The sequence below is a fragment of the Streptomyces sp. NPDC026538 genome, assembly GCF_055567535.1.
On sequence record NZ_JBVHQG010000001.1, the window covers coordinates 1,202,209 to 1,259,029 of the forward strand.

The 56,821-nt window shown below is 72.3% G+C and carries 49 protein-coding genes (2 of these 49 running past the window's edge); 25 read left to right on the forward strand and 24 right to left on the reverse strand.

All coding sequences use genetic code 11. The features are described 5' to 3' along the window. The 5 genes from ACZ4N4_RS05430 to ACZ4N4_RS05450 all read right to left on the reverse strand — a co-directional run. A protein-coding gene (locus ACZ4N4_RS05430) for a vitamin K epoxide reductase family protein (RefSeq protein WP_467584649.1) crosses the window boundary here: on the reverse strand, positions 1–522 show its 5' portion. 63 nt of this gene lie to the left of the window's left edge; the window shows 522 of its 585 coding nt (coding positions 1–522); the start codon lies at positions 520–522; the stop codon falls past the left edge of the window. After that, the gene (locus tag ACZ4N4_RS05435) at positions 522–1,022 is read right to left on the reverse strand and encodes a DUF5949 family protein (RefSeq protein WP_453578449.1); all 501 of its coding nucleotides are present in this window, start codon (positions 1,020–1,022) and stop codon (positions 522–524) included. The genes ACZ4N4_RS05430 and ACZ4N4_RS05435 overlap by 1 nt, the downstream gene beginning before the upstream one ends. Positions 1,023–1,150: 128 nt before the next feature. Beyond that, the gene (locus ACZ4N4_RS05440) at positions 1,151–1,444 is read right to left on the reverse strand and encodes a hypothetical protein (RefSeq protein WP_467584652.1); all 294 of its coding nucleotides are present in this window, start codon (positions 1,442–1,444) and stop codon (positions 1,151–1,153) included. Positions 1,445–1,630: 186 nt separating this feature from the next. Then, positions 1,631–2,374 carry a hypothetical protein gene (locus ACZ4N4_RS05445; RefSeq protein WP_453578446.1) on the reverse strand — a complete coding sequence of 248 codons (744 nt, stop codon included), beginning with the start codon at positions 2,372–2,374 and terminating at the stop codon, positions 1,631–1,633. Positions 2,375–2,659: 285 nt separating this feature from the next. Next, a complete protein-coding gene (locus ACZ4N4_RS05450; RefSeq protein WP_453578444.1) occupies positions 2,660–2,899 on the reverse strand; it encodes a chaplin in 240 nt (79 codons plus the stop codon). A 258-nt stretch (positions 2,900–3,157) separates the two neighbouring features. Here ACZ4N4_RS05450 and ACZ4N4_RS05455 point away from each other — a divergent pair, with 258 nt between their 5' ends. Genes ACZ4N4_RS05455 through ACZ4N4_RS05495 form a run of 9 tightly spaced genes read left to right on the forward strand, consistent with a single transcriptional unit; the run spans position 3,158 to position 13,553 of the window. Then, positions 3,158–4,258 (forward strand): DUF3344 domain-containing protein, encoded by a 1,101-nt coding sequence (locus ACZ4N4_RS05455; RefSeq protein ID WP_467584656.1) that lies wholly within the window; start codon positions 3,158–3,160, stop codon positions 4,256–4,258. A 59-nt stretch (positions 4,259–4,317) separates the two neighbouring features. Next, positions 4,318–5,469 (forward strand): glycosyltransferase, encoded by a 1,152-nt coding sequence (locus ACZ4N4_RS05460; protein WP_467584659.1) that lies wholly within the window; start codon positions 4,318–4,320, stop codon positions 5,467–5,469. Beyond that, on the forward strand, positions 5,466–6,887 hold the full coding sequence (locus tag ACZ4N4_RS05465) for an exopolysaccharide biosynthesis polyprenyl glycosylphosphotransferase (RefSeq protein WP_467584662.1): 1,422 nt from the start codon (positions 5,466–5,468) through the stop codon (positions 6,885–6,887). The genes ACZ4N4_RS05460 and ACZ4N4_RS05465 overlap by 4 nt, the downstream gene beginning before the upstream one ends. A 2-nt stretch (positions 6,888–6,889) precedes the next feature. Further along, the gene (locus tag ACZ4N4_RS05470) at positions 6,890–8,230 is read left to right on the forward strand and encodes an O-antigen ligase family protein (protein WP_467584665.1); all 1,341 of its coding nucleotides are present in this window, start codon (positions 6,890–6,892) and stop codon (positions 8,228–8,230) included. Then, positions 8,227–9,915, forward strand: coding sequence for a murein biosynthesis integral membrane protein MurJ (gene murJ, locus ACZ4N4_RS05475; protein ID WP_467584669.1), 1,689 nt, complete (start codon positions 8,227–8,229; stop codon positions 9,913–9,915). Before ACZ4N4_RS05470 ends, murJ begins: the two co-directional genes overlap by 4 nt. Further along, the gene (locus ACZ4N4_RS05480) at positions 9,899–10,654 is read left to right on the forward strand and encodes a polysaccharide deacetylase family protein (RefSeq protein WP_467584671.1); all 756 of its coding nucleotides are present in this window, start codon (positions 9,899–9,901) and stop codon (positions 10,652–10,654) included. Before murJ ends, ACZ4N4_RS05480 begins: the two co-directional genes overlap by 17 nt. Then, positions 10,655–11,794 carry a glycosyltransferase gene (locus ACZ4N4_RS05485; protein ID WP_467584673.1) on the forward strand — a complete coding sequence of 380 codons (1,140 nt, stop codon included), beginning with the start codon at positions 10,655–10,657 and terminating at the stop codon, positions 11,792–11,794. Then, positions 11,791–12,438 (forward strand): YveK family protein, encoded by a 648-nt coding sequence (locus tag ACZ4N4_RS05490; protein WP_467584676.1) that lies wholly within the window; start codon positions 11,791–11,793, stop codon positions 12,436–12,438. The genes ACZ4N4_RS05485 and ACZ4N4_RS05490 overlap by 4 nt, the downstream gene beginning before the upstream one ends. Next, the gene (locus ACZ4N4_RS05495) at positions 12,435–13,553 is read left to right on the forward strand and encodes a GNAT family N-acetyltransferase (protein ID WP_467584678.1); all 1,119 of its coding nucleotides are present in this window, start codon (positions 12,435–12,437) and stop codon (positions 13,551–13,553) included. The genes ACZ4N4_RS05490 and ACZ4N4_RS05495 overlap by 4 nt, the downstream gene beginning before the upstream one ends. On the opposite strand, the gene ACZ4N4_RS05500 is transcribed toward ACZ4N4_RS05495, so the two are convergent. Beyond that, entirely contained in the window at positions 13,550–14,872 is a 1,323-nt protein-coding gene (locus tag ACZ4N4_RS05500; RefSeq protein ID WP_467584681.1) for a glycoside hydrolase family 26 protein, read from the reverse strand. The genes ACZ4N4_RS05495 and ACZ4N4_RS05500 overlap by 4 nt on opposite strands. 174 nt (positions 14,873–15,046) lie before the next feature. Between ACZ4N4_RS05500 and ACZ4N4_RS05505 the strand changes: the two genes are divergently transcribed. Together ACZ4N4_RS05505 and ACZ4N4_RS05510 are read left to right on the forward strand one after the other, a co-directional pair. Beyond that, positions 15,047–16,390: a carboxylate--amine ligase gene (locus tag ACZ4N4_RS05505; RefSeq protein WP_467584685.1), complete on the forward strand. Its 1,344-nt coding sequence runs from the start codon at positions 15,047–15,049 to the stop codon at positions 16,388–16,390. Next, positions 16,390–17,646, forward strand: coding sequence for an FAD-dependent oxidoreductase (locus tag ACZ4N4_RS05510; protein ID WP_467584688.1), 1,257 nt, complete (start codon positions 16,390–16,392; stop codon positions 17,644–17,646). The genes ACZ4N4_RS05505 and ACZ4N4_RS05510 overlap by 1 nt, the downstream gene beginning before the upstream one ends. Positions 17,647–17,692: 46 nt before the next feature. On the opposite strand, the gene ACZ4N4_RS05515 is transcribed toward ACZ4N4_RS05510, so the two are convergent. From ACZ4N4_RS05515 to ACZ4N4_RS05525, 3 genes are all read right to left on the reverse strand, one after another. Next, positions 17,693–18,382 (reverse strand): chaplin, encoded by a 690-nt coding sequence (locus ACZ4N4_RS05515; RefSeq protein ID WP_467584691.1) that lies wholly within the window; start codon positions 18,380–18,382, stop codon positions 17,693–17,695. Positions 18,383–18,500: 118 nt separating this feature from the next. After that, the gene (locus ACZ4N4_RS05520; protein ID WP_453578409.1) at positions 18,501–18,752 is read right to left on the reverse strand and encodes a chaplin; all 252 of its coding nucleotides are present in this window, start codon (positions 18,750–18,752) and stop codon (positions 18,501–18,503) included. A 221-nt stretch (positions 18,753–18,973) separates the two neighbouring features. Then, entirely contained in the window at positions 18,974–19,384 is a 411-nt protein-coding gene (locus ACZ4N4_RS05525; RefSeq protein WP_467584695.1) for a rodlin, read from the reverse strand. A gap of 268 nt (positions 19,385–19,652) precedes the next feature. On the opposite strand from ACZ4N4_RS05525, the gene ACZ4N4_RS05530 reads away from it, so the two are divergent. Beyond that, positions 19,653–20,063, forward strand: coding sequence for a rodlin (locus tag ACZ4N4_RS05530; protein ID WP_467584698.1), 411 nt, complete (start codon positions 19,653–19,655; stop codon positions 20,061–20,063). A 230-nt stretch (positions 20,064–20,293) separates the two neighbouring features. After that, positions 20,294–20,701, forward strand: coding sequence for a rodlin (locus tag ACZ4N4_RS05535; RefSeq protein WP_467584701.1), 408 nt, complete (start codon positions 20,294–20,296; stop codon positions 20,699–20,701). Between the two features lie 70 nt (positions 20,702–20,771). Here the strand turns inward: ACZ4N4_RS05535 and ACZ4N4_RS05540 are convergent, their stop codons facing one another. From ACZ4N4_RS05540 to iolC, 10 genes are all read right to left on the reverse strand, one after another. Then, a complete protein-coding gene (locus ACZ4N4_RS05540; RefSeq protein ID WP_467584703.1) occupies positions 20,772–22,682 on the reverse strand; it encodes an AMP-dependent synthetase/ligase in 1,911 nt (636 codons plus the stop codon). 138 nt (positions 22,683–22,820) lie between these two features. Continuing rightward, entirely contained in the window at positions 22,821–24,365 is a 1,545-nt protein-coding gene (locus ACZ4N4_RS05545; RefSeq protein ID WP_467584706.1) for a vWA domain-containing protein, read from the reverse strand. 165 nt (positions 24,366–24,530) lie between these two features. Then, positions 24,531–25,385, reverse strand: coding sequence for an ABC transporter permease (locus ACZ4N4_RS05550; protein ID WP_453379814.1), 855 nt, complete (start codon positions 25,383–25,385; stop codon positions 24,531–24,533). Then, positions 25,382–28,030, reverse strand: coding sequence for a CocE/NonD family hydrolase (locus ACZ4N4_RS05555; RefSeq protein WP_467584709.1), 2,649 nt, complete (start codon positions 28,028–28,030; stop codon positions 25,382–25,384). Before ACZ4N4_RS05555 ends, ACZ4N4_RS05550 begins: the two co-directional genes overlap by 4 nt. A 418-nt stretch (positions 28,031–28,448) precedes the next feature. Next, positions 28,449–29,846, reverse strand: coding sequence for an APC family permease (locus ACZ4N4_RS05560; RefSeq protein WP_453577392.1), 1,398 nt, complete (start codon positions 29,844–29,846; stop codon positions 28,449–28,451). Positions 29,847–30,178: 332 nt separating this feature from the next. Next, positions 30,179–31,681, reverse strand: a complete 1,503-nt coding sequence (mmsA, locus tag ACZ4N4_RS05565; RefSeq protein WP_467584713.1) for a CoA-acylating methylmalonate-semialdehyde dehydrogenase — start codon at positions 31,679–31,681, stop codon at positions 30,179–30,181. A gap of 14 nt (positions 31,682–31,695) precedes the next feature. Then, complete coding sequence (gene iolD, locus ACZ4N4_RS05570) at positions 31,696–33,567, reverse strand: 3D-(3,5/4)-trihydroxycyclohexane-1,2-dione acylhydrolase (decyclizing) (protein ID WP_467584715.1); 1,872 nt, start codon at positions 33,565–33,567, stop codon at positions 31,696–31,698. After that, positions 33,564–34,379, reverse strand: coding sequence for a 5-deoxy-glucuronate isomerase (gene iolB, locus ACZ4N4_RS05575; RefSeq protein WP_467584718.1), 816 nt, complete (start codon positions 34,377–34,379; stop codon positions 33,564–33,566). Before iolB ends, iolD begins: the two co-directional genes overlap by 4 nt. Positions 34,380–34,386: 7 nt before the next feature. Then, entirely contained in the window at positions 34,387–35,262 is an 876-nt protein-coding gene (locus tag ACZ4N4_RS05580) for a Cgl0159 family (beta/alpha)8-fold protein (RefSeq protein ID WP_453577409.1), read from the reverse strand. Between the two features lie 59 nt (positions 35,263–35,321). After that, positions 35,322–36,272 carry a 5-dehydro-2-deoxygluconokinase gene (iolC, locus tag ACZ4N4_RS05585; protein ID WP_467584720.1) on the reverse strand — a complete coding sequence of 317 codons (951 nt, stop codon included), beginning with the start codon at positions 36,270–36,272 and terminating at the stop codon, positions 35,322–35,324. Between the two features lie 388 nt (positions 36,273–36,660). Here iolC and ACZ4N4_RS05590 point away from each other — a divergent pair, with 388 nt between their 5' ends. Further along, on the forward strand, positions 36,661–36,861 hold the full coding sequence (locus ACZ4N4_RS05590; RefSeq protein ID WP_365800935.1) for a helix-turn-helix transcriptional regulator: 201 nt from the start codon (positions 36,661–36,663) through the stop codon (positions 36,859–36,861). A 19-nt stretch (positions 36,862–36,880) separates the two neighbouring features. Here ACZ4N4_RS05590 and ACZ4N4_RS05595 read toward each other — a convergent pair whose 3' ends face one another. After that, entirely contained in the window at positions 36,881–37,924 is a 1,044-nt protein-coding gene (locus ACZ4N4_RS05595) for a zinc-binding dehydrogenase (RefSeq protein WP_467584723.1), read from the reverse strand. Positions 37,925–38,280: 356 nt separating this feature from the next. Here ACZ4N4_RS05595 and ACZ4N4_RS05600 point away from each other — a divergent pair, with 356 nt between their 5' ends. The 3 genes from ACZ4N4_RS05600 to ACZ4N4_RS05610 all read left to right on the forward strand — a co-directional run bounded on the left by ACZ4N4_RS05600 (position 38,281) and on the right by ACZ4N4_RS05610 (position 41,964). Then, positions 38,281–39,231: a PrsW family intramembrane metalloprotease gene (locus tag ACZ4N4_RS05600; RefSeq protein ID WP_467584726.1), complete on the forward strand. Its 951-nt coding sequence runs from the start codon at positions 38,281–38,283 to the stop codon at positions 39,229–39,231. Between the two features lie 73 nt (positions 39,232–39,304). Continuing rightward, the gene (locus ACZ4N4_RS05605) at positions 39,305–39,544 is read left to right on the forward strand and encodes a heavy-metal-associated domain-containing protein (RefSeq protein WP_453577370.1); all 240 of its coding nucleotides are present in this window, start codon (positions 39,305–39,307) and stop codon (positions 39,542–39,544) included. Between the two features lie 140 nt (positions 39,545–39,684). Next, the gene (locus ACZ4N4_RS05610; RefSeq protein ID WP_467584729.1) at positions 39,685–41,964 is read left to right on the forward strand and encodes a heavy metal translocating P-type ATPase; all 2,280 of its coding nucleotides are present in this window, start codon (positions 39,685–39,687) and stop codon (positions 41,962–41,964) included. 649 nt (positions 41,965–42,613) lie between these two features. Here the strand turns inward: ACZ4N4_RS05610 and ACZ4N4_RS05615 are convergent. The 4 genes from ACZ4N4_RS05615 to ACZ4N4_RS05630 form a co-directional block, all read right to left on the reverse strand. Next, positions 42,614–43,903, reverse strand: a complete 1,290-nt coding sequence (locus ACZ4N4_RS05615; protein ID WP_351690840.1) for a citrate synthase — start codon at positions 43,901–43,903, stop codon at positions 42,614–42,616. A gap of 238 nt (positions 43,904–44,141) precedes the next feature. Then, positions 44,142–46,400: an SF1B family DNA helicase RecD2 gene (recD2, locus tag ACZ4N4_RS05620; protein WP_467584734.1), complete on the reverse strand. Its 2,259-nt coding sequence runs from the start codon at positions 46,398–46,400 to the stop codon at positions 44,142–44,144. A gap of 143 nt (positions 46,401–46,543) precedes the next feature. Further along, entirely contained in the window at positions 46,544–47,398 is an 855-nt protein-coding gene (locus ACZ4N4_RS05625) for a methyltransferase domain-containing protein (protein ID WP_467584736.1), read from the reverse strand. Between the two features lie 145 nt (positions 47,399–47,543). Then, positions 47,544–47,798 (reverse strand): DUF397 domain-containing protein, encoded by a 255-nt coding sequence (locus ACZ4N4_RS05630; protein ID WP_467584739.1) that lies wholly within the window; start codon positions 47,796–47,798, stop codon positions 47,544–47,546. Between the two features lie 694 nt (positions 47,799–48,492). Between ACZ4N4_RS05630 and ACZ4N4_RS05635 the strand changes: the two genes are divergently transcribed. The 8 genes from ACZ4N4_RS05635 to ACZ4N4_RS05670 form a co-directional block, all read left to right on the forward strand. After that, positions 48,493–49,275, forward strand: coding sequence for a VOC family protein (locus ACZ4N4_RS05635; protein WP_467584740.1), 783 nt, complete (start codon positions 48,493–48,495; stop codon positions 49,273–49,275). A 164-nt stretch (positions 49,276–49,439) separates the two neighbouring features. Then, positions 49,440–50,297, forward strand: a complete 858-nt coding sequence (locus ACZ4N4_RS05640) for a PhzF family phenazine biosynthesis protein (RefSeq protein WP_467584743.1) — start codon at positions 49,440–49,442, stop codon at positions 50,295–50,297. Between the two features lie 235 nt (positions 50,298–50,532). Continuing rightward, complete coding sequence (locus ACZ4N4_RS05645; protein ID WP_453577346.1) at positions 50,533–51,588, forward strand: LacI family DNA-binding transcriptional regulator; 1,056 nt, start codon at positions 50,533–50,535, stop codon at positions 51,586–51,588. Then, positions 51,585–53,111, forward strand: a complete 1,527-nt coding sequence (locus ACZ4N4_RS05650; RefSeq protein WP_467584747.1) for a sugar ABC transporter ATP-binding protein — start codon at positions 51,585–51,587, stop codon at positions 53,109–53,111. The genes ACZ4N4_RS05645 and ACZ4N4_RS05650 overlap by 4 nt, the downstream gene beginning before the upstream one ends. Next, the gene (locus tag ACZ4N4_RS05655; RefSeq protein ID WP_467584750.1) at positions 53,101–55,047 is read left to right on the forward strand and encodes an ABC transporter permease/substrate-binding protein; all 1,947 of its coding nucleotides are present in this window, start codon (positions 53,101–53,103) and stop codon (positions 55,045–55,047) included. Before ACZ4N4_RS05650 ends, ACZ4N4_RS05655 begins: the two co-directional genes overlap by 11 nt. Positions 55,048–55,120: 73 nt before the next feature. Then, the gene (locus ACZ4N4_RS05660; RefSeq protein WP_453577338.1) at positions 55,121–56,023 is read left to right on the forward strand and encodes a ribokinase; all 903 of its coding nucleotides are present in this window, start codon (positions 55,121–55,123) and stop codon (positions 56,021–56,023) included. Next, positions 56,020–56,409, forward strand: a complete 390-nt coding sequence (gene rbsD, locus ACZ4N4_RS05665; RefSeq protein WP_467584752.1) for a D-ribose pyranase — start codon at positions 56,020–56,022, stop codon at positions 56,407–56,409. Before ACZ4N4_RS05660 ends, rbsD begins: the two co-directional genes overlap by 4 nt. 162 nt (positions 56,410–56,571) lie before the next feature. Further along, a protein-coding gene (locus ACZ4N4_RS05670) for a peptidase inhibitor family I36 protein (protein ID WP_467584755.1) crosses the window boundary here: on the forward strand, positions 56,572–56,821 show its start. 269 nt of this gene lie beyond the right edge of the window; the window shows 250 of its 519 coding nt (coding positions 1–250); the start codon lies at positions 56,572–56,574; its stop codon lies beyond the right edge, outside the window.

The window sequence follows — 56,821 nt, forward strand, 5'->3', positions numbered from 1 at the left end:
CAGTGGAAGTACCCAGGTGAATTCGCCGAGGAATTCCCGCAGCCAGGCGGGCGCGGGCAGGAACCGTTGTCGTACGGCGAAGGAGGTGACGTACCAGAACAGCAGGATGGTGGCGATCCAGGCCAGGCAGCACCACAGGCAGAGCGCGTTGATCCGGTACAGCGACTCGAACTGCAGCCAGGACACGAACCCGACACCGAAGAGACATCCCGCGTCGAAGGTCAGCCAGTACCAGGCGGGGAAGCGGGCGCCGGCCAGCAGGCTGGTGCCGACGCAGATCACGACGGCGTAGGCCGCCAGGCCCAGCATCGGATTGGGGAACCCGAACGCCGCGGCCTGGTCGCTCTTCATCACGCTGCCGCAGGACACCACCGGGTTCAGGCTGCACCCGGGGACGAAGCGCGGGTTCTCCAGCAGTTTGAACTTGTCGAGGGTGATGACCCAGGAGGCCAGCAGCCCGGCCGCTCCCGCGACCACCGTGAGCAGCGCGAACCCCCGGCCGGCGGCTGCGGTCCGCGGCATCAGCCGCGCAGGCTGCGGGCGGGCAGCACGACGTGTGCGGCGGCCGTCAGGGTCTCCTCGGCCCCGGCGAAGTCCTTGAGCGCCTCCGCCTCGACGGGCCTGCCGGGCGCGCCCTGGGGCCACGGCCGGGTGGTGAACACCAGGTAGGCGTAGCCGCGTTCGCCGACGGCGGCCAGCCACTCCTCGGGCGCGGGGCACTGGGCGTTGAGCGGAGCCAGGTTGAGGACGGCCGTACCGGACTCGACCAGCAGGGTGACGGGCAGGCTGGGCCGGGCGGTGCCGTCGACGAGGTCGCCGCCGACCGGCAGTCCGTTGTTCTCCAGCAGCGCCTCGACGGCGGCCGAGGTGGCCTCCGCGCCGCCCGCGGCGTCGCCGAGGGAGTAGGCCAGCAGATAGGGCATGTCACTGCCGTCGGGAGCCTCGCCGCTCCAGGCCAGCACGGCGACCGTGCCGAGGTCGGCCGGGCGGAAGGGGCGGGTCGTGCTTGGGGTTGAGGTCACCGCGTGACCTTATCGACGGGCCGCGGGGCGGCCGGGCGCCCGCTCACCCGACCGGCGGACAGCCGGCGGTGCGGCCACACGAACGAGGGACGCCGCTACGGCGTCCCTCGAATCATTCCCGCCCGGCCTCAGCCCTGCAGCGGCAGACCGCCGAGCAGCGGGCTGCGCTGCTGGTTGACGGCGCCGGTCGTCCGCTTGACCTTCTTGAGCACGGAGCGCTTGTTCTCGGTGTCGAGGGCGTCCGACTGGTGCTTCAGCGGCATCGCCTGGTCCAGGGTCAGGGGGCCCTTGGTGAGCGTGTTCACGGCGCCGTTGAGGCTGGTGGGCGTCAGGTCGGCGTTGTTGTGGGCGAACGCGGGCGCGGCGAAGCCGGCGAGGGCCACGGAACCGGCGACGACAGCGGCAGCCTTCAGAGACTTCATCGTGTTCCTTTCTTCGGCGACTTGCGGCGGCGCGAGCCACGCAACGGAAGCCACCAGGGGAAATACTGACGCCGTGCCTAACGACGCCCCGGCGGGCCGGAAACCCCACGCTCGGAAGACATATGAGATCCCCGAGAGGGCCGCCCGGCCGAGGACCGGCCGGCCGTGCCCAGCCGGTCGGGCCGGTCAGGTCGTGGGTACCGGGAGCGGCGGGGAGACCGGCAGGCTGGGTGCGGCGGGCAGGCTCGGCAGCCCCGGCAGGTTGGGCGCGGGCAGGCCGCTGCCGAGCAGGATCGCGGCGAGCAGGTTGACCAGGCCGGTCACGACGGCGGTGGCGGCCGGCAGCACCTGGCTGACGTCACCGGAGGTGGCGGCCTTGAGGAGGTTGTCGACCGCGGTCTGCAGGGCGGTCAGCGCGTCGCCGGCCAGGTCCTTGGCGGCGGGGGCGCCCCCGAGGCCCTTGGCCTGGGCGGCGGCCGGCACGGGGAACGCGGCCGGCACGGCGGGAGCACTCGACACGGCCGACGCCGCCGACGGCACGGCGGGCACGGACGGCAGGGCGGGCGCCGACGGCAGGGCCGGGGTCGCGGGGACGGTCGGCGCGGGGGCCGGGGCCGCCGCGGTGACCTGGGCGATGGCCGCCTTCACGGCGTCGCCGAGCTGGGTGGCCTGATCGGGGGTCAGCTGGCCGTTGTCCGCCGCGAGCACGGTGTTGAGCAGGTCGGTGACCGGCTTGAGCACGGTCCCGAGGTTGCCCAGCGACTTGACCTGGGCGAGCAGCGCGTCGGCCCCGGGGACGGGCGCCTGGGACCTCGCGTGGGTGCGCTCGTGGGCCGAGTCGGCGGCGACGGCCGCCGGGCCGGTGATCCCGGCCAGAAGAAGGGCGCAGACCGCGGTGGACGCGAGACGCCGTGCGGGCAGAGCACGCATGGGTGTTCCTTTCGATGCGCGTTGGACTTGCTGCCCACCGTGAAATCACCCCCGCCGGCCTGCAACCGCTCGACCGCCCACCGTCACCGATCGCTTTCGGTGAGGCCGGCATCGTGCCTGATGAGGTGCCTTGCCAAGGCCGCCTCGCCAGGTCCGCCCCGACTCCGGCCGTTCGAGGGAACGCCCGGGTGAGGCTCGTGCGGAAGCCGCACCCGGACGCACGAACCGGCCGTCCGCCCGCGGGGTGCGCGGGCGGACGGCCGGCCGAAGGGAAATACCGCCGCGTCAGTCGTTGACGCAGGTGTTGCCGAACCCGGGGTTCAGCAGGCCGATCACGTCGATCGTGTCGCCGCAGACGTTGACCGGCACGTGGATCGGAACCTGGATCTCGTTGCCAGACACCACACCCGGGGAGTGGGCTGCGGCGCCGTTCGCGCCGCTGTCGGCGGCGGCCACGCCGACGCCGCCGGCGACGGCCGCGACGGCGGCGGTGGACAGGACCAGGCCTTTCGCGATACGCGACATGGAGAGGTGCTCCTTGGGGTCGAAACAAACATCCGGGCGGATGCCCAGCGTCGTGTCAACGCGTGACACCGGCTCGGGTTGTGCCGCCGATCGAGTGATCTCCCGCAAGCCCCCCTTCACCATTCCGACACACTTGCCCGGTTTCGACTGATTAGTGTGGATAGAGGCTAGAGTTACGGACCTCCTGACCTACCCGTATTGGCATCACATCGCACTCTTCCCGCCTCCCCCTCCTTTCCCGAAAGGGCGAAGCCGGTCATGCGCAATCCCCTGGGCCCGCCGCTGCGCCGTGCGTCGGTGAGCGCGCTCGCCCTCGCCACGATCTGGGCACCGGGCACCGCCCGGGCGACCGTCCCGGCCGCACCGCCCTCCCCCGAGGCCCCGCGCATCCCCTTCGCCGAGCGCTACCACGTGGTGCAACGAGGCGGCATCGTCCGCGCGGCCAACACGTCCGTCAGCTGCCGCACGACTGCCGGCGACCCGTCCGAGCCGCCCTGCCCGGCCGCGCGCGCGGGCCAGGTCCCGGCGGTGAACGGGGACTTCGACATGTTCTACGTGGACGTCGACGACGACCCCCACACCTACAACTCCTCGCGCGCCGAGCTCCGGCTGCCGGAGGGCTCCCGGGTGACGTACGCGCGGCTGTACTGGGGCGGCAATCTGCTGGCCGGCGAGCAGAAGCCGGCCAGGGACAACGCGCGGGTGCTGATCGCCGAACCCGGCGGCCAGTACAAGGAACTGTTCGCCGACACGGTCGTGGGCCATCGGGCGGAGGGCGGCACGGACGCCTTCCAGGCCTCGGCGGAGATCACCGACCTGGTCCGGTCGAGCGGCCCCGGACTGTGGACGGTCGGCCAGGTGAACGCCGCCGTGGGCCGGTCCGGGCCCGGCGCCTGGGCCGGCTGGACGCTGGTGGTGGCGTACCGGAACCCGGCGGAGCCGCTGCGCACACTCGCCCTCTGGGACGGCTTCGACTCCCTCGACCGGGCGATGCAGGTACGGCTGAACGGGCTACGCATCCCGCGTGGCGCCGACGGCCAGGTGGGCCTGGTGGCCTACAACGGCGACCGGGGCGGCACCGGTGACTCGCTCACGTACTCCGTCGCCGGCCGTGCCCCCACCCCGCTCGCCGACTCCGCCGACCCGGCCGACGACGTACTCAACTCCACGATCAACGGCCCTGGCCCGGTACGCGCCCGGCGTGAGCCCGCGTACGACAACGCGCTCGGCTACGACTCGGATGTGTTCGATCTCGGTACCGGTCTCGCGCAGGGCGGTGACCAGCTGACCTTTGGGCTCGTTTCCCAGCGCGACGCGGCGTGGGCGGGCGCGCTCTTCGCCGCCGTGGACGTGCAGTAACGCGCGGCGCGTTACCGCCCGCCGTCCCGAGCGCCCCCCGTGAGCGAGGAATACCGCGTATGCACCGATCAGCAACCGACCCTCGGCGACGGGTCCTGCACCTGGCGCAACCCGTCGAGGGCGGGGTGGCCCGGGTGGTCCTGGACCTGACGAAGGCCCAGCTCACGGCCGGTCTGCGGGTCACGGTGGCCTGCCCCGGTGGTGAACTGGCCGAGGCCGCGCGGGAACTGGGCGCGGAGGTGCGCGGGTGGCGCGCCGACCGGTCCCCGGGCGCCGGTCTCCGGGACGAGGTGCGCCGGCTCGGCCGGCTGCTCGACGAGGTGCGGCCGGAGCTGGTGCACGCGCACAGCGCCAAGGCGGGCCTGGCCGGCCGCCTGGCCGTGCGCGGCCGCGTACCGACCCTGTTCCAGCCGCACGCCTGGTCCTTCGAGGCGGTCGGCGGGGTAACCGCCGCGCTGGCGCTGCGGTGGGAGCGATGGGGAGCACGCTGGGCCCACCGGGTGGTGTGTGTCAGCGAGGCGGAACGTGCGACCGGCGTGCGCGCCGGGATTCGCGCCCGGTACGCCGTCGTCCCCAACGGCATCGACACCGATCACTTCACCCCGGGTGCCCCGGACACCCCGGGTCGGTCCGCGCCCGGGGCTCCCCTGGTCGTCTGCGTCGGCCGGCTGTGCCCGCAGAAGGGCCAGGACGTGCTGCTGCGGGCCTGGCCCGAGGTGCTGCGCCGGGTGCCGGGCGCCCGGCTGGCGCTGGTCGGCGACGGACCGGACGGCGAGGCGCTGCGCCGGCTCGCCCCCGACTCGGTCGAGTTCGCCGGTGCCGTCACGGACGTCCGCCCCTGGTACCGGGCCGCCGACCTGGTGGTGCTGCCCTCCCGCTGGGAGGGCATGGCACTGGCCCCGCTGGAGGCGATGGCCTGTGGCCGGCCGGTGCTCGTCACCGATGTCGACGGCGCCCGCGAGAGCCTGCCGCCCGGGTACGGCGCGCACTGTCCGGTGCCGCCGGACCGGCCGGGCGCGCTGGCCGGTGCCGTCGCCGGGCTGCTGCTCGACCCGGAACTGCGCGCGTCGCTCGGTGACCGGGGGCGCCGGCACGTCCAGTCCACGCACGATGTGCGGCGCACCGCGGAGGCGGTCGCGGAGCTGTACCGCGAACTCCTCGGCGGGCGCCCGCTCATGTCCTTTGAGTGCAGGGAGTCCATCCACTCGTGACCGCGGAAAGCACTGTCCCCTCCCCCGGCCCGCAGCCACGGGAACACGGACTCTCGCCCGTCTCGGTCCTGTCGGCCCGCACCGCCGGAGGCTTCCGGTTCCCGCTGGGACGGCCGCCCGCGCGGCCCGCCTCCCCGGTGCCGTTGCTGGCCGCCGACCTGTGCGCCGCGCTGCTCGGCACGGTCGTTCTCGACGAGGCCGTACGCCGGCCCGTCCTGGTCGGTCTCCTGATGTCCGGGGCGATACTGCTGCGCCCGCAGCCCAGCGGGCGGGTGTCCGGGATCCTGGACGAACTCCCGGCGGTGTGCGGCCGGATCGCCGTCCTCTGGCTGGGCCTCGCCGCCGCACTCGCCGCCTGGGACCCGGACCGCGCGCTGCCCGCCCGCACCCTGCTGCTGGGCTGTGTCCTGCACGCGGCGGCGGCCTGCGCCGGCCGTGGTCTGGTGCACTGGCGCCGCCGGCTGGCCCTGCTGCGCCATCCGCGCGCCGCCCTGGTCATCGGCCCCGCCGCCACCGCCCAGCGGGTCGCCGCCGCCGTGCTGCGCCACCCGGGCTTCGGCGTACGGCCGGTCGGTGTCGTCGCCGACCACCCCGAGGGCCCCGAAGGGCTGCCCGTGCTGACCACCGGCGAGGAGGTCGAGCGGGCCGTCATCCAGAACGGGGTCCGGGCCGTCCTCACCGTCCACCCCGCCGTCCGCACCGAACAGGGCCCGCTGCTGCGGGCGCTGGCCGAGTCGGGCTGCGTGGTCTGGGAGGTCGACGCGGACTCACCGGCGTACGAGATGCGCGACCAGCTCGCCGGGTTCTCCTGCCGCCGGCTCGAGATGGGCTCGCGGCGGCGCGGCAGCGCCGGCAAACGGATCCTCGACATCGTGGTCTCCGGGTCGGCGCTCGTCCTGGTCAGCCCGCTGCTGCTGGTGTGCGCGGCGGTACTGCGGCTCACCGACGGACCTGGCGTGGTCTTCCGGCAGGAGCGCATCGGCCGCGGCGGGCGCCCCTTCACCCTGCTCAAGCTGCGCACCCACCGCCCGGTCGACGCGCACGAGGCCGCGACCCGCTGGAGCGTGGCCGGCGAACGCGAGATGAGCCCGTTCTGCCGCTTCCTGCGCCAGACCTCCCTGGACGAGCTGCTCCAGCTGTGGAACGTGCTGTGGGGCGACATGAGCCTGGTCGGGCCGCGCCCCGAACGGCCGTACTTCGTCGGCCAGTTCAGCCAGGCCTACCCGGGTTACGCGGCCCGCCACCGGATGCGGACCGGCATCACCGGACTCGCCCAGATCCACGGGTTGCGCGGCGACACCTCCATCGAGGACCGGGCCCGCTTCGACAACGCCTACATCGACAACTGGTCGCTGTGGCAGGACGTCTGCATCCTGCTGCGCACCGCGGCCGCGCTCGTGCGCTCGACGGGGAGCTGACGATGAGTTTCGCACTCTCCCCGGCCAGGCCCCTGCGGCTGCCGCCGGTCCTCGCCGCGACCGCCGTGCTCGCGGTCCTCGCGCTGCCGCTCACCCCGGCCGGCGACGACGGCGGAGCGGGACCGGCGGACGCGGTGTCCGCGCTGGTGGTGCTGTACGCCGCGGTGCGGACGGTACGCGAGCGGCGGCGGCCGCTGTCGGCGACGGCCGCGGTGGTGCTGGGCATGCCGGTGGTGGGGCTGGCCGTCGCGGCGGCCGGCGCGTCCTCGCCGGGGGCCGGGCTGACCGGCCTCGGCCGCTATCTCCAGGTGTTCGTCCTGGTCCCCGCCGCCGTGCTGCTGCTGATCCGGGACCGTGCCGACTTCCGGCTGCTGGCCTGGTCGTTCGTGGGGCTCGCGGGGTGGCAGGGCGCGGTCGGGGTGCACCAGTACCTCACCGGGACCGGGGCGTCGTACCAGGGCGAGGAGATCCGCGCGGTCGGCACGTTCGGACCGCAGGACGTGATGGGCATGGCGACCGTGGTGTCGTTCGGCCTGGTCTGCGCGCTGGGGCTGGCGCTGGGGCGCTCGCCGGTACGGCAGCGGGTGGCGGCGGGCGTGTGCGCCCTCGGCCTGCTGCTGCCGCTGGCCGTGTCCTTCAGCCGCGGGGCCTGGATCGCGACGGTGCTGACCTGCGGTGTGCAACTGGTGCTGGCCGGGCTGCGGCGGGCGCTGAAGGTGGCGGCGGTCGCGGTCGCCACAGGTGTGGTGCTGGTGGGGGGCTTCGGGGTCGGTACGACGATGCTCCAGGAGCGGCTCAGCAGCATCGGGCAGGTGACCGACGCGCCGGACCAGTCGGTGGTCGACCGCTACACGCTGTGGGCGGCGGCGACCGGCATGTGGGGCGAGCACCCCGTGACCGGCGTCGGCTTGAAGAACTTCCCGGCCTACCGGGACGGACATGCCTCGCTGGCGCTGTCCTCCGGGAGCGACACGGAGGGGGCGGGGGCCGCGTTCCGCAAGCAGCCGCTGCTCTCGCCGCACAACATGTACCTGCTGGTGCTGAGCGAGCAGGGACTGCTCGGGGCGCTGGCGCTGGCGGGCAGCTGGCTGGCGCTGCTGGGGTGCGGGCTGCGCGGGTGGTGGCGGGTCCGCGGCGGCGCCGGCCTGGACTGCGCGCTGGTGGGGTGCGGGCTGCTGGTCTGGCAGCTCGTGGACTTCGCGTACGCGGACATCGGGGGGCCGTCGACCGTGCTGACGGCGGTGGTCTTCGGGGCGGTGGCCTGGTGGGCGTTGGTGGGGGCGGACCTGGTGGGGGCCGAGCCGGCGGGGGCCGAGCCGGTAGGGGCGGGGCGTTCGCTATGACGGTCACGCCTTCCAGGACTTCGGGCGTGCCCGGGTCGCGGGTCGACAGCGAGTCGGCGGCGGCCGAGCGCGCCCACGCGGCGGAGCCGCAGACGTCCCAGCCCCGCGCCCCTGACGGTGCGCCTTCCTCCCGTCGTGTTCTCGCCAGAGCCGCCCTTGTCACCGCCACCTTCTCCGTCGTCGGCTCGCTCCTCGGACTCATCCGGGACCAGTCGCTCGCCCGGCTCTTCGGAGCGGGGCGGGACACCGACGCCTTTCTCGTCGCCTGGACCGTTCCCGAGTTCGCGGCGACCCTGCTCATCGAGGACGGCCTCGCCTTCGCGCTGATCCCCGCCTTCAGCCTGGCCCTCGCCCGGCGGTCACAGGGGGCTCCCGGCGACCCCGTCCGGGCGCTGGTCGCCGGGACCCTGCCGAAGCTGGCCCTCGCCTTCGCGGCCGTCGGCGCTCTTCTCATCGGAGGCGCCCCGCAGCTCGTCGGGGTGCTCGCGCCCGGTCTGCGCGACCCCGGGCTCGCCGTGGACTGCACCCGGCTGACCGCCACCTGTGTGCTGACCTTCGGGCTGGCCGGGTACTGCAGCGCCGCCCTCCGCGCCCACCGGCGGTTCCTCGCGCCGGCTGCGATCTACGTCGCCTACAACGCCGGCATCATCGCGGCGATGTTCGCGCTCGGCGGCCACTGGGGCGTGCGGTCGGCCGCGTTCGGGGTCGCGGCCGGGGGCCTGCTGATGGTCGCCGTACAGCTTCCCTCGCTGCTCGGGCGGTTGCGGCGCCGGGTCAAGGCCGCCGTCGGTGACCCGGTCGCCGAGGCGGAGCCGCTGAACGTCGTCCTGATGGCCACCGTGCTGCTGTTCGCGCTGTGCCGGCAGTCGCAGGTGCTGATCGAGCGGTTCCTCGCCTCGCATCTGCACTCCGGGGCGATCTCGCACCTCAACTACGCGCAGAAGGTCGCGCAGATCCCGATGTCGATGTCGATGATGCTGTGCACGGTCACCTTCCCGGTGGTGGCCCGGGCGCTGGCCGAGGGCGACACCGAGCGGGCCAGGCGCCGGGTGGAGCGGGACCTGTCGGTGGCGGCGAGCGTCGTCCTGCTCGGCACCGCCGTGGTCGTGGCGTGTGCGCCGCAGCTCATCCACCTCCTGTTCCAGCGCGGGGCGTTCACCGCCGCGGACACCGCCGCCACCGCCGCGGTGATGCGCGTCTACGCACTCGGGCTGCTCGGGCAGACCATGGTCGGGGTGCTGGTCCGCTCCTACTTCTCGGCGGGCCGCGCCACCTGGTACCCGGTCGGCGCCATGGGCGCCGGGATCGCCGTGACCTCCTGGATCGGCGCCATGGCGGTGGGCCCGTACGGCGTCACCGGCATCGCCGCCGCCAACGCCACCGGCATCACCGTCACCGCCGTGCTCCTGCTGTCCGGCATGGGCCCGCGCAGCGTCCCGATCCGCACCCGGCGGGTGCTGGCGGAGCTGAGCCGGCCGGTGCGGGCCGCCGTGGTCGCCACGGTCGTCGGCACCTTCGTCGCCGCCCGGCCCGCGGACCCGCTCACCGGTCTGGCGGCCGGTGCCACGGCGGTGACCGCGATCTTCGTTCTGCTCGGCTGGGCGCTGGACGCCCAGGGCTTCGCACCCGCACTCCGTTCCGTAGGCACCGTCACCCGAAGGCTCGCGCATGCCGTCTTCCATTGAGTCCGCCGAGAAGGTCACACGCCTGGCGGGCCCGGTCCCCTGGGTCGCCATGTACCACTCCGTGGGCGACTGCTCGGACGATCCGTACCGGGTCACCGTCACCCCCGACCGGCTGGCCGCACAGCTGGGCTGGCTGCGCCGGCGGGGGCTGCGCGGGGTGTCGGTCGCCGCACTGCTCGCCGCCCGGGCCCGGGGCGAGGGGCGGCGGCTGGTCGGGCTCACCTTCGACGACGGCTACGCCGACTTCCTCGACCACGCCCTGCCGCTGCTCGACCGCTGGGGCTGCGGCGCCACCCTGTTCGTGCTGCCCGGGCGGCTGGGCAGCGACAACCGCTGGGACTCGCTCGGCCCGCGCAAGCCGCTGCTCACCGCGGACGGGGTCCGGCGGGCGGCGGCGGCCGGCGTGGAGATCGGCTCGCACGGGCTCACCCATGTCGAGCTGACGAAGGCCGACGCGGACACCCTCAGGGCCGAGACCGCCGACAGCCGGGCCCTCCTGGAGGAGCTGATCCAGGCCCCCGTGGACGGTTTCTGCTACCCCTACGGGACCGTCGACCAGCGTGCCGTCGACGCCGTGCGGGAGGCCGGATACGGCTACGCCTGCGCCATCGACCCCGGCGACCTGACCGGCGTCCACACCCTGCCCCGGGTGCACATCGGCCAGAACGACCGCGCCCTGCGCCTCTTCCTGAAGTACCGGCTGCACCGGCTGCGCCGCCGTCCCGTGAAGGGGCTGTGAATGAGGGCTCTGCATGTCATCACCGGGTTGGGGGTCGGCGGGGCGGAGCAGCAGCTCCGGCTGCTGCTGCGCCATCTGCCCGTCTCCTGCGACGTCGTCACGCTCACCAACCCCGGGCCGGTCGCACACTCTCTGGCCGCCGACGGGGTGCGGGTGGTCCATCTCGGGATGGCCGGGAACCGGGACCTGGCCGCGCTGCCCCGCCTGGTCCGGCTCATCCGCCGGGGCCGCTACGACCTCGTCCACACCCACCTCTACCGGGCCTGCCTCTACGGCCGGATCGCGGCGCGCCTCGCGGGCGTGCGGGCCGTCGTCGCCACCGAGCACTCGCTCGGCGACACCCAGCTGGAGGGGCGCCGGCTGAACGCCGGGGTACGGGCGTTGTATCTCGCGGGCGAACGGCTCGGCCGGTCCACGGTCGCCGTCTCCCCCACCGTCGCCGAGCGGCTGCGCCGGTGGGGGGTGCCGGGGCCGCGGATCGAGGTCGTACCGAACGGCATCGACCTGGAGCGGTTCCGCTTCGACCCGGACCGGCGGCAGCGCACCCGGGCCCGGCTCGGGATCCCGCAGGACGCCTTCGTGGTGGGCGGCATCGGGCGGCTGGCGCCCGGCAAACGGTTCGACGTGCTGATCGGCGCGCTCACCCGGCTCCCCCAGGACTGCAGGCTGTTGCTGGTCGGCGGGGGTGCGGAGGAGCAGGCGCTGCGCCGTGCCGCCGGGGAGGCCGGGGTCGCCGGCCGGGTCCTGTTCGCCGGCGAGCGGCCGTATGTCTCCGACAGCCCGGCCGACCCCGACCTCCCCGCTCTCACCTCCGCCATGGACGTACTGGCCTCGCCCTGCACCGAGGAGGCCTTCGGGCTCGCGGTGATCGAGGCGCTGGCCGCCGGGCTGCCCGTCCTCTACAGCTCCTGCCCGGCCGTCGAGGACCTGCCGGCCGCCGCCGCCCCCGGCGCCCGCCGGATCGAGGGCGGCGTCCGTGCCTTCGCCGAGGCGCTGGCCGCCGCCCGCACCGCCGGGTCCGGCCCGCGCACCGCGCCGGAGGCCGCCCGTCATTACTGCATCACCCGCAGCGCCGCCCAGCTCATGGACGTCTACGCGGCCGCACTCGCCACCACCCCTCAGGGAGCCAGTACGCCATGACCGAGACCACCACCAGGGCAGCCCGCCCGTTCGCCCGTGCCCGCACGGTCCCGCCCTGGTCGCTGCTGGCGGCCGGGGTCGCCGCCGGCGCTCTGCTGGGCGGCGCCTACGGCGTGCTCACGCCGCCCAGCTACACCGCGACCAGCTATGTCATCGCCGTCCCCACCGACCGGTCCGACACCGCCACCGCGCAGGGCTTCGCGCAGGCCTACGGCCGGGTCGCGACCCAGCTCGCGGTGCTCGGGGACGCCCAGGTGTGGGCCGGGGTGCCGGTGAACACGCTGCGGGACAGCGTGCAGACGGAGACCTCGCCGGACGCGCCGATGGTCGCCGTCTCGGCCACCTCGCCGCACCCCCTGCAGGCCGCCGACATGGCGAACGCGGTGGCCCGCTCGCTCGCCCAGCACGCCAACGACACCAAGGGCGACACGCACGTCGAGCTCCTCCAGTTCTCCCGGGCGCTGAAGCCGACCGCGCCCACCTCGGCGTCCTCGAAGGTGACCGGTCTGGTGGGGGCGAGCGCGGGCGGGCTGCTGGCCGGTCTCGTGGTACTGGTGCGGCCCCGGCGCCGCGAGGGGGAGAACGCCCTGCAGGCCTCCGTGCCGGGACCTGCCGTCGCCGCCGACGTGCACGGGCAGCTGTGACGGCGACGGCGCACCCGACGCTCGCCGCGCACACCACCGAACTCGTCACCGACGAGGCAGCCTTCGCCGGGCTGGCCCCCGCCTGGGGGCGCCTGTACCGGCGGTGCGGCACGGCCACGCCGTTCCAGAGCCACGCCTGGCTGCACTCCTGGTGGCGCTCGTACGGGGTGCCCGGGCGGCTCCGTCTGGTCCTGGTGCGCCACGGCGGTGAACTGGTCGGCGCGGCCCCGCTGATGCTGGTGCACCGGCCGCTGCCCACACTGGTGCCGCTGGGCGGGGCGATCTCGGACTACACGGACGTGCTGCTCGCCGACGGCGACGACGGCCGTGCGGTGGCCGCCCTCACCCAGGAGCTCGCCCGGGCGGCCCGGACGGCGCTGATCGACTTCCGTGAGGTGCGTCCGGGCGGTGCGGTGGAGCGGGTGTACGACCGCTGGCACGGGCCGTGCCGGAAGGTGCCGGACTCGCTGTGCCTGGAGCTGCCCGCCGTGGCCATGGACGAGCTGGTGGCCCGGCTGTCCTCGAAACAGGCCCAGCGGGTGCGCGCCAAGCTGCGCAAGCTGGGCTCGCTCGGGGTGCGCCGGGACGTCGTGACGCCGGAGGGTGTCGACGCCGCGCTCGGCCGGCTCCTCGATCTGCACCGGCTCCAGTGGCAGGGGCGGAAGGTGACGACGGAACACCTCCAGTCCCGGTTCCGGGAGCATCTGGTGCGCTCGGTGGGGCCGATGGTGCGCTCCGGGGACGCGGTGGTCACCGAGTTCCGGCTGGACGACGAGGTGGTCGCCGTCGATCTGACCCTGCTGTCGCCGAGCCTGGCCGGCGGCTATCTGTACGGGGCGCATCCGCAGTTGCGGGAGCGCAAGGCGGACGTGGCGGTGATGCTCCTGGACGCCTGCGCCCAGCACACCGGGGCCGGCGAGCGGGGCGCGCTGAGCCTGCTGCGCGGGAACGAGCCGTACAAGCACCACTGGCGGCCCCAGCCGGTCGTCAACCAGCGGCTGCTGCTGGCCCGGCGTCGCACCGCGCCGCTGCTGACGGCGGCGCTGTGCGACGCCGCCGCCCGGCAGCGGGTCAAGGAGGTGCGGCACCGATGGAAGGAACGCCGGCAGGACTAGCTCCGCGTGCGCGACCACCAGTCGAGGCGGACGCAGAGTTTCCCTCCGATCCAGTACTCGACCCAGTCGCCCAGGTCCATCGGCGCGCAACCGGCCGGGGGCGTGGTGCCCGGAGTGGGAGTGGAAGAGGGGGTCGGCTTCGGGGTCGGGACGTCCGGGGTGGGAGCCGGCGTCGGGGTCGCGGTGTCGGCCCGGCCGGAGAGGGCCGAGCGGTAGACCCGCGACGAACGCGGGTTGTCCGAACACTGCCAGACACCATGCGGGCAGTAGTCGGTCAGCGTGTTGTACAGCGGCTTGTGCTCGTCCATCCAGGCGAGCATCCGCCGCATGTATTCGGCGTTGTCACCGTTACGGAAGAGGCCCCATTCCGGATAGGAGATGGGTTTCCCGTGAGCCTTCGCGAAATCGACGTGATCCTGAAGTCCGTAAGGCTCCCGCACCTGTTCGCCGAAGGAAAGACCGGTGGGCTGGTCGTAGGAATCCATGCCGACGACGTCGACCGTGTCGTCCCCGGGGTAGCACTGCGTCCACGGGACGGCGTCGCGGCCCCGGCTCGGCGTGAAGTCGAACCGGAATTTCTGCCCCGGCACCGCGCGCATGGTGGTGACGATCCTCTTCCAGTACTTCTTCCAGGCCTCCGGGTCCGGCCCGCAACGATGGGTGTAGGTGGTGCCGTTCATCTCCCAGCCGAGCACGATGACCGTGTCCGGCACCTCCAGCTCCACGAGCCGCTCGGCCAGGGCCCGGAAGTGGTGATCGAACAGCCCGGCGGCGCCCTGCGCCAGCAGCGACCGGACCTCGGCGTCCCCGACGTGGTCCTCGTTGCGCTCCTGCATGGGCACGTTGAGGACGAGCATCCGGTCGTCCTTCTCCCGCCGCCAGTGCGCCCAGACGTCCAGGAAGCCGGGTGCGCCCTCGATGTCGGCCCAGCGGTCGCCGGGCAGGTACGTGTGCGCGACCTTCAGCTCGGTGCCGCCGAGCCAGCCGCTCAGCTGGGCCATGCGGGCCACGCCCAGCGGCCCGGAGTCCAGGAAGGCTCCGAAGGCCGGCGGCGCCGCCCTGGCGGACGCGGGCGTGACCGGCGCCGGGTTCACCGGTGCCGGACTCGCCACGGCCGGCAGGGGTGCCGCCGACGCCGGGACGGACGTCGTGGGAGTCGGAGCCGGTGTCGGGTCCGTGACCAGCGCCACCTCCGCACCCGCGGCGAATCCCGGACCGGTGGCCAGGGTCGCCGAGGCGACGACGACCGCCGCCACCGCCGCGACCACGGCCCGCCGGTGCGACCGGGATCTCGGCTGCTGTCGCCGTTGTGGAGCCATGCCTGCTCCTTTCTCCACCAGTTCTCGTCCGTTCTTCTCGTCCGTTCGCGCATGCGCTGAGGAAGTACCAGTTACTGACACTCAGTCATATCAATATGAATTCCGCCAGTGCGGCTGCGGCTTTCGGGTGGGCCGAACGCCCGCACGGGTGAACCGACGCAAAGGAAATGGTCCGTGTCGCTGCTAGACATCCGGGTTCCCGCGGTTCTGCTGCGGATCGACCGGAATCCCTTTCACCACGGCACCCTCGGGGCTGTGCGCTCCCTCGGCAGAGCCGGCGTGGACGTCCATCTGGTCGCCGATTCCACCGGCAGTCCGGTCGGCAGGTCCCGTTTCGTACGGCAGCTGCATCCGCCGCCGGCGCCGGGTGCGTCCGCCGCGGAGATCGTGGCCGTGCTGCGCCGGGTGGCGGCGCGGATCGCCCGTCCGGCGGTGCTGATCCCGATGGACGACGCGAGCGCGATCGCGGTCGGCCGGCTCCGCGAGGACCTCGCGCCCGCCTACCTGCTGCCGCAGCAGCCCGCCCTGCTTCCCGAGCGGGTCGCCGACAAGGCCGAGTTGGCCGAGGTGTGCGCGGCGGCCGGGATCCCGCACCCGCGGACCCTCGTCCCGGACAGTGCCGAGCAGGCCGCCTCCGCCGCCTGGCGGCTCGGGCTTCCGGTGGTCGCCAAGTGGAGCCGGCCCTGGCTGGTCCCGGCCGGGTCCGGGCTGCGCAGCACGGTCGTGGTGCGCTCGGCGGGGGAGGCGCGGGAGCTGTTCCTGCGGGCCGACGAGGCGGGCAGCAGGCTGCTGCTGCAGGAGTTCCTGCCGCCGGGCCCGGACCGCGACTGGTTCTTCCACGGTTACGCCGACCGCACCGGCGCGGTACGCGCGGGCGGCCCCGGTCGCAAGCAGCGGTCCTGGCCGCGCGGGGCGGGCCTGACGGCGGTCGGCTTGTGGACGCCCAACCCGCAGGTCCAGGGACTGGCCGAACGGCTCACCGGCGAACTGGGCTTCCGGGGCATCTTCGATCTGGACTTCCGGCGCTGCGGCAGCACCGGCCGCTACCACCTCCTCGACTTCAACCCCCGTCCGGGCGCGCAGTTCCGGCTCTTCACCGACGGCGCGGGCCTGGACGTCGTACGCGCACTGCACCTGGATCTGACCCACCGTCCGCTGATCACCGGGGCGCCGCTGGCCGGGCGGGCGTTCGTGGTGGAGAACTACGCGCCGCTGAGCGCGCTGCGGCCGGCCCCGCGCGGGCGCGAGCTGGCCTGGAGCGCGCCGGACGACCGGGGGCCGGGCCTGGCGATGTGGACGCTGTGGTGCCGGCACGTGGCGGGCCGGCTCCTCGGCAGGCTGCGCCCCGGCAGAGCCCCGGTCCCGCGGCCGTCCTCCGTCGTGGTCCGCCAGGCCGGGGAGCCGGCCGGGGAACGCCGCCCGGCCGTCCTGGACGAGGAGTTCTCCGGAGTGTCCGGTGTCTCCAGCCTCTCCGGTCTGCCCGACCGGTCCGACGACGAGAAAGCGAGCAGCTGCTGATGTACGACCTGTTGGTGGTGGGCGCGGGCCCGTACGGCCTGTCCATCGCGTCCCACGCCGCGGCGGCGGGGCTGAACGTCCGTGTCTTCGGCCGCCCGATGGCGTCCTGGCGCGACCACATGCCCCGCGGGATGTTCCTCAAGTCCGAACCGTGGGCCTCCAACCTGTCCGATCCCGAGGCGCGTTGGCGGCTGGACGTCTACTGCGCGGGCCGCGGGGTGGAGGCCCGGCACGGGCGGCCGATCCCGCTGGACATGTTCACCGAGTACGGGCTGTGGTTCGCCCGCAATGCCGCCCCGCCCGTCGACGAACGCACCGTCACCCGGATCGCGCCCCGTGCCGGCGGCTTCGACGCGACGACGGAGGACGGCGAGACCCTGCACGGCCGGACCGTCGCCCTCGCCGTCGGCGTGCTGCCGTTCGTCGAGATTCCGTCCGCCCTGCACGGCCTCTCCCCCGACCTGGTCTCGCACAGCAGCCACCACGCCGACCTGGACCGTTTCCGGGGCCGGGACGTCACGGTGATCGGCGGCGGCCAGGCGGCCCTGGAGACCGCCGCGCTCCTCGCCGAACAGGGCAGCAGGGTACGGGTGCTGGTGCGCGCGGAAGAGCTGTACTGGAACGAGGTGCCGCCGCCCTGGGAGCGGCCCTGGTGGAAGTCGGCGCGCGCCCCGCACAGCGGCCTCGGCCCCGGCTGGCGCAACTGGTTCTACTCCGAGCGCCCCGGCCTGTACCGGCGGCTCGCGGAGCCGACCCGGGCGCGGATCGCGGCCACGGCACTCGGCCCGGCCGGCGCCTGGTGGGTGCGGGAGCGGGTGGAGTCCGGGGTGGAGGTGCTGCTCGGCCGCGAGGTGACGGCGGCCCGGGCCACCGCGGGCGGGCTGCGCCTGGACACGGCCGTGCGCGGCGGCGGGGCGGACACCCTGGAGACCGAACACGTCATCGCGGCCACGGGGTTCAGGGCGACCCGGGACCGGCTCGGGCTCCTGGCCGACGACCTGCGTACGACGCTGGTGACCGGGGCCGACGGGGCGCCGGAGGTCGGCCGGGGCTTCGAGTCGTCGTACCCCGGGCTGTTCCTGGCCGGTCTGATCACGGCCGCGGGCTTCGGCCCGGCGATGCGTTTCGTGCACGGCGCCACGTTCACCGCGGACACGCTGGTGCGCGGGGTACGGCGGCGGCTGCGTTCGGGCGCGGCCGGCTGGGGTGTCGACGCGGACCACCGCGAGCCGGCACCGGACGTGGTGCGGAGCTGACGGACGCGGGTGCCGGACCCAGGAGGCACGTCCGGCACCCGGCGGGTCAGGACCGGCGAGACGCGGCTCGGCCTCGTCGGTACAGCATCGTGCCGCCCGCGATCAGTGCGGCGCTGGCGGCCGAGGCCGCGAGCATGGCCTCCCGGTCACTGCCGGTGTGCGGCAGGGTGGGCGGCGATCCCTGGTGGTGTCCGCCGCCGGGCGGAGGCGTCGGACTCGGTGGCGGAGGCGTCGGGCTCGACGACGGGGGTGTCCGGCTCGGTGGCGGAGGCGTCGGGCTCGACGACGGAGGCGTCGGGCTCGACGACGGGGGCGTGGGGCTCGGTGGGGGCGAAGTCTCGCTGCAGGGGGGCGAGGTCTCTTCGCCGTAGGGGGGCGTGGTGGTGCCGGGCGAGCCCTCGGCGCCGTAGCCCGAGTCGCAGACCGTACTGCCGTAGCCCGAGTCGCCGTAGGACGTCTCGTGCGCACGGTCGTCGGTGTGCTCGCCGGAATCCGAGGCGTTCGCACAGGAGTTGCCGAAGGCCGGATTCAACACGGCGGCCACGTCGATCGAGTTGCCGCACACGCCGACCGGCACGTTCACCGGAGCCTGGACGTTGTTGCCGGAGACGACACCCGGTGAACCGCCCGCGGTCCCGGTCGCGTCCGTGTCGGCGAACGCGGGACCGGCGTACAGGGACAGCATGCCGGTCGCGGCGGCGGCCACGGCCATTCCCCTGCTGAGGGTCTGTCGCAATCTCGTTGTCTTCCTGCTCAGAAGTGGAAAAGCCGGCCTCGGAACGCGGATGCGGAAGATCGACGGTCCGAGGCCGGCCGTGACACAGCCGGACGGCTGGTGCGCTGCGCTGACCTCGTCAGTCGTCGGCGCAGGCGCTGCCGAACGCGGGGTTCAGCAGCGCGATGACGTCAACGGTGTCGCCGCAGGCGTTGACCGGCACGTGGACCGGAACCTGGATCGTGTTGCCCGAGACAGCGCCCGGGGAGTTGAGGGCAGCACCCTCGGCACCCGCGTCCGCGAAGGCCGGAACGGCAGCGCCGAAGGCCAGGATTACACCGGCAGCGACAGCAGCGGTCTTCTTCATGAACTTTCCCTTCTCTGCGGTCATGCCCGTATGACGGCCGAAACCGAGCGAGCACAGCATGAATGGCTCGCATCATGACCGGCAGACTGTAGAACGAGAAATAGGCGGCCGAAGAAACTACGGAACGCGTGCCGTCGGGTAATTCACTCGAACGCCTTCACAGAATTGACGCAAGCTCAGCGAAAGCCGCTCGGGCGGCGCGTGAATACGCGCCGCCCGAGTGGACTTCCATGACCGCCAGGATGCTACTGGTTGCCGGCGCCGTTGGCGGAGAGAGCCGAGATGTCGTCAAGGACGTGCGACAGCGGCTCATCACCCTTGGCCTGGGTGGAGTTCTCGGCGCACTGCTGGTTCTGCGGCGCGGACAGGACGTTGATGTCCTGGACGTCGATCGGGACGGCGCCGAGGATGGCCTGCACGTTCCCCTTGACAGGCAGACCGACGCACAGCTTGTTCAGCGAGCCCTGCACCAGGGTGGCCTGCGGGCTCATCTTGCCCTTGGTCACCTGGTTGCCGAACTTCTCGTGGGCGCCGTTGCCGCTGGCCGAGGTGGTGCCGTGGTCGTTGCCGGTGGCAAGCGCCTGGGGGGCTGCCGCCGCCGACACACCTACGACGGACGCGGCGACCGCCGCCGCGGCCATTGCCTTCTTCAGCATTTCGCTTTCCTTTCCTGGCTCCGTGCGCAAGACGCACGTTCCTGCCTCCGCATCAACCGCCCGCGCCCGGAATGGTTGCGGCGGGGGCGCGGCACGTCACCCGATCGGACCGGTCACCGCCCGGAATTACCGTACGACCGCGCGCCTGCGGCGATGTCGGGGATTACCGGACCGTGCGCCATCGGAGTGAAGCGGAGCAACCAAACGCACCGCGAGGAGTTGACCAGTGGGCTCCGGTGGACGGGGTTTTTCCAGAAGGGAATCACAAGTGATCAAGAAGGTTCTGGCCGTCGCCGCTGTCGCCGCCTCCGTGGCTGGTGCCACCGCTCTCGCCGCCTCGCCGGCCCTGGCCACCGGCAACGACCACGGCACCACCTCGGCGAGCGGCAACGGCGCCTCGCAGGCGTTCGGCAACTCCGCCACGTACGGCAACATGAGCCCCCAGCTGGCACTGATCCAGGGCTCCTTCAACAAGCCGTGCATCGGCCTGCCCGTCAAGGGGAACGTGCAGGGCCTCGTCGGAGCCGTCCCGATCAACGTCCAGGACATCAACGTCCTGTCCGCGCCGCAGAACCAGCAGTGCGTCGAGAACTCCACCCAGGCCAAGGGCGACGAGCCGCTCTCGCACATTCTCGACGACATCGCGGTCCTCGCGGCCAACGGCGCCGGCAACAAGTAGTCCGGACGCCTTCCAGGCCCTCCGCCAGGTGCCCTCGGCCGGCGGGCCGCCGACTTTCCGGCGGCCCACCGGCCTGCGGCGTTTCCGGTACCCGCGCCCCCGGCGAGGCGCTCGTCGCCTAATCGGACTGCGCTACTCCAATGGGGGCAAAGCACGCAACCCCGGCGCGGTTTCGGCCGTTGACGATCACGCAGCTCCTCCCCGGAGTCCGCCTTTCGAAGGGAACGAACATGAAGAAGCTGTGGGCAACCGCGGCCGTTGCCGCCACCGTCGCCGGTCTCGCGGCCACGGCCGCTCCCCAGGCCCTGGCCACCGGCAACGACAACGGCACCACCTCGGCCAGCGGCAACGGCGCCAAGTCGGAGTTCGGCAACTCGGCCACGTTCGGCGACCAGAGCCCGCAGCTCTCGTTGGTCCAGGGGTCGCTCAACAAGCCGTGCGTCGGCCTGCCCGCCAAGCTGAACCTGCAGGGCCTCGTCGGAGCCGTCCCGATCAACGTCCAGGACATCAACGTCCTGTCCTCCCCGCAGAACCAGCAGTGCGTCGAGAACTCCACCCAGGCCAAGGGCGACGAGCCGCTCTCGCACATCCTGGACGACATCTCGGCCCTGTCCGCCAACGGCACCGGCAACCAGTAGTCCAGAAGCTCCGCGGGCGGCGGGCCACCGGTTCTCCCGGTGGCCCGCCGTCTTGTGCCCGCCCCGCGGCTCACTTTCGGTACAGCGCCTCGATCTCGTCGGCGTAGCGGGCGGTCACCGCGTGCCGCTTCACCTTGAGCGACGGGGTGAGCAGGCCGTTGTCCTCGGTGAAGTCACCCTCGACCAGCACGAAGGCGCGGATCGACTCGGCCCGGGAGACGGCCGCGTTGGCGTGGTCGACCGCCTTCTGCACCTCGGCCCGCAGCCGGTCGTCGCGCACCAGCTCGGCGAGCGGGGTGTCCGGAGGCAGCTTCCGTACGGACAGCCAGTGGGCGAGGGCCTCGGGGTCCAGGGTGATCAGCGCGGCGACGAAGGGCCGGTTGTCGCCGACGACCAGGCACTGGCCGACCGGTGCGCGGCTGCGCAGCCGGTCCTCCAGGACCGCCGGGGAGACGTTCTTGCCGCCGGAGGTGACCAGCAGGTCCTTCTTGCGGCCGGTGATGGTGAGATAGCCGTCCGCGTCGAGCGCGCCGAGGTCGCCGGTCGCGAACCAGCCGTCGTCCGGCAGCACTTCGGCGGTCGCGGCCGGGTTGTTCCAGTACGCCCCGAAGACCACCGGCCCCTTGATCAGCACCTCGCCGTCGTCGGCGATCCGGACGGCCGTCCCGGGGATCGGCTGTCCGACCGTGCCGGGGCGGGGCGCCAGCGGCGGCACGATGGTGGCGGCCGCACTGGTCTCGGTCAGGCCGTAGCCCTCGTAGACGACGATCCCGGCCGCGTGGAAGAACAGGTTGAGGTTCCGGTCGAGCGGGGAGCCGCCGCTGACGGCGTACCGCATCCGGCCGCCGAGTTCCTTGCGGATACGGCGGTAGACCAGCAGGTCGTACAGCGCCCAGGCGGCGTACAGGCCGGGGGCGGGGCCCTTTCCGGTGCCGAGGAACTTGTTCAGGTAGGCCTCGGCGAAGCGCACGCCGATCCGTTCCGCCCGGTCGAAGGAGGCGGCCCGGCCGATCTTCTCGGCCGTCGCCCGCCCGGTGTCGTGGATCTTCTCGAAGAGGTACGGCACCCCGACCAGGAACGTCGGCCGGAACTCCCGCAGGGCGGGCCGGAGTTCCTCCGGCTTCACACTCGGGAAGTGGCCCATCTCGATCCGGCCCATCAGGCAGGCGATCTGCAGCGTACGGCCCAGGATGTGGGCGAGCGGCAGGAACAGCAGGGTCGAGGCGGTCTGCCCGGTGACCGCCTGGAAGACGGGGTACAGCAGCTCGACCGTGTTGGCGGCCTCGGCGTGCAGGTTGGCGTGGGTGAGGACACAGCCCTTGGGGCGGCCGGTGGTGCCGGAGGTGTAGCAGACCGTCGCGGTCGACTCGGGGGTGAGGGTGCCACGGCGCTTGGCGACGTCCTCGTCGGGGATGTCCGCGCCGACGGCGGTGAGTTCGGCGACCGCATCAGCGTCCAGTTCCCAGATGCGCGGGGGTCGGGGGTGCCCGGCGGTGCCGGTGGTGACGGTGGCGGTGTTCTCCGGCGTCTCGGTGACGACATGGCGGACGCCGGAGTCCCGGACGATCCACTCCACCTGCTCGGCGGAGGAGGTGGGGTAGACCGGGACGGTCACCCCGCCCGCCGACCAGATGGCGAAGTCGAGGACCGTCCACTCGTAGCGGGTGCGGGACATCACGGCGACGCGGTCGCCTGCGGTGACGCCGGCGGCGATCAACCCCTTCGCCACGGCGGTCACCTGGGCGGCGAAGGCGGCCGCCGTGACGGTGCCCTCGCTGCGGCGGATCGCCGTGGCGCCGGGGTCCTCGGCCGCGTTGGTGTAGGGGAGGTCGGCGAGGGAGCCGCTGGTGAGGGGCGCGGCGAGATGCTCCCGGCGCACCTCCCGTACGACGCCGGCCTCGTCCCTGATGACTTCGACCTCGCCCCGGGCGGCGAGGTCGGTACGTCGACGTGCTCGCTTGAGGTCGCTGCGTACGCCCATGGGGCGCCAACTTACTCGTAAGTAAGGACGCGTCAATGGGTTGGGACGGTTTCGCTCTCGGGTGCGGGTGGGGGGCTGAGCGGGCCCACGCGGCGGTAGCCGCACATCGATACGGCCCCGTGCCCCTGAGGGGGCGCTTCAGTCGGCCGCGTTCGACCGGCTCGCCTCCCCGATGGCTGTCGCCAGGTCGGAGACGTCCTTGTCCTCTGTCGTCCGTGCCAGATCGGTGGCTCGGGATCGCAGGTTGCCGAGGCTCGGCCTTCCGGGGATGTGGTAGTCCCCTCCTCCCAGCGCGTCCGCGAAGTACGCCGCCACCGCCGTCACCTGGAAGCGCGGGGGCGCCGTCCAGACCGTGTCGTGCAGGGCGCCGGTCTCCATCGCGCCCGTGTCCTCGTGCGGGGCGCGGGTCTCGGGGTCCAGCCAGCGGACCGTGGCGGTGGCCAGGTGCCCCTCCGTGCCCGGCCTGGTGCGGACCGCGTAGAGGGCCGTCACCGTGTGGCCGGGGCCCACCTCGCCGCCGTCCACCCGGTCGTCGCGGAAGTCCTTGTCGGCGACCTTGCGGTCCCGGTAGCCGATCAGCCGGAAGTCGGCGACCGTGTGCGGGTCGAAGGCCACCTGGGCCTTGGCGTCGCGGGCCACCAGGTCGATGTTCTGGGGGAGTTGCCGGCAGAACACCTGGTTCGCGGTGGCGGTGTCGGAGACGTACGTGGTGTGGCCGTCGCCCTTGTCGGCGAGACGCTCCATGAGCGCGTCGCCGTAGTCGCTGCCCACGCCCACGCCGAACAGCGTGATGCCGTACTCGCGGCGGTCGCTGTCGATGCGCTTCAGGATGGCGTCGGGGTCGGTCTCGCCGTCGTTGGCGAGGCCGTCGGAGATCAGGACGACACGGTTGGTGGCGTCCTTGCGCAGGCCTGCGACGGCGGTGGCGTAGCCGGTCTCCACGCCCTCGCCGAGGTTGGTGGAGTAGAGGGCGGCGAGGCTGTCGACGGCGTCGTGGATCTCCCCGCGGTGACCGGCGAGGCGGGTCATCGGCAGGACCTTCTCGGCGCGTTCGCTGAAGGCGACGATCGCGACCGAGTCGTCGTCGCGGAGCCGGTCGGTCATCGTGTCCAGGGACTTCTTGGCGAGGTCCAGCCGGCCCGGCTCGTCCATGGAGCCGGAGACGTCGATGACGAAGGTGAGGGCCGCCGGCGGCCGTTCGGCGGTGGCGTCGGCGGTGGGGGTCCCCCCGGTCGAGCGAAGCCGAGACTGGGGGCGGGTGGCGAGGCCGACCCGGACGAGGGACCAGTTCGGGTCGGTGGTGCGGGCGCCGTCCACCGTGACCGTGAAGCCGTTGTGGTCGGGGGTGGGGTAGTCCTGGCGGAAGCTGTTGACGAACTCCTCGGCCCGGACCGTCGAGGGGGCGGGGCGCGCGCCGTCGGCGAGGGTGCGGCGGGCGTAGCCGTAGGACGCGGTGTCCACGTCCAGGGCGAAGGTGGAGAGGTAGTCGGAGGGCGGGGTGGTCGCGGAGTCCTCGTGCTGCGGCCGGCTGGGAGCCGGGGCCGGAAGGCCGTTGCTCTGTCTCGAGTCGGTGGACGAGTGGCTGCTGTCGCCCGCGCTGCAGGCCGTCAGCAGCAGGGCGCCCGCGGTGGTGAGGGCGAGCAGCGCCCCGGAGATCTGTCGTCGGGTCCGGTGTCGGTCCATCGTGTGTGCCCCCTGTGCCGGTCGGAGTCGGCTTCCTGGCTCTCTGGCCTTGTGTCGACTCTGACGGCGCAGGGGGGTGGAACGTGCGCCCCGAAGCGTTGCGGATGGATCTCGAACGGGGCACGGACCAGGGGTTTCGAGGCCGGAGGGAGATCCTCCGGTGACCTAGGAGACCACGTCCTTGCGGGCGAAACCCCGGAAGGCCAGGGCGAACAGCACCAGGGCGTACGTTATGGAAATCGCGGTTCCCTGGATCATGCCGGACCACTCGGGATGCGGTTGTACGGCGTCCGCCCAGGCGAACTGCCAGTGCGCGGGCAGGAAGTCGCGCCAGTGGCCGAGGGCGGTGACCGCGTCCAGGACGTTGCCGACGATGGTCAGGCCGACCGCGCCGCCGACCGCGCCGAGGGGCGCGTCCGTCTTGGTGGAGAGCCAGAACGCCAGCCCCGCGGTGACCAGTTGGGACAGGAAGACGTACGCCACCACGACCGCCAGGCGCTGGGCCGCGGTGCCGGTGTCGAGTTCGCCGCCGGTCGGGATCTGGAGCGGCCCCCAGCCGTAGGCGGCGGTGCCGACGGCCAGGGCGACCAGCGGCAGCAGGACCATCGCGGCCAGGCTGAGTCCGAGGGCGACGACCAGCTTGGACCAGAGCAGGCGGGCCCGGGGCACGGGTGCGGCGAGCAGATAGCGCAGGGAGGACCAGCTGGCCTCCGAGGCCACCGTGTCCCCGCAGAACAGGGCGACCGGGATGACCAGCAGGAACCCCGCCGACACGAACAGGTTGACCGCGGCGAAGTTGGCGCCGGACGCGGTGGCCGTGTCCAGCAGGGTGACCTGGCCGTTCCGCTCGCCCGGCTGGCCGCCGATGGCGAACGCGATCAGCAGGACGAACGGCAGTACGGCGAGGATCCCGCCCATCACCAGGGTGCGGCGGCGCTTGAGCTGGCGGACCAGCTCGACGCGCAGCGGCAGGGTGCGGCCCGCCTGATAGCCGGAGGCGACCTCGGTGAGCGTGCTCATGCGGAACCTCCGATCAGGGTGAGGAAGGCGTCTTCGAGACGGCGGTGGGGGCCCACCGACGCCACGGGCACATCGAGCCGGACCAGTTCGGCGACCAGTCGCGGCGCGCTGCCGCCGGGCTCCATGCGGACCAGCAGTCCGTCGTCCGTGCGGGTCACCGAGGCGACGCCGGACAGCGCGGCCACCTTCTCCACCACGGGCTCCTCCACGGGCACGCCGGTGCCGACGAGCAGGGTGTCGCCGGAGCCGACGATCTCCGCGACCGGGCCGGCCTGGATCAGCCGGCCGCGGTCCATCACCACGAGGTGGGTGCAGGACTGCTCGACCTCGGCGAGGAGATGGCTGGAGACGATCACCGTGCGGCCGGCGGCCGCGTAGCGGATCATCACCTCGCGCATCTCGCGGATCTGCGGCGGGTCCAGGCCGTTGGTCGGTTCGTCGAGGATGAGCAGGTCCGGCAGGCCGAGCATGGCCTGGGCGATGGCGAGGCGCTGGCGCATGCCCTGCGAGTAGGTGCGGACCGCGCGGGCCAGCGCGTCGCCGAGGCCCGCGATCTTGAGGGCCTCCTCGATGTGGGAGTCCGCCGCCGGGCGGCCGGTGGCCTGCCAGTACAGCTCCAGGTTCTCCCGGCCGGAGAGGTGCGGCAGGAAGCCGGCGCCCTCCACGAAGGCGCCGACCCGGGAGAGGACGGGGGCACCGGGGCGGACGGCGTGGCCGAAGACCCGGATGTCGCCGTCGTCCGGCTTGATCAGGCCCATCAGCATGCGCAGGGTGGTGGTCTTGCCCGCGCCGTTCGGGCCGAGCAGGCCGAGGACCTGGCCCCTCTCGACGCGGAAGGACAGCTCGCGGACCGCGTACCGGTCCGTGGAGCCCGCGTAGCGCTTGCTCAGGTCCGTGATCTGCAGCGGGACGTCGGCGAGTTCGGGGTCGGGTGCCGGGGTGGCGGTACGGCGGCGGCCGGTGAGCAGCAGGGCCAGGGCGGCGAGCGCTCCGGTCAGGGGCAGCCACCACACCCAGGCGGGCAGCGCCGCGGCGGCCGTGTCCACCTGGGGTGCCGTCGGCACGCCGAGGGCGCCCTTGAGGGAGACGGTGTAGGTCGCCGGGGCGGTCGGGGAGGCGTAGCCGAGGTCGTTGGAGGCGAGGACCAGGCGCAGCCGGTGGCCCTTCTGCACCTCGTGGTCGATCGCCGGGAGGGTGATCGTGACGTCCTTGCCGGACCTGGCTCCCTCGACCCGGATCGGGGCGACCAGCTGGGAGGGCAGCACCTGCTGGGTGCCGTCCGGGCCGACGTCGTACACCTTGCCGAAGAGCACGGCGTCGTCGCTCGTCGAGGTGATGTGGACGGTGGCCGTGGGTGAGCCGGTGATCTGCACGTTGTCGGCGACGGGCGCCGAGTCGAAGCGGGCGTACTGGCCGGGGAAGTCCAGGGAGACGCCGACGCCGAGGGAGGAGAGCTGGGCGAGGCCGCCGCCGGCGCCGAGGCCGGGCAGCGCGGAGACGGCGGGCGGGGTGGCGCCCGCCGGGTTCTGGACGCGCTGTGTGCCGCCCGTCAGGGCGATGGACTTCCGGTCGCTCTCCAGGCCGGGGTAGCTGTCCGAGGTCGCGCCCCGCAGCTGGGCGGTGCCGTCGGTGGAGTCGACGCCTCCGGTGCGGGTGATCCGGAACGCCGGGCCGGTGCCGGTGGCCTTGTCGTCCTTCAGGTAGCGGTCGAACCAGGAGGCGATCCTGCCCTCGACGCGGCTGGTCTCCAGGTCGCCGCCGTCGTGGCCGCCGGCGATCCAGTCGACGTCGACGGGGGCGCCGCCCGCCCGGATCGCCTTCGCGGCGGCGTCGGACTGGGCGAGCGTGAAGAGGGAGTCGGTCTGGCCCTGGAAGAGCAGGGTCGGCACCTTGATGCGGGCGCCGACGGCCGACGGCGAGCGCTCCTCCAGGAGCTTGACCGCGGCCGCGTCCGGCCTGCCCGACTCGGCGACCCGGTCGTACATCGCGCACAGCGCCGGCTCGAACCTGGCGCAGCCGCCGCCGGTGTTGAAGAAGATCCCGGCCCACAGCTTCTTGAAGACGCCGTTCGGGAACAGGGCGTCCGCGAGGTTCCAGTAGGTGATCGACGGGGCGATCGCGTCCACGCGCCGGTCGTAGCCGGCGGCCAGGAGGGAGATCGCGCCGCCGTAGGAGCCGCCGGCCATGCCGACGCGGGGGTCGCCGGGCTTGTCGAGCCGGACCTGGGGCTGCTTCGCGAGCCAGTCGATGAGCCGGGAGACGTCGGCGACCTCGCCCTTAGGGTCGTTCAGGCCGATACTGCCGGTCGACCTGCCGAAGCCGCGGGCGGACCAGGTGAGGACCGCGTAGCCCTGGCGGGCGAGGTCCTCGGCCTCCTGGCGCATGTCCGCCTTGGAGCCGCCGAAGCCGTGGGCGAGGAGGACCGCGGGGCGTCGGCCGGTGCCGGGGGTGGTGAAGAACGAGGTGTCCAGCCGTACCCCGTCGACGGCCATGACCTTGTCGGACCGGTGGACCGGGGTCGGGTCGTCGGACGCGACGGCCGTCCACGTGCCGGCGCCGACGAGCACGACGACGGCGGCCGCGGCGGACAGAAGCCGTCGCGGCCGCCGAAGCAGGGCTCGTAGGCCGGGGGGTCGAAGATCCATGCCCTCAACGGTACGGGCCTGGACCGACATCCGATGCCGACGCTGGGGTGAACCCCTGGCCATCCCCGAGGAGTACGGTCGCGTTACCGCGTACTTCGGGTGCGGTACGCCGGGGCGACTTCGGGTGCGGTACGCCGGGGCGACTTCGGGTGCGGGCCGGTGTGGGCCGTTCGCGCCCGCGCGGGCCGCACATCGGCACAGCCCCGCGCCCCTGAGGTCGGCGGCCCTCCCCGGCGCTCATCACACGCCCCACAGGATCCCGCCGCAACGGCGATCAGCCACGACGGCGGATTCCGGCGGTGCCGAGACGGCCGGTGGTCCCCCGCGGGACCGTGAGGGCTGAGCGCGCCCACGCGGCGGAGCCGCATATCCGACACAGCCCCGCGCCCCTGGCGGGGCGCTTCAGTCGCCGCGTCCTTCAGGACTGGACGTCCTCCGGGATCGAGACCACCCAGTGGGTTTCCCTGCGGGGGCGGAGGTAGAAGGCCCAGTAGAGGGTTGCCGCCGCTGTGATGCCGCCGGTCCACAGGAGGTAGGCCGTTTCCTGCTGGGTGAGGATGTAGGCGAGGACGGCGATGAGGAGGATCGGCATCGCCGGCCACAGGGGCATGCGCCAGGCCGGGGTGTGCTTGTGGGCGCCCCGGCGGGCCAGCAGGGCGGCGACGGCGACCAGGAGGTACATGCCGGTCACGGACACGCCCGTCACGCCGTACAGGGTGTCCAGGTTGACGAAGCAGAGCAGGGCACCGGGGACGCCGACGGCGAGGGTGGCCACCCAGGGGGAGCCGAACCGGCCCAGGCGGGAGAGGGCGCTGTTGACCGGCGCCGGCCACGCCTTGTCGCGGGCCGAGGCGAACAGGACGCGGGAGTTCTGGATGACCATGACGATGCCCGCGTTGATGATCGCGAGCGCCACGCAGAGACTGACGAAGGTGCCGACCGCGGAGTTGGACCAGGCGGTGACCATGGAGCTGATGTCGCCGCCCGTCAGTTCCTTGAGGTCGGACGCGCCCACGGTGATCGCCGCCACCGGGACCAGGATGATCACCGTGGAGATCGCGAGGGTGGCCAGGACCGTACGGGCGACGTTGCGGCGCGGGTTCTCCAGTTCCTCGGAGAGATAGACCGCCGTGGAGAAGCCCTGGGTGACGAAGAGGGCGATGGCCAGTCCGGAGACCACCAGCATCGCGGTGACGGTGGTGGTGTGGCCGCCCGCGTCCGCCACCTGCATCGAGGTGAGGCTGCCGGCTCCGCGGTGGCTGTGGGAGAAGCCCAGCACGGCCACCACGCCCGCCGCGATGACCTCCAGGACCAGGAAGATGCCGGTGATCCAGGCGTTCGCGCGCAGGTCCAGGAGGCCGGCGAGGGTCGCGAGCAGCATCACGCCGGCGCCGGTCATGGCGGGGTCCAGGTGGACGATCGGGGCCAGGTAGTCGGCCGTGCCCATCGCGATCACCGGGGGCACGATCATCACGACGAGGAGGGAGAGGACGAAGACCAGCCAGCCGGCCAGGCGGCCCGCCATCGTGGAGACCATCGCGTACTCGCCGCCCGCGCTGGGGATGAGCGTGCCCAGTTCCGAGTAGCAGAACGCCACGGCGATACAGAGGAGGGAGCCGATGGCGATCGTCAGGGCGGTGGCGGTGCCGAGGGACCCGAACAGGTCGGGCACGACCACGAAGAGCGTCGAGGCGGGGGTCACGCAGGAGAGGGTCAGAAGGGTGCCGCCGACCACGCCGATGGAGCGCTTGAGCGTCTTGGGACTGTCGGACACCTCGGGGAGGGCGGTCTCGACAGGGCGGAGCGTGTCGGTCATGCGGCGGTTCCGATCGCGTCGTTGCGGATGCCTCCGGCGGTTGGGCTGTGCTGCATGGAACCCCGACGAAAACCGCGGCGTCAATGGCTGTTTACCTTCGGATTCCGCACCCTTAAAGCGACGGGGGTGACATCGCATTCGCAGGGTCGAGCACGCGCATAGGGCAATCGCCAAGCCTTCCGATCGCATGACCTTGGTTTCGAAGGTCACGCGTCAAGAGTGCTTTAGTCATCCGTTTCATCCCGTCCACACGGGAACCGCAGCTCGGCCGATCAAAAAAAGTCGAGGCCGTCCGGATACCGGACGGCCTCGACTGGATCAGTCGGTCACTCTCAGTGGTTGCGCGGGAAGCCCAGGTCGACACCGGCCGGGGCCTCGGACGGGTCCGGCCAGCGGGTCGTGACGACCTTGCCGCGGGTGTAGAAGTGCGTGCCGTCGTTGCCGTAGATGTGGTGGTCGCCGAAGAGCGAGTCCTTCCAGCCGCCGAAGCTGTGGTAGCCGACGGGGACCGGGATCGGGACGTTCACGCCGACCATGCCGGCCTCGATCTCCAGCTGGAAGCGGCGGGCTGCGCCGCCGTCCCGGGTGAAGATCGCGGTGCCGTTGCCGAACGGCGAGGCGTTGATGAGCGCCACACCGTCCTCGTAGGTGTCCACGCGCAGCACGCACAGCACCGGGCCGAAGATCTCGTCCTGGTAGGCCTTCGCGGACGTGGGCACCTTGTCGAGCAGCGAGATGCCGATCCAGTGGCCGTCCTCGAAGCCGTCCACCGTGTAGCCGGTGCCGTCCAGGACGACCTCGCAGCCCTCGGCGGCCGCGCCCTCGACGTAGGAGGCCACCTTGTCGCGGTGGACCGCCGTGATCAGCGGGCCCATCTCCGACGCCGGGTCGTTGCCGGGGCCGATCTTGATCTTCTCGGCGCGCTCGCGGATCTTCGCCACCAGTTCGTCGCCGATGGAGCCGACGGCGACGACGGCCGAGATGGCCATGCAGCGCTCGCCCGCCGAGCCGTAGGCCGCGGAGACGGCGGCGTCGGCCGCCGCGTCCAGGTCGGCGTCCGGGAGGACCAGCATGTGGTTCTTGGCGCCGCCCAGGGCCTGCACGCGCTTGTGGTTGGCCGAGGCGGTGGTGTGGATGTGGCGGGCGATCGGGGTCGAGCCGACGAAGGAGACGGCCTTGACGTCCGGGTGCTCCAGGAGGCGGTCCACGGCCACCTTGTCGCCGTGCACGACGTTGAAGACACCGTCCGGCAGGCCGGCCTCGGCCAGCAGCTCGGCGAGCTTGATCGAGGCGGAGGGGTCCTTCTCGGACGGCTTGAGGACGAAGGTGTTGCCGGTCGCGATGGCGATCGGGAACATCCACATCGGGACCATCGCCGGGAAGTTGAACGGCGTGATGCCAGCGACCACGCCCAGCGGCTGGCGGATCGAGGAGACGTCCACGCGGCTGGCGACCTGCGTCGACAGCTCGCCCTTCAGCTGCACGTTGATACCGCAGGCCAGGTCCACGATCTCCAGGCCGCGGGCGACCTCGCCGAGCGCGTCCGAGTGCACCTTGCCGTGCTCGGCGGTGATCAGCTCGGCGATGGCGTCCCGGTTGGCGTCCAGCAGGGCGCGGAAGCGGAACAGGATCTCCGTGCGCTTGGCCAGCGAGGACTGGCCCCAGGTCGCGTAGGCCTCCTTGGCGGCCTGGACCGCCGCGTCGACCTCGTCGACCGACGCGAACGCGACCTTGGTGGTGACGGCGCCGGTCGCGGGGTCGGTGACCGGCCCGTACGTGCCCGACGCGCCTTCGACGGTCTTGCCGCCGATCCAGTGGTTGACGATCTTCGTCATGACCGGTTACTCCTTCACAGATGGCGGCGTCGGGTAGAGACGTGCCGTTCGTACAGCTCACGTGCCTTGACCGCGGACGCTCGGGTCGCGGTCTCGGCCACAGGTACATCCCACCAGGCCTGCGCGGGAGGCGGGCCCGACACAGTGTCGGCCGTTTCGGTCTCCACGTAGACACATGTGGGAGTGTCGGCGGCCCGCGCCTCGGCGAGCGCCGAGCGCAGGTCACGGACGGTCTTGGCGCGCAGGACGCGCATGCCGAGGCTGGCCGCGTTGGCGGCCAGGTCGACGGGGAGCGGGGCGCCGGTGAGGGTGCCGTCCGCCGCGGGGAAGCGGTACGCGGTGCCGAACCGCTCGCCGCCCACCGACTCGGAGAGTCCGCCGATGGAGGCGTAGCCGTGGTTCTGCACCAGCAGCACCTTGATGGCGGTCCCCTCCTGTACGGCCGTGACTATCTCGGTCGGCATCATCAGATACGTGCCGTCACCGACCAGCGCCCAGACGTTCCGCTCGGGCGCCGCGAGTTTCACCCCGATGGCGGCCGGGATCTCGTAGCCCATGCACGAGTAGCCGTACTCCAGGTGGTACTGGTCCCGCGACCGGGTCCGCCACATCCGGTGCAGGTCGCCGGGGAGCGAGCCGGCCGCGTTGACCAGGACGTCCGTCTCGTCGACGAGCGCGTCCAGAGCGCCGAGGACCTGCGGCTGGGTCGGCCGGATGTCCGGCTCCTCGGCCTCGTAGCAGGCGTCGACGCGCTGTTCCCAGCGCTCCTTGTCCTCGGTGTACTCGGTGACGTACGCATCGGCGGTGCGGTGGCCGTCCAGCGCCCGGCGCAGTTGCCCGAGGGCACTGCGGGCGTCGGCGATCAGGGGCAGGCCGGCGAGCTTGTGGCCGTCGTGGGGCGCGATGTTGAGGTTGAGGAAGCGGACGTCCGGGTTCTCGAAGAGGGTGCCGGAGGCCGTGGTGAAGTCGGTGTAGCGGGTGCCGACGCCGATCACCAGGTCGGCGGTGCGGGCGAGTTCGTCGGCGGTGGCGGTGCCGGTGTGGCCGACGCCGCCGACGTCCTGCGGGTGGTCCCAGCGCAGCGAGCCCTTGCCGGCCTGCGTGGAGGCGACCGGGATGCGGGTGGCTTCGGCGAACTCGGCGAGGACGGCTTCGGCGCGGCTGTGGTGGACCCCGCCGCCGGCGATGACCAGGGGGCGGCGGGCGCTCCTGATCGCCCTTGCGGCGGCGGCGAGTTCGACCGGGTCGGCGCCCGGCCGTCGTACCGTCCACACCCGCTCCGCGAAGAACTCCTCGGGCCAGTCGTACGCCTCGGCCTGGACGTCCTGCGGGAGCGCGAGGGACACGGCGCCGGTCTCGACGGGGTCGGTGAGCACGCGCATGGCGGCGAGGGCCGACGGGATCAGCTGCTCGGGGCGGGTGATCCGGTCGAAGAACCTCGACACCGGGCGCAGGGTGTCGTTGACCGACACGTCGGCGGCGTGCGGGACCTCGAGCTGCTGGAGGACCGGGTCGGCGGGGCGGGTCGCGAAGACGTCGCCGGGCAGGAGCAGCACCGGGATGTGGTTGATCGTCGCGAGGGCGGCGCCGGTGACCAGGTTGGTGGCGCCGGGTCCGATGGAGGTGGTGACGGCGTGCGTGGCGAGACGGTTCGACTGACGCGCGTAGCCGACGGCCGCGTGCACCATGGCCTGTTCGTTGCGGCCCTGGTGGTACGGCATCTCGTCCGCGTACTCGACGAGGGCCTGGCCGAGGCCGGCCACGTTGCCGTGGCCGAAGATGCCCCAGGTGGCGCCGATCAGGCGGCGGCGCTCGCCGTCGCGTTCGGTGTACTGGGCGGCGAGGAAGCGGACAAGCGCTTGCGCGACGGTGAGCCGTATCGTCATCGATACCCCTCGGTGTGATCCGGGTGGAAGCAGATCCGCCACTCCCGCGTCTCACCCGGCCCCGCCATGACGTTCAGGTAGTACATGTCGTGCCCGGGCTGCGCGATCGACGGGCCGTGCCATCCGTCGGGAACGAGCACGGCGTCGCCGGAGCGGACCTCGGCGAGGACGTCCGAACCGCCCTCACGGGAGGGGAATACGCGCTGATAGCCGAAACCGTTCGGTCCGTCGATCTCGAAGTAGTAGACCTCCTCCAGCTCCGACTCCTCGCCGGGCCGGTACTCGTCGTGCTTGTGCGACGGGTACGAGGACCAGTTGCCGCCCGGGGTGACGACCTCCACGGCGATGAGCTTGTCGCAGTCGAACGAGTCCGCGGAGGCGAAGTTGCGCACCTGCCGGGCGCTGGTGCCGCTGCCGCGGTCTTCGACGGGAACCTCCGGCGCGGGGCCGTAGCGGGCGGGGAGTCGTCGCTCGCACTTCGCTCCTGCCAGGGCGAAGCGGCCTCCCGCGCCGGAGGCGATCTGGACCTGGGCGTCCCGGGGCACGTAGGCGAAGTCGGAGACTCCGGCGAACACGCTCTCCCGGCCCAGGATCTGGAACTCTGTTCCCTCCGTTCGCACCGTACAACCGCCTGCCAGCGGAAGCACGATCCACTCACTGTCCCCCGTGGTGAACAAGTGGCTTCCACCGGGCGGCAGTTCGACGATCCGGAGGCTGCTGTGCGCCCAGCCGGCCCGCTTCGGGTCGATGTCGAGCACGTACTGTGCGTTGGCGGTCGAACCCTTGGTCAGGTGCAGCTCGTTCGTCGTCATCAGGGCCTCACAGCAGTCCTACGGCGGTGTCCACGGCGGCGGCCACGTCGCCGTCCGCCGGGTACAGCAGCGAGCGGCCGACCACCAGGCCGCGCACGGTGGGGAGTTGGAGGGCGCTGCGCCACTTCTCGTACGCACCGTCCTGGTCATCGCCCACTTCGCCGCCGAGCAGCACGGCGGGGAGTGTGGACGTCTCCATGACCTGGGCCATGTCGTCGGGGTTGTCGGTGACCGGCACCTTGAGCCAGGTGTAGGCCGAACTCCCGCCGAGGCCCGAGGCGATGGCGATGGACCGGGTGACCGCCTCGGCGGACAGGTCGTTCCTGACCTTGCCCTCGGGGGTGCGGCTGCTGATGAACGGCTCGACGAAGACCGGCAGCCGGTGTGCGGCCATGTCGTCGATGGCGCGGGCGGTGGACTCCAGGGTGGTCAGCGAGCCCGGGTCGTCGTAGTCGATCCGCAGCAGCAGCTTGCCGGCGTCGAACCCGAGGCGCTGTATGTCCTCGGCGCGGTGGCCGGTGAACCGGTCGTCGAGTTCGAAGCGGGCGCCCTGCAGTCCGCCGCGGTTCATCGAGCCCATGACGACCTTGCCGTCGAGGACGCCGAGCAGCAGCAGGTCGTCGAGGATGTCGGCGGTGGCGAGGACGCCGTCGACGCCGGGCCGGGACAGCGCCAGGCAGAGCCGCTCCAGCAGTTCCGCCCGGTTGGCCATGGCGAGCCTGTCGCCGCCCACGCCGAGGGCGCCGCGGGCCGGGTGGTCGGCGGCGACGATCATCAGCCTGCCGTCCTCGTCGAGGAGCGGGCGGCGGCTTCGTCGCGCGGCCGCCTCGGCGATGGCCTCGGGGTGGTGGGTGCGGGTGTGGACCAGGGCGGCGATGTCCACGCCCGGCTGCTTGGCGGGGGCCGCGGCGTCGTGGTGCGCGCCCGCGACGCGGCCGGCCCTCACAGCACCGCTCCGGCGGCGAGCGCGGCCGCGATCTCGTCGCGGGTCGGCATGGCGGAGGAGCACTCCAGGCGGGAGGCCACGATGGCGCCGGCCGCGTTGGCGTGCCGCATGATCTTCTCCAGGTCCCAGCCTTCGAGGAGGCCGTGGCAGAGGGAACCGCCGAAGGCGTCACCGGCGCCGAGTCCGTTGAGGACGTTGACGGGCAGCGGCGGCACCTCGGCGGAGTCGCCGTCGCGGTTGACGGCGAGGACGCCCTTGGGCCCCTGCTTGACGACGGCGATCTCGACCCCGGCGTCCAGCAGCGCCTGGGCGGCGGCCTGCGGCTCGCGCACGCCGGTCGCCACCTCGACCTCGTCGAGGTTGCCGACGGCGACGGTGGTGTGCTTGAGGGCCTCGGCGTAGAAGGGGCGGGCCGACTCCGGGTCGCTCCAGAACATCGGCCGCCAGTCGAGGTCGAAGACGGTGGTCCCGGCCTTGGCGCGGTGGGCGAGGGCCGCGAGGGTCGCCGTACGGCTGGGCTCCTCGCTCAGGCCGGTGCCGGTGACCCAGAAGATCCGGGCTTCGCGGACGGCGTCGAGGTCCAGGTCGTGGGCGTCGATCTCCAGGTCCGGGGCCTTGGGCTGCCGGTAGAAGTACAGCGGGAAGTCGTCCGGCGGGAAGACCTCGCAGAAGGTGACCGGGGTGTTCAGTCCGGGCACGGCGGTGACCCAGCGGTCGTCCACCCCGAAGTCGCGCAGCGCCTCGTGCAGGTAGCTGCCGAAGGCGTCCTGACCGGTGCGGCTGATGACGGCGGTGTTCCGGCCCAGGCGGGCGGCGGCCACGGCCACGTTCGTCGCCGACCCGCCGAGGAACTTGCCGAAGGACGACACCTGGGCGAGCGGGACACCGGTCTGGAGCGGATAGAGATCCACCCCGATCCGCCCCATGGTGATCAGGTCGTACGCCATCGGTTTCCCTTCGTCACGGCTCTCCCCCGGTTTGTAGTCCTGGACAGGAGGTCGTGTCAATGGTTTGTCCGGACATTCGGACGAGACGATGCCGACAAGGCGGATCCGGAGCGCCGGGTGCGGCCCGCCCACACCGGCCCACGCATGTCAACGCGCCCCGCCGACACACCGGCGCGCGTCTGTGCCCCAGCCGTGTCACAAACACCTCTCTTGTGTCACACATGTCGCGCCTACGCGGGTTCTCGGTCACACCAGGCCCACAGCCGCTTGCCCACAGTCACTCTCCGTCGTTGACCGGGCACAGGCTTTGTGATCGCCAGCGCAGCGCCCGGCTCCCCCGACGACCGCCTCCGGTCGCCCCCGCGGTGCGCGCAGGGAGGTGCATCTCATGACCGACCGACGGCTCTGGTCCTACAAGGAGATCGCGGCACACATCCGGGTGCAGCCCGACACCGTCCGCTCCTACCGCAAACACGGGCTGCTCCCGCCACCCGACCACGTGGAGGGCGGCAAGCCCTACTGGTACGCCGACACGGTCCGCGCCTGGGTCGCCTCCCGGCCGGGCAACAGAAACCGCAGAGATGCCTGAACCGCGGCCGGCGGGGCGCTCAGGCCCACGGCTCGATGACCGTCACCCCGGCCCCCGGGGCCCCGCCCATCGCCGCCAGGGCCCGCGGCGCCGCGTCCAGGGTGATCGTCGAGGTCACCAGGAGGTCGGGGCGGAGGGTGCCCGCGCGGACCAGTTCGAGCATGGCGGGGTAGGCGTGCGCCGCCATGCCGTGGCTGCCGAGGAGTTCCAGTTCCAGGGCGAGCGCACGCGCCAGCGGTACGGGGGTGGTGCCGTCCGGGGACGGCAGCAGGCCCACCTGGACGTGACGGCCGCGGCGGCGCAGGGAGTTGACCGAGGCGGCGGCGGTGGGCGGTGAGCCGAGGGCGTCCAGGGAGAGGTGGCTGCCGCCGGCGGTCAGCTCGCGGACCGTCGCCGCCGGGTCGTCGCCGCGCCCCGCGTCGACGCAGTGCGCCGCGCCGAACCTCCTTGCCAGGTCCAGGGCTTGGGCCGACACGTCGACCGCGACCACCCGCGCCCCGGCCGCCGCCGCGATCATCACCGCCGACAGGCCCACGCCTCCGCAGCCGTACACCGACACCCACTCCCCCGCCGCGACCCTGCCGCGCTGCACCACCGCGCGGAACGCCGTCGCGAAGCGGCAGCCCAGGGAGGCGGCCGTCGCGTACGACATGCCCTCCGGGATCGCCACCAGGTTCACGTCGGCGTGGTCCAGGGCCACGTACTGGGCGAAGGAGCCCCAGTGCGTGAAGCCGGGCTGGGTCTGGCGTTCGCAGACCTGCTGGTCGCCGGCCGCGCACGACGGGCAGCCGCCGCAGGCGCAGACGAAGGGGACGGTGACCCGGTCGCCGGGGCGCCAGCCGGTCACGGCGGCACCGGTCTGCTCGACCACGCCGGCGAGTTCATGGCCGGGCACGTGCGGAAGCGTGATGTCCGGGTCGTGGCCCGCCCAGCCGTGCCAGTCGCTCCGGCACAGGCCGGTGGCCTCGACCCGGACCACCACTCCGTGCGGGGCCGGGCGGGGGTCCGGCACGTCCCGTACCTCGGCGGGGGCGCCGTAGTGGTCGAAGACGACTGCTCGCATGCGCGGGTGCTCCTTCCGGGGGCTCCGCGAAGGCTAAGCGGCATGAGGGGCGCGGTGCAGCACCGGTTCCGGGCTCGCCGCGGCCGGCGGTGGCGGAACGGCGGCCGTGGGGCCCTCGGACACGCGACGGAGCCGCCTGCCGGCGCGTCCGTGCGCGCCGGACCCCCCGCCCGGTCTCCGCCGAATCCGCGCCGTGCGTGACACCGCCCGGGCCGGGGCGAGTCCTCATACCCGCTCCGGACTGCGACATTCGGCGCATATGCCTAGAGTGCGGGTAATCGCCTCACTCCCGTTCCGTCAGCCCCGATCCGCCATGCGCCGCCCGCGCCCGCAGGAGCACCCAGGGGGACCCCGCCGTGACCCACTCTCCGTCGCCCCGTCGGCCGCAGGCCCGTATCCCCGGTCCGCAGCAGCCGCCACCGCCGTACCCCCGTATCCGCACCGGCCTGTGGAAGCGCTGCCTCGGCGGCGGGCTCGCCCTGTGGGCGCTGACCGCGGTGGTGACGTACGCGACGGGGGACACCACGCTGCTGCCGACGCTCATCCTGCTCGGCAGCTTCCTCGTCCCGGTCGCCTTCGTGCTGTGGGCCTACGAGCGGCACGCCCGCGACCTCGGCGTCAGCGCGATCCTCGGCTGTTTCCTGACCGGCGGCACGCTCGGGGTGCTGGGCGCCTCGGTGATGGAGTCCTACCTCGTCCGCCCCTCCTGGGGGATGTTCGCCGCCGTCGGCCTGATCGAGGAGGCGGTGAAGCTCGGCGCGCTGATGTTCGTGCTGCGCCGGCTGCCCGGGATCCGGGGTATGCGGGCCGGGCTGGTGCTCGGCGCCGCCGTCGGCCTCGGGTTCGCGGCCCTGGAGAGCGCCGGCTACGCCTTCGACGCGGCGGTCTCCACCGACGGCATCGACCTGCGGGCGCTGATCGAGACGGAGACCCTGCGCGGGGTGCTCGCCCCCTTCGGGCACGGTCTGTGGACGGCGATCGCCGGCGGGGTCCTGCTCTCCTGCCGCCGCCCGAACGGCCGCTTCCTGATCACCACCCCGGTCGTGGGCGCCTACCTCGGTGTCGCCCTGCTGCACGCCCTGTGGGACTCCACGCACGGCATCGCGATCTGGCTGGTGGCCCAGCTGGCGGGTACCGGACTGGACCGGCGGTTGTTCGCCGAGGGGTACATCCCGCGCCCCACGGCCGCACAGGAACACCTCTTCACCCTGTTCTCGGTCGGTCTGCTGGTGCTCGTCGCGCTGCTCGGCATCGCCTGGGTGCGCTCGCTGGCGCGCCGGGACCCCTCTTGGAGAAATACCCCCTAGGGGTATAGTGTGAAAACAGTGGGGTTCCCTCGCGAGCCCCACCGGCCCCACACGCCTCCACGAGGAGAACGACATGACCGCCCAGACCGACACCCAGGGTTCCGTGACCGCCGTCTACAAGGTGACCGGCATGAGCTGCGGACACTGCGAGGGTTCCGTCTCCGCCGAGATCTCCGAGCTGCCCGGCGTCAGCTCGGTGAAGGCCGTCGCGTCCAGCGGTGAGGTCACCGTCGTCTCCGCGGGCCCACTCGACGAGGAGGCGGTCCGCGCCGCCGTCGACGAGGCGGGCTTCGAACTCGTCGGCAGGGTCTGACCCCGTCGAAGCCGCGGCCGGTACCCGCAGCACCACGCAGCACCCGCAGTACGTACGACGGAAACGTATCTCTCCGCCGGGCCGTGCCGACCAGCTGATACTGGCTCCATGCGGTCCGGTCCGTTGTCTGGAGTCCGGACATGACCAGCACCACCACCGCAGAGACACGGATAGCCGAGCCGGCCCCCGGCCCGACGGCCGAGGTCGAGCTGCTCATCGGCGGAATGACCTGCGCCTCCTGCGCGGCCCGGGTCGAGAAGAAGCTCAACCGCATGGACGGCGTCACCGCCACGGTGAACTACGCGACCGGGAAGGCGAGGGCCACATACCCCGGGGGGGTCCAGGTCGCCGACCTGATCGCCACGGTCGTGAAGACCGGGTACACCGCCGAGGAGCCCGCGCCCCCGGAGCCGGCACAGGAACCGGAACCGCAGGACCGGGCCGAGCGGGATCCCGAACTCGCCGCCCTCCGCCATCGCCTGGTCGTCTCCGCCCTGCTGGCCGCGCCGGTGGTGCTGCTCTCCATGGTTCCGGCGTGGCAGTTCGACAACTGGCAGTGGCTGTCCCTGACGCTCGCCGCTCCGGTCGTCGTCTGGGGCGGCCTGCCGTTCCACCGGGCCGCCTGGACCAACGCCCGGCACGGCGCGGCCACCATGGACACCCTGGTCTCGGTCGGCACGCTGGCCGCGTTCGGCTGGTCGCTGTGGGCGCTGTTCTTCGGTGAGGCGGGCATGGCCGGCATGCACGACGAGTTCCGGTTCACCGTCTCCCGGACGGACGGCGGCATGGGGGGCGCGTCCTCGATCTACCTCGAGGTCGCCTCCGGGGTCGTCGCGCTGATCCTGCTCGGCCGCTATCTGGAGGCCCGCTCCAAGCGGCGGGCGGGGGCGGCCCTGCGGGCGCTGATGGAGCTGGGCGCCAGGGACGTGGCGGTGCTGCGGGCCGGACGTGAGGTCCGGGTCCCGGTGGCGTCGCTGGCGGTCGGCGACCGGTTCGTCGTACGGCCCGGGGAGAAGATCGCGACCGACGGGACCGTGGTCGAGGGCGCCTCGGCGGTGGACGCCTCGATGCTGACCGGCGAGTCGGTGCCGGTGGACGTGACCGTGGGCGACGCCGTCACGGGCGCGACCGTCAACGCGGGCGGGCGGCTGGTCGTCGAGGCCGGCCGGGTCGGGGCCGACACCCAGCTCGCGCGGATGGCGCGGCTGGTGGAGGACGCGCAGAACGGCAAGGCCGAGGTGCAGCGGCTCGCCGACCGGATCTCCGCCGTCTTCGTGCCCGCCGTCATCCTGATCGCGCTCGCGACCTTCGGGGTCTGGCTCGGTGTCACCGGTGACACGGCCGCCGCGTTCACGGCCGCCGTCGCCGTGCTGATCATCGCCTGCCCGTGCGCCCTGGGCCTGGCCACGCCGACCGCGCTGATGGTCGGCACCGGGCGGGGCGCGCAGCTCGGCATCCTCATCAAGGGCCCGGAGGTGCTGGAGTCCACGCGCCGCGTCGACACCGTCGTGCTCGACAAGACGGGGACGGTGACCACCGGGCGGATGAGCCTCCAGGAGGTGTACGTCGCCGCCGGCACCGAGAAGGACGAGGTGCTGCGGCTCGCGGGCGCCCTCGAACACGCCTCGGAGCATCCGGTGGCGCGCGCGATCGCCGCGGGGGCCGAGGAGCGGGTCGGGGCCCTGCCTGCGGCCGAACACTTCGAGAACGTCCCCGGGCGGGGCGTACGCGGGCGCGTGGACGGCCGTGAGGTGGCCGTGGGGCGCCTCTTCGACGCCGTACCGCGGGAGTTGACCGCCGCCCGCTCCCGGGCCGAGGAGGAGGGCCGTACGGCCGTCCTGGCTGGCTGGGGCGGCGAGGCCCGCGCCGTTCTCGCCGTCGCGGACACGGTCAAGGAGACCAGCGCCGAGGCGGTGCGCGAACTGCGGGGCCTCGGGCTGACGCCGGTGCTGCTGACCGGGGACAACCGGGCGGTGGCCGAGGCGGTCGCCCGCGCGGTCGGGATCGACTCCCAGGACGTGATCGCCGAGGTGCTGCCCGAGGAGAAGGCCGACGTCGTACGACGGCTGCAGCGCGAGGGGCGCACGGTCGCCATGGTCGGCGACGGCGTCAACGACGCGGCCGCGCTGGCCACCGCCGATCTGGGGCTGGCGATGGGCACGGGGACGGACGCGGCGATCGAGGCCGGCGACCTGACCCTGGTCCGCGGCGACCTGCGGGTGGCGGCGGACGCGATCCGGCTCTCCCGGCGGACCCTCGCCACCATCAAGGGCAACCTCGTGTGGGCCTTCGGCTACAACGTGGCCGCGCTCCCGCTGGCCGCCGCGGGACTGCTCAATCCGATGATCGCGGGGGCCGCGATGGCCTTCTCCTCCGTGTTCGTGGTGACCAACAGCCTGCGGCTGCGCACCTTCCGCTGAAAGTTACCGCCGGTTCGCGGCAGTCGATGCAGAAGTCCCCCTGGAGTCCAACGCGCACCTCACATAAGCTCTTCACAAGGCTCGCGCATCATCCTTACGCTTGAGCTCCGATCGCCGTATCGGGGCTCTTGCGCATCTAACGGACATATGCAAGAGACGCAGATCACAGTGATGCGAACGTAACCATCGAAGGGGTTCGAAGGTCTAAGTTGGCGATGTCAGACCAGCGTCTTGGGGGGCGCTGACCTGGCATCTGGGGATGTCTTGGGGGACTTCCTCAGAGATGCGTTGCCGGGACACGTACGACGGGAAGCTTTGAGCGGCCCTCCCGTGCGGTACGGGTCCCGGCAGATCGCACCGCGTCACTGGAGCACGACACGCAGTACGGCGAGTTCTGCTCGTTGTGCTCAAAGCAGCGAATTCAGGCGCTGCCATACCGAGCGCCCGGCCGGATCCCGTGGGGGGAATCCGCACCGGGACACGGGAAGGCGCCCTGGTCGCCGGCCCGTGGGGGGACCGGCGCTCCAGGGCGCCTTCTGCTGTGCGCGTGCGGTTTTCTGCCGTGCCTGTACGTTCTCCGCCGCGTTCCGCTGTCCGTGCGGCGGGGGCACCGATGACGGCGGTGCCCCCTGACCGGTGACGGCTGGTGTCAGCGCTCCTCGACCGGCACGAAGTCGCGCTCGACGACACCCGTGTAGATCTGACGCGGGCGGCCGATACGGGAACCCGGCTCCTTGATCATTTCCTGCCACTGGGCGATCCAGCCCGGCAGCCGGCCGAGGGCGAACAGGACCGTGAACATCTCGGTCGGGAAGCCCATCGCGCGGTAGATCAGGCCGGTGTAGAAGTCGACGTTCGGGTAGAGGTTGCGCGAGACGAAGTAGTCGTCGGAGAGCGCGTGCTCCTCCAGCTTCAGCGCGATGTCCAGCAGCTCGTCGGACTTGCCGAGCGCGGAGAGGACGTCGTGCGCGGCGGACTTGATGATCTTGGCGCGCGGGTCGAAGGACTTGTAGACCCGGTGGCCGAAGCCCATCAGGCGGACGCCGTCCTCCTTGTTCTTCACCTTGCGGATGAAGGAGTCGACGTCACCGCCGTTGGCCTGGATGCCCTCCAGCATCTCCAGCACGGACTGGTTGGCGCCACCGTGCAGGGGGCCCCACAGGGCGGAGATGCCGGCCGAGATCGACGCGAACATGTTCGCCTGCGACGAGCCGACCAGGCGGACCGTCGACGTCGAACAGTTCTGCTCGTGGTCGGCGTGCAGGATCAGCAGCTTGTCCAGCGCCGAGACGACGACCGGGTCCAGCTCGTAGTCCTGCGCCGGCACCGAGAACGTCATGCGCAGGAAGTTCTCCACGTAGGAGAGGTCGTTGCGCGGGTAGACGAACGGGTGGCCGACCGACTTCTTGTACGCGTACGCGGCGATCGTCGGGAGCTTGGCGAGCAGACGGATGGTGGAGAGGTCGCGCTGCTTCGCGTCGAACGGGTTGTGGCTGTCCTGGTAGAAGGTGGACAGCGCCGACACCACCGACGACAGCATGGCCATCGGGTGGGCGTCGCGCGGGAAGCCCCGGTAGAAGTTCTTGACGTCCTCGTGCAGCAGGGTGTGCCGCGTGATCTCGTTCTTGAACGTGGTCAGCTCGTCCACGGTCGGCAGCTCACCGTTGATCAGCAGGTACGCCACCTCCAGGAAGGTGGAGCGCTCCGCCAGCTGCTCGATCGGGTAGCCGCGGTACCGAAGGATGCCCGCCTCACCGTCGAGGTAGGTAATGGCGGATTTGTAGGCGGCAGTGTTGCCGTACCCGCTGTCCAGGGTCACCAGACCGGTCTGGGCGCGGAGCTTCCCGATGTCGAAGCCCTTGTCGCCGACGGTGCTGTCGACCACCGGGTAGGTGTACTCGCCGTCGCCGTACCGCAGTACTACAGAGTTGTCGCTCACGTCTTCCCTCACCGACGTAGTGCCTCATCTTCGAGGTGCCCTGACTGTCTCTACCATCCCCCATTTGGCTCAGGAGAGTGCACTCGGGGTCGACCATTAGGCCCATCGACGGCACTCAGTGCCGCCAACCTGCTCATCCTGCCCCCTCGTCTCGCCATCTGGAAGTGGTCTGTGACCTTCACGACTCATTTGATCGATCATTTTTTGTGATGGCCCTCGGCACGTCACCTATGCGCCCCTATGCGCCGCCGCGGAGCCGGAAGTCCAGTGCCGTACAGCGCCGGCCCGCCGACACCGTGCGCACCGCCTGACCGATCGCCTTGCGTGAACCGACCAGGACGACCAGCTGCTTGGCCCGGGTGACCGCCGTGTAGAGGAGGTTCCGTTGGAGCATCATCCAGGCACCGGTGGTGACCGGGATCACCACGGCGGGATATTCACTTCCCTGCGAACGGTGGATGGTCACCGCGTAGGCGTGGGCCAGTTCGTCCAGTTCGTCGAACTCGTACGGGACCTCCTCGTCCTCGTCGGTCAGCACCGTGAGGCGCTGGTCGACCGGGTCGAGCGAGGTGACCACGCCCACGGTGCCGTTGAAGACACCGTTCTTGCCCTTCTCGTAATTGTTACGGATCTGGGTGACCTTGTCCCCGACCCGGAAGACCCGCCCGCCGAACCGCTTCTCGGCGAGGTCGGGACGGCCGGGCGTGATGGCCTGCTGCAACAGACCGTTGAGCACGCCCGCGCCCGCCGGCCCCCGGTGCATGGGCGCGAGCACCTGCACGTCCCGGCGCGGATCGAGCCCGAACCGGGCCGGGATGCGGCGGGCCGCGACGTCGACGGTGAGCCGCCCGGCCTCCTCCGTCTCGTCCTCCACGAACAGGAAGAAGTCCTTCATCCCTTCGGTGACGGGGGTCTGTCCCGCATTGATCCGGTGCGCGTTGGTGACCACCCCCGACTGCTGGGCCTGCCGGAAGACCCGGGTGAGACGGACGGCGGGGAGCGGACTGTCCTCGGCCAGCAGGTCCCGGAGCACCTCCCCCGCCCCGACGCTGGGCAGTTGGTCGACGTCCCCGACGAACAGCAGGTGCGCACCGGGCGGTACGGCCTTCACCAGCTTGTTGGCGAGGAGCAGGTCCAGCATCGACGCCTCGTCGACCACCACCAGGTCGGCGTCCAGCGGCCGGTCCCGGTCGTAGGCCGCGTCACCGCCGGGCTTCAGCTCCAGCAGGCGGTGCACGGTCGACGCGTCCGCACCGGTCAGCTCGGCGAGCCGCTTGGCGGCACGGCCGGTCGGGGCGGCGAGCACCACCTTGGCCCGCCTGGCCCGCGCCAGCTCCACGATCGACCTGACGGTGAACGACTTGCCGCATCCCGGCCCGCCGGTCAGCACGGCGACCTTCTCGGTCAGCGCCAGCTTGACGGCGGCCTCCTGCTCGGGGGCGAGGTCGGCGCCGGTGCGGTCCTTCAGCCAGGCGAGCGCCTTGTCCCAGGCGACGTCCCTGAACGACGGCATCCGGTCGTCGCCGGTGCGCAGCAGCCTCAACAGCTGGGAGGCGAGCGCCACTTCGGCGCGGTGGAAGGGAACGAGGTAGACGGCGGTGACGGGTTCGGCGTCGGGGGCGGGCCCGGGCAGCTTCTCCCGTACGACACCGGGGTCCTCCCCGTCCTCGGGCGGCGCGGCCAGTTGGGCGAGACAGTCGATGACGAGACCGGTGTCGACCTGGAGCAGCTTGACCGCGTCGGCGATCAGCCGCTCCTCGGGGAGATAGCAGTGCCCCTGGTCGGCGGACTGCGACAGGGCGTACTGCAGCCCCGCCTTCACCCGCTCCGGACTGTCATGGGGAATCCCCACCGACTGGGCGATCTTGTCAGCGGTGAGGAACCCGATGCCCCAGACGTCGGCGGCGAGCCGGTAGGGCTGGTTCTTCACGATGGAGATCGAGGCGTCGCCGTACTTCTTGTAGATGCGCACGGCGATCGAGGTGGACACCTCGACGGTCTGCAGGAAGAGCATGACCTCCTTGATCGCCTTCTGTTCCTCCCACGCGTCGGCGATCTTCCTGGTCCGCTTCGGCCCGAGCCCCGGCACCTCGATGAGCCGCTTGGGCTCCTCCTCGATGATCCGGAGGGTGTCCACCCCGAAGTGCTGGGTGATCCGGTCGGCGAACACCGGCCCGATCCCCTTGACCAGCCCGGACCCCAGATAGCGTCGTATGCCCTGGACGGTGGCCGGCAGCACGGTGGTGTAGTTCTCCACGGTGAACTGCTTGCCGTACTGGGGGTGCGAGCCCCAGCGGCCCTCCATCCGCAGCGACTCCCCCACCTGCGCGCCGAGCAGCGCGCCGACGACGGTGAGGAGATCACCGGCGCCTCTGCCGGTGTCGACGCGGGCGACCGTGTAGCCGTTCTCCTCGTTGGCGTAGGTGATCCGTTCGAGTACGCCTTCGACGGTGGCGAGCCGTCGTTCGCCGGTGGGGGTCCCCGTCTGCTGAGCCATGAACCGACGGTACCGGTGGGGACTGACAGGGGCGGCGGCCGCCGGGGGTTACGCGTGGGCGCTGATCACACCGCCGGCGCTGAGGATGCCGCCGCGCGCCTGCCCGCACTTCGCCGGTCAGCGGGCGCACGCGCCCGTCGTGGTCACCGAGGCCGATAGGCGGTGGCCAGCACGGAGACGGTGACCCGGTCCGGCAGGAGGAGGCCGCCCCCGGTCAGGTCCGCACCGCTCACATGCCGTGCGCTCGGCGTCATCCCCACCAGGTCCAGGACCTGCCGCCCGGACAGCACCACCGGGTACTCGACCCGCTCCGTGACGACGGCCTCGAAGCAGGGGGCCAGCGCCCGGTGCAGGCGCTGTTCCTTGGCCGCGTCGACGGTGATCGTCCCGGGCACCCGGCCGTGCAGCTCGGCCAGGTGCCGCGTGGTGGGACGGACCACGATCAGCCGGCCGGCCGGGCGGAGCACCCGGCGGAACTCGGCCGGGTTGCGCGGGGCGAACACGTCGAGCACCACGTCGGCCGCCCCGTCGGCGAGCGGGAAGCGACGGAAGACGTCCCAGGCCACCGCGGCGCCCCGCTCGTGGGCCCGGGCCGCCGAGCGCAGCGCGCGCACCGACGTGTCCAGGCCCAGCCCGTGGGCGCCGGGCAACCGGTCCAGGACACCGGCCAGGTAGTAGCCCGTTCCGCATCCGACGTCCACGACCGTGCCCAGCCGAGGGGCCGAGTCGGCCGCCAGGCGGGCCACGGCCTGCCGGATGCGGGCGTACCCGCCGGTGGCCAGGAAGCGGTCCCGGGCCCGGACCATGGCACCGTCGTCGCCGCTGGTGGCCCGGCCGCCCGTGAGGAGACCGGCGTAACCGTGCCGGGCGATGTCGAAGGAATGGCCCGCCGCACAGCGCAGTGCGCCGGGTTCTGGGTGCAGACGGCGCGCGCGGCACGTCGGGCAGCGCAGCAGGTCTAGGAATTGTTCGAGGGCAGGGGGAAGCAACACGGGCACGAGGCACTCCTGGCAGAGCCGAAGGGAAGGGACCGTGCCTGCACGCGCGTACGGAGACCGGCGCAACAGGCACACCAAGGAGGGCGACGCCGTCCGGCCTCGCCCTCAGCGCCTTCCGATCACAGGAAGCAGCAGTGCGGGATGCTCATGAATGCCACGCCGGAAGTTTACGGGTGGGGTCCTTCTTCAGGGCGCCGAAGAAGGCCGCGCAGGCGGGGGTGGGGAAGAAGAGGGTGGCGCGAGCGGGGGTCCTGGAGTCGCGGACGGCTGTGTGGGTGGGTGACTTCGCTATCTCCACACAGGCGTTGCCGTCGTCGGGGCCTGAGTAGGACGACTTCCGCCAATCGAATGCCTTGAGATCCTCAACGAAGGCAGTGAAGGCTCCGGCTGGGAAGACCACGGGTAATAGGTCACCCCTACTGTCAGTGACGCACCGCTCACGCAGCGGAAGGGCGCCGCTCCGTCCTGCCACGACGACCGCGGCAACGCCACCGCGCGTGAAACTCCCCCACGACCACCGGAGTTGATGACGCATGCCCGAAGCCTGGGAGTACACGCTCACCATCCCCAACGACCTCCGGGCCGTCACCGTCAGCCGGCACGCGCTCAGACTGATCCTCACCGCGCACGGGCCGACGCGGTTCCTCAATGCGTCCGCCGGGATTCCGCTCGCCACAGGATCCAGACCGCCCCGACACCGGCGGTGTCGTCGACGTCCACGGACACCACGGTCAGTACGCGCCGAGGCATCCACCGCGGCTGCGGCTCCTCCCCCGTCGGCGCCCGCCTCACCACACCCCGCAGAAACGCCTCCACCCAGGGTTCCGTCCACACGGCCCCTCGCCATGTCCGCATGTGTCTGCGATAGCCGGCACGCGCACGGACACTCCGGCGGCTCGCGATCGAGAACAGGACAGCCGCCGTGCACGGAAGAGGCCGGATCGGCGTGTCCGGCCTCGGCTCGACGCACAGCTCCCGGCACCGACCCCGGCGGTCTACGAAAGGAATTTCCCCTCGCGGCCCGGGTGGCGGGATCCGCGGTGGGCGGTGAAGGTGGGCGGCGGGAACTTTTTCGCGCGCAGGGAGAACCTGAGATGCCCGAGATCACTACTCCGTACGCGACCGGCACCCCGTGCTGGGTCGACCTGATGGCACAGGACCAGCAGGCCGCGCTGGACTTCTACCGTGACCTGTTCGGCTGGCAGGGCGAGGTCGGCCCGGGTGAGTTCGGCGGGTACGCGGTCTGCACGCTGCGGGGCAAGCCGGTGGCCGGGATCGGTCCCGCCATGGCGCCCGAGGGGCAGCCGGAGCCGCCGACCGTCTGGACCACCTACCTGGCCAGCACCGACGCGCCGGCCACCCAGGACGCGATCGTCTCGGCGGGCGGCACCCTGCTGGCCCCGGTGATGGACGTCGGCGGGCTCGGCCGGATGCTGGTCGCCGCCGACCCGCAGGGCGCGGTGTTCGGGGTGTGGCAGCGGGGCGAGTTCCACGGCGCCGGGCTGGTCAACGAGCCGGGCGCGCTGATCTGGAACGAGCTGAACACCAGTGACGTCCTCGGCGCCACCGGCTTCTACGGCGAGTCCTTCGGCATCGAGATCCAGCCGATGGAGGGCGCCGACGGGGACTACTGGTCGCTGAACGTCGGCGGCAAGGCCGTCGGCGGTGCCGCACAGCTCGGCGACGACCGGCCCGGCGTCCCGCCGCACTGGCTGACGTACTTCGCGGTGGACGACGTCGACTCCACGGTGGACGCGCTGGTCAAGCGCAACGGAACGGTACTGGCACCGCCGTTCGAGATGATGGCCGGCCGGATGTCGGTGGTCGCCGACCCGCAGGGCGCGACCTTCGCGGTCTTCAAGCCCAAGCCGATGTGACACACCATCGGTAGCGCAACGCTTCACCGGAGGCACCGGGTTCGGCCCCTCTCCCCCTTCGCCTTCCGTACGGTCCGGGACACCCTGGCGTGACCGGCGTGCGGAAGGGGGAGGGGGATGGGAACAGCCGGAATAGCCGTGCGACCGCCACGTGTTGCGCGACCATGACGACGAACGCACCGCGCCCCGAGGTACTGCGATACACCGCCTTCTCCGGTCGACCCGAGGGCGGGAACCCCGCCGGTGTCGTACTGGACGCCAGCGGCCTGGACGACGACGCCATGCTGGCGATCGCCGCCGACCTCGGGTACTCGGAGTCCGCGTTCCTGACCGCTTCCGGGCAGGAACGGTCGTACACCGTCCGCTACTTCAGTCCCAAGGCCGAGGTGCCGTTCTGCGGCCACGCCACCATCGCGACCGCGATCGCACTCGCCGAGCGGATCGGCCCCGGCGAGCTGGAGTTCGCGACGCGCGCCGGTACCGTGCCGGTGACGGTGACCGACGAGGGCGGGACCGTCAGGGCCACCCTCACCAGCGTCGAGCCGCACGTCGAGGAGGTCGCCGACGCCGACCTCGCGGAGGCGCTCGCCGCGCTCGGCTGGCCGGCCGCCGATCTCGACCCGGCGTTCCCGCCCCGGATCGCGTTCGCCGGTGCCCGTCATCTCGTGCTCGCGGCGGCGACCCGGGCGCGCCTCGCGGACCTCGCGTACGACTTCGCGCGCCTGGAAGCGCTGATGCACCGCCTGGACCTGACCACGGTGCAGTTGGTGTGGCGGGAGTCGGCCACCGTGTTCCACGTCCGCGACCCGTTCCCCGTCGGGGGCGTCGTCGAGGACCCGGCGACCGGTGCCGCGGCCGCCGCCTTCGGTGCCTACGCCCGTGAGCTGGGCCTGGTCGCCGAGGACGCCGTCCTCACCCTGCACCAGGGCGAGGACCTGGGCCGCCCCGGCGAACTCACGGTGACCCTGTACGCGGGTGACCCGCGCGTCCGCGTCAGCGGCACGGGAACCCGCATCGGCTGACGGGAACCGAGCAGGCCGCCCCGGGGCTGGTACGCCGAAGGCCGTCGGCGTACCAGCCCCTGGGCGCTCCGGCACCCTCCTGTGGGCCTCGCCCCGGCGCACCGAACCGGCCAGAGTCACGATTCGGTTTCGGCCACCTCCCACCCCTTGCCTCACAGCCGTGTAATCGATTCCAATCCTCGGTACGCAGTGCGTGTAATCGATTCCATGAGTTCCACGAGGAGGTGGAGCGGCGATGGCGAGCATCAAGGACGTGGCCGCCGCGGCGGGCGTTTCCGTCGCCACGGTGTCCCGTGTCCTGAACGACCATCCGTCGGTCAGCGCCGACGCCCGAACCCGTGTGCTGGCCGCCGTCGAGACGCTGGGCTACCGCCCGAACGCCGTCGCCCGCTCCCTGCGCACCGACCAGACCCGCACCCTCGGCCTGGTCATCAGCGACGTACTCAACCCGTACTTCACGGAACTGGCCCGCTCGGTAGAGGAAGAGGCCCGCGCGCACGGCTACAGCGTGATCATCGGCAACGCCGACGAGCGGCCCGAGCTGCAGGACCACCACGTGCGGACGCTGCTCGACCGACGTATCGACGGGCTGCTCGTCTCCCCCACCGACGGCGGCTCCCCGCTGATGCTGGAGGCGGCGCGCGGCGGAACACCGATGGTGTTCGTCGACCGGTGGATCCCCGGCGTCGACGTGCCCGTGGTGCGCGCGGACGGACAGGCCGCCATCCGGGACCTCGTCGCGCATCTGCACGGGCTGGGGCACCGGCGGCTCGCGATCATCGCGGGCCCCGCGGCCACCACCACCGGCAGTGAGCGTGTGCGGGCCTTCCGGGAGGCGCTCGCCGAGTACGGCGTGCCCCTCCCCGACGCCTACATAGGCCAGGGCGACTTCCAGGCCGAGAGCGGGCGGCGGGCCACCGAGGGGTTCCTCGACCTGCCCGAGCCACCCGAGGTCGTCTTCGCCGCCGACAACCTGATGGCGCTCGGCGCGCTCGACGCCGTACGCGCACGCGGCCTGCGGGTGCCGGACGACATCGCGCTCGCCGCGTTCGACGACATCCGGTGGTTCGTGCACACCGATCCGCCGGTCACGGCGATCGCCCAGCCGACCGGCGAGCTGGGACGCGCCGCCGTGCGCGCGCTGATCGACCGTATCGAGGGGCGGCCTCCGCAGTCCGTCACCCTCCCCGCTCGGCTCGTCGTACGCCGCTCGTGCGGCGCGCACCACGACGGGAGCCACGGCTCGAACCGTGGCGAGAACCAGACCCCTGTGCAAAGGAGCACGTCGTGAGCAACCCGGACGAGTTGCTGCGCATCGAGGGCATACGGAAGTCCTTCCCCGGCGTGGTCGCGCTCGACGGCGTCGACTTCGATCTGCGCCGGGGCGAGGTGCACGTACTCCTCGGTGAGAACGGCGCGGGCAAGAGCACCCTCATCAAGATGCTCTCCGGCGCCTACACGCCCGACGAGGGGCGGATCCTGGCCGCCGGCGAGGAGGTGCGCATCCATGGTGCGCAGGACTCCGAGCGGCTCGGGATCGCCACCATCTACCAGGAGTTCAACCTCGTACCCGATCTCACGGTCGCCGAGAACATCTTCCTGGGCCGGCAGCCGCGCCGCTTCGGGATGATCGACCGGAAGCGGATGGAGGCCGACGCCGAGACCCTGCTCAAGCGGGTCGGGGTGAACGTCCCGCCCCGCGCGCGGGTGCGTGAACTCGGTATCGCCCGTCTCCAGATGGTCGAGATCGCCAAGGCGCTCAGCCTGGACGCGCGGGTGCTCATCATGGACGAGCCGACCGCCGTGCTCACCTCCGAGGAGGTGGAGAAGCTCTTCACGATCGTGCGGCAGTTGCGGGCCGACGGGGTGGGGATCGTCTTCATCACGCACCACCTGGAGGAGATCGCCGCTCTCGGGGACCGGGTGACGGTGATCCGCGACGGGAAGTCCGTCGGGCAGGTGCCCGCCACCACTCCGCAGGACGAGCTGGTCCGGCTCATGGTCGGGCGGTCCATCGAGCAGCAGTACCCGCGGGAACGGGCCGAGACCGGTGCCGCGCTGCTGTCCGTCGAAGGGCTGACCCGGGACGGGGTCTTCCACGACGTCAGCTTCGCGGTGCACGCGGGGGAGGTCGTCGGCATCGCGGGTCTGGTGGGCGCCGGCCGCACGGAGGTCGTGCGGGCCGTGTTCGGCGCCGACCCGTACGACAAGGGGGCCGTGCAGGTCTCCGGTACGGCGCTGAAGCGGCACGACGTCAACGCGGCCCTGGCCGCCGGGATCGGGCTCGTCCCCGAGGACCGCAAGGGGCAGGGGCTGGTCCTCGACGCCTCCGTCGAGGAGAACCTCGGCCTGGTGACCCTGCGCCGGGCCACCCGGGCCGGGATCGTCGACCTCAAGGCGCAGCATGTCGCCGCCGAGCGGATCGCCGGGCAGCTGGGCGTGCGGATGGCCGGACTCGGTCAGCACGTGCGCACGCTCTCCGGCGGAAACCAGCAGAAGGTCGTCATCGGCAAGTGGCTCCTCGCCGACACCAAGGTGCTGATCCTCGACGAGCCGACGCGCGGTATCGACGTCGGCGCCAAGGTCGAGATCTACCAGCTGATCAACGAGCTGACGGCCGCCGGAGCCGCCGTACTGATGATCTCCAGCGATCTGCCCGAGGTCCTCGGGATGAGCGACCGGGTGCTGGTGATGGCCCAGGGCCGGATCGCGGGTGAGCTCTCCGCCGACCAGGCCACCCAGGACTCCGTGATGGCCCTCGCCGTCAGCACCCCCACCACCACAACCGACAAGGAGGCCGGACGTGGCCACTGACACGCTCAAGAGCGGGAACGCGGGCGCCGGTGGCGTCTCCGGCGTGCGCCGGCTGCTCCTCGACAACGGCGCGCTGACCGCGCTGATCGTCCTCGTCATCGCCATGTCGGCGCTGTCGGGGGACTTCCTCACCACCGACAACCTGCTGAACGTCGGCGTCCAGGCGGCCGTGACGGCCATCCTCGCCTTCGGTGTCACGTTCGTGATCGTCGCGGCGGGCATCGACCTGTCGGTCGGCTCGGTCGCGGCCCTGTCGGCCACCGTGCTGGCCTGGAGCGCCACCTCGCACGGGGTACCGGTCTTCCTGGCCGTGGTGCTGGCCGTCGCCACCGGCATAGTGGCCGGTCTCGTCAACGGCTTCCTCATCGCGTACGGCAAGCTGCCGCCGTTCATCGCCACCCTGGCCATGCTGTCGGTGGCCCGCGGCCTGTCGCTGGTGATCTCCGAGGGCTCCCCGATCGCCTTCCCCGAATCCATCTCGCACCTCGGTGACACGCTCGGCGGCTGGCTGCCGGTGCCGGTCCTCGTCATGGTCCTCATGGGGCTGATCGCCGCCTTCGTGCTCGGCCGGACGTACATCGGGCGCTCGATGTACGCGATCGGCGGCAACGAGGAGGCCGCCCGGCTCTCCGGGCTGCGGGTGAACAAGCAGAAGCTCGCCATCTACGCGCTGTCCGGGCTGTTCGCGGCCGTCGCCGGCATCGTGCTGGCCTCCCGGCTCTCCTCGGCGCAGCCGCAGGCCGCCAACGGCTACGAACTGGACGCCATCGCGGCCGTCGTGATCGGCGGCGCGTCGCTGGCCGGCGGTACCGGCAAGGCCTCCGGCACGCTGATCGGCGCGCTGATCCTGGCGGTACTGCGCAACGGCCTCAACCTGCTGAACGTCTCCGCGTTCTGGCAGCAGGTCGTGATCGGTGTCGTCATCGCGCTCGCCGTGCTCCTCGACACCGTGCGCCGCAAGGCCGGGGCGACCCCGGTGGCCGCCGGTACCGGGGGCAACAGGGGCAAGCAGGCGGGCACGTACGCGCTCGCGGCCGTCGTCACCGTCGGACTCGTCGCCGCGACCTCCCTCCTGCACACCGGATCCTCCTCCGGCAACCCGAAGATGGGCCTGTCCCTGTCCACCCTGAACAACCCCTTCTTCGTGCAGATCCGGTCCGGCGCCCAGGCCGAGGCGAAGAAGCAGGGCGTGGACCTGACCGTCACGGACGCCCAGAACGACGCCTCGCAGCAGGCCAACCAGCTGCAGAACTTCACCAGTTCGGGGCTGGGCGCGATCATCGTCAACCCGGTGGACTCGGACGCGGCGAGCAACTCCGTGAAGGCCGCCGACAAGGCCGACATCCCGGTCATCGCGGTCGACCGGGGCGTCAACAACGCCAGGACCGACGCGCTGGTCGCCTCCGACAACGTCGCCGGCGGCGAGCTGGCCGCCAAGACGATCGGCGACAAGCTCGGCGGCCACGGCAAGATCGTGATCCTGCAGGGCCAGGCCGGCACCTCCGCCGCCCGCGAACGCGCGCAGGGCTTCGCCAACGGCCTGAAGGCCTTCCCCGGCATCCAGGTGGTGGCCCAGCAGCCGGCCGACTTCGACCGCACCAAGGGCCTCGACGTGATGTCGAACCTGCTCCAGGCCCACCCGGACGTCCAGGGCGTCATCGCCGCCAACGACGAGATGGCCCTCGGTGCGATCAAGGCACTCGGCTCCAAGGCCGGCACGTCGGTTTCGGTGGTCGGCTTCGACGGCACCCCGGACGGCCTGACGGCGGTCAAGAACGGCACGCTGTACGCGTCGGTCGCCCAGCAGCCCTCCCAGCTCGGGAAGATCGCCGTGGACAACGCGCTCAAGGCGATCCAGGACAAGAAGGTCGAGTCGACGATCAAGGTGCCGGTGAAGGTGGTCACGAAGGAGAACGTGGCCGGGTTCACGGGCTGAGGTACCAAGGAGGCGGCCGGGCGACACCTGTCGAGCCCGGCCGCCTCAACTCGTTCTCTTAGGGAGTCACTTCATGTACGACTACGACCTCCTGGTCGTGGGATCCGCCAACGCCGACCTGGTGATCGGGGTCGAGCGGCGGCCGGCCGCCGGTGAGACCGTGCTCGGCGGCGACCTCGCCACGCACCCCGGCGGCAAGGGCGCCAACCAGGCGGTCGCGGCCGCCCGGCTAGGTGCCCGCACCGCGCTGCTGGCCCGGGTCGGCGACGACGCGCACGGCAGGCTGCTGCTCGACTCGCAGCGGGCGGCCGGGGTGGACACGGCGGGCGTGCTGGCGGGCGGGGCGCCGACGGGCGTCGCGCTGATCACCGTGGATCCCTCGGGAGACAACAGCATCGTGGTCTCGCCGGGCGCGAACGGCCGGCTCGCACCGGCGGACGTACGGGCCGCGGGCAGCCTCCTCCAGGCCGCCCGGGTGGTCTCCGCACAGCTGGAGATCCCGCTGGAGACGGTGGTGGAGGTGGTACGGAACCTGGCTCCCGGCAGCCGGTTCGTGCTCAACCCGTCCCCGCCGCGGCCCCTTACGGACGAGGTCCTCGCGGCCTGCGACCCGCTGATCGTGAACGAGCACGAGGCGAAGGTGCTCCTCGGCGAGGCCTGCGTGAGCGAGGAGCCGGCCGACTGGGCACGGCTCCTGCTCGCCCGGGGCCCGAAGTCGGTGGTGGTGACGCTGGGCGCGGCGGGCGCGCTGGTCGCCGACGGGCACGGGGTCGAGCCGGTCCCCTCCGTGAAGGTGGACGCGGTGGACACCACGGGGGCCGGGGACGCGTTCACCGCGGCCCTCGCGGTACGGCTCGGGGCGGGCGCGTCGCTCGCCGAGGCGGCGGGGTACGCGGCCCGGGTCGGGGCGGCGGCGGTGACGAAGCGGGGCGCGCAGGACTCGTACCCGACGGCGGCGGAGGTCGGGGCGCCGTGAAGAAGACGGGGATCCTCAACCGGCATCTCTCCGGTGCGCTGGCGGAGTTGGGGCACGGGCACGGGGTGCTGGTCTGCGATGCCGGGATGCCGATACCGAAGGGGCCGCGGGTCGTGGACCTGGCCTTCCGGGCCGGGGTGCCGTCCTTCGCCCAGGTGCTGGAGGGGCTGCTGTCCGAGCTGGTCGTGGAGGGCGCCACGGCGGCGACCGAGATACGCGGGGCCAATCCGGCCGCGGCCGGGCTGCTGGACGGGCACTTCCCCGACCTGGCCCTGGTCCCGCACGAACGGCTGAAAGAGCTGTCGGGGGACGCCCACCTGGTGGTCCGCACGGGCGAGGCCCGGCCGTACGCCAACGTGCTGCTGCGGTGCGGGGTGTTCTTCTAGAAGGCCGTGCCGGGGCACGGGCGTATACGGAGCACCGGACTCCCCCTCTGCACCTGGGACTTTTCATCCCCGTGAAACGTGATGGCCGCCCTCGGCCCCGGTTGGCAATATCACTCATCACGCACGAACAGCCGCAGAAAGCTCCAGAAAGAGGGAATTCGCATGAGATCCTTCCGTTTAGCCGCGGCGCTCGCCGCCACCGCTCTGGCCGCCTTCATCGGCCTCACCCTTCCCGGCAGCGCGGCCGCCGCCGACGGCCACTCCGCCGCCCCGGCCGCCAAGCCGGCCGCCGCCGCCCCGCAGGCGGTACACGGGACGGCCGCTTCCGCCGCGGTCTCCCCGCAGGCCATCGGGGACTGCCCGAGCACCTACTTCTGTTTCTGGGTCAACTCGGGCTACGGCGACGGGCCGG

Coding starts and splice junctions, on each gene's coding strand:
- ACZ4N4_RS05440 (WP_467584652.1), bottom strand. CDS start 1,444: ATGAAGTCTCTGAAGGCTGCCGCTGTCGTCGCCGGTTCCGTGGCCCTC.
- ACZ4N4_RS05445 (WP_453578446.1), bottom strand. CDS start 2,374: ATGCGTGCTCTGCCCGCACGGCGTCTCGCGTCCACCGCGGTCTGCGCC.
- ACZ4N4_RS05450 (WP_453578444.1), bottom strand. CDS start 2,899: ATGTCGCGTATCGCGAAAGGCCTGGTCCTGTCCACCGCCGCCGTCGCG.
- ACZ4N4_RS05455 (WP_467584656.1), top strand. CDS start 3,158: ATGCGCAATCCCCTGGGCCCGCCGCTGCGCCGTGCGTCGGTGAGCGCG.
- ACZ4N4_RS05460 (WP_467584659.1), top strand. CDS start 4,318: ATGCACCGATCAGCAACCGACCCTCGGCGACGGGTCCTGCACCTGGCG.
- ACZ4N4_RS05470 (WP_467584665.1), top strand. CDS start 6,890: ATGAGTTTCGCACTCTCCCCGGCCAGGCCCCTGCGGCTGCCGCCGGTC.
- murJ (WP_467584669.1), top strand. CDS start 8,227: ATGACGGTCACGCCTTCCAGGACTTCGGGCGTGCCCGGGTCGCGGGTC.
- ACZ4N4_RS05480 (WP_467584671.1), top strand. CDS start 9,899: ATGCCGTCTTCCATTGAGTCCGCCGAGAAGGTCACACGCCTGGCGGGC.
- ACZ4N4_RS05485 (WP_467584673.1), top strand. CDS start 10,655: ATGAGGGCTCTGCATGTCATCACCGGGTTGGGGGTCGGCGGGGCGGAG.
- ACZ4N4_RS05490 (WP_467584676.1), top strand. CDS start 11,791: ATGACCGAGACCACCACCAGGGCAGCCCGCCCGTTCGCCCGTGCCCGC.
- ACZ4N4_RS05500 (WP_467584681.1), bottom strand. CDS start 14,872: ATGGCTCCACAACGGCGACAGCAGCCGAGATCCCGGTCGCACCGGCGG.
- ACZ4N4_RS05510 (WP_467584688.1), top strand. CDS start 16,390: ATGTACGACCTGTTGGTGGTGGGCGCGGGCCCGTACGGCCTGTCCATC.
- ACZ4N4_RS05520 (WP_453578409.1), bottom strand. CDS start 18,752: ATGACCGCAGAGAAGGGAAAGTTCATGAAGAAGACCGCTGCTGTCGCT.
- ACZ4N4_RS05525 (WP_467584695.1), bottom strand. CDS start 19,384: ATGCTGAAGAAGGCAATGGCCGCGGCGGCGGTCGCCGCGTCCGTCGTA.
- ACZ4N4_RS05535 (WP_467584701.1), top strand. CDS start 20,294: ATGAAGAAGCTGTGGGCAACCGCGGCCGTTGCCGCCACCGTCGCCGGT.
- ACZ4N4_RS05540 (WP_467584703.1), bottom strand. CDS start 22,682: ATGGGCGTACGCAGCGACCTCAAGCGAGCACGTCGACGTACCGACCTC.
- ACZ4N4_RS05545 (WP_467584706.1), bottom strand. CDS start 24,365: ATGGACCGACACCGGACCCGACGACAGATCTCCGGGGCGCTGCTCGCC.
- ACZ4N4_RS05550 (WP_453379814.1), bottom strand. CDS start 25,385: ATGAGCACGCTCACCGAGGTCGCCTCCGGCTATCAGGCGGGCCGCACC.
- ACZ4N4_RS05555 (WP_467584709.1), bottom strand. CDS start 28,030: ATGGATCTTCGACCCCCCGGCCTACGAGCCCTGCTTCGGCGGCCGCGA.
- ACZ4N4_RS05560 (WP_453577392.1), bottom strand. CDS start 29,846: ATGACCGACACGCTCCGCCCTGTCGAGACCGCCCTCCCCGAGGTGTCC.
- mmsA (WP_467584713.1), bottom strand. CDS start 31,681: ATGACGAAGATCGTCAACCACTGGATCGGCGGCAAGACCGTCGAAGGC.
- iolD (WP_467584715.1), bottom strand. CDS start 33,567: ATGACGATACGGCTCACCGTCGCGCAAGCGCTTGTCCGCTTCCTCGCC.
- iolB (WP_467584718.1), bottom strand. CDS start 34,379: ATGACGACGAACGAGCTGCACCTGACCAAGGGTTCGACCGCCAACGCA.
- iolC (WP_467584720.1), bottom strand. CDS start 36,272: ATGGCGTACGACCTGATCACCATGGGGCGGATCGGGGTGGATCTCTAT.
- ACZ4N4_RS05590 (WP_365800935.1), top strand. CDS start 36,661: ATGACCGACCGACGGCTCTGGTCCTACAAGGAGATCGCGGCACACATC.
- ACZ4N4_RS05595 (WP_467584723.1), bottom strand. CDS start 37,924: ATGCGAGCAGTCGTCTTCGACCACTACGGCGCCCCCGCCGAGGTACGG.
- ACZ4N4_RS05605 (WP_453577370.1), top strand. CDS start 39,305: ATGACCGCCCAGACCGACACCCAGGGTTCCGTGACCGCCGTCTACAAG.
- ACZ4N4_RS05610 (WP_467584729.1), top strand. CDS start 39,685: ATGACCAGCACCACCACCGCAGAGACACGGATAGCCGAGCCGGCCCCC.
- recD2 (WP_467584734.1), bottom strand. CDS start 46,400: ATGGCTCAGCAGACGGGGACCCCCACCGGCGAACGACGGCTCGCCACC.
- ACZ4N4_RS05635 (WP_467584740.1), top strand. CDS start 48,493: ATGCCCGAGATCACTACTCCGTACGCGACCGGCACCCCGTGCTGGGTC.
- ACZ4N4_RS05640 (WP_467584743.1), top strand. CDS start 49,440: ATGACGACGAACGCACCGCGCCCCGAGGTACTGCGATACACCGCCTTC.
- ACZ4N4_RS05645 (WP_453577346.1), top strand. CDS start 50,533: ATGGCGAGCATCAAGGACGTGGCCGCCGCGGCGGGCGTTTCCGTCGCC.
- ACZ4N4_RS05660 (WP_453577338.1), top strand. CDS start 55,121: ATGTACGACTACGACCTCCTGGTCGTGGGATCCGCCAACGCCGACCTG.